This is a genomic window from Allobosea sp. 2KB_26, assembly GCF_052115715.1.
Lineage (GTDB): Bacteria > Pseudomonadota > Alphaproteobacteria > Rhizobiales > Beijerinckiaceae > Allobosea.
Genome location: NZ_JBFRHE010000008.1, coordinates 111,251 through 167,355 on the forward strand (window position 1 = coordinate 111,251; position 56,105 = coordinate 167,355).

At 65.3% G+C, this 56,105-nt stretch carries 55 protein-coding genes (2 of these 55 running past the window's edge); 29 read left to right on the forward strand and 26 right to left on the reverse strand.

The features are described 5' to 3' along the window. The 5 genes from AB4099_RS21220 to AB4099_RS21240 all read left to right on the forward strand — a co-directional run. A protein-coding gene (locus tag AB4099_RS21220) for a MerR family transcriptional regulator (RefSeq protein WP_441479516.1) crosses the window boundary here: on the forward strand, positions 1-379 show its 3' end. The gene continues 428 nt to the left of window position 1, outside the view; only the last 379 of its 807 coding nucleotides appear in the window; its start codon lies off the left edge, out of view; it ends in the stop codon at positions 377-379. 11 nt (positions 380-390) lie between these two features. Then, positions 391-1,320 carry a hypothetical protein gene (locus AB4099_RS21225; RefSeq protein ID WP_441479517.1) on the forward strand — a complete coding sequence of 310 codons (930 nt, stop codon included), beginning with the start codon at positions 391-393 and terminating at the stop codon, positions 1,318-1,320. Between the two features lie 190 nt (positions 1,321-1,510). Then, positions 1,511-2,011, forward strand: coding sequence for a sugar O-acetyltransferase (locus AB4099_RS21230; protein ID WP_441479518.1), 501 nt, complete (start codon positions 1,511-1,513; stop codon positions 2,009-2,011). 262 nt (positions 2,012-2,273) lie between these two features. Then, positions 2,274-2,768 carry a hypothetical protein gene (locus AB4099_RS21235; protein WP_113511577.1) on the forward strand — a complete coding sequence of 165 codons (495 nt, stop codon included), beginning with the start codon at positions 2,274-2,276 and terminating at the stop codon, positions 2,766-2,768. A gap of 409 nt (positions 2,769-3,177) precedes the next feature. Continuing rightward, positions 3,178-3,333, forward strand: coding sequence for a hypothetical protein (locus AB4099_RS21240; RefSeq protein WP_441479519.1), 156 nt, complete (start codon positions 3,178-3,180; stop codon positions 3,331-3,333). A 150-nt stretch (positions 3,334-3,483) separates the two neighbouring features. Here the strand turns inward: AB4099_RS21240 and AB4099_RS21245 are convergent, their stop codons facing one another. Next, on the reverse strand, positions 3,484-4,446 hold the full coding sequence (locus AB4099_RS21245) for a LysR family transcriptional regulator (RefSeq protein WP_441479520.1): 963 nt from the start codon (positions 4,444-4,446) through the stop codon (positions 3,484-3,486). Between the two features lie 115 nt (positions 4,447-4,561). Between AB4099_RS21245 and AB4099_RS21250 the strand changes: the two genes are divergently transcribed. From AB4099_RS21250 to AB4099_RS21265, 4 genes are all read left to right on the forward strand, one after another. Further along, the gene (locus AB4099_RS21250; RefSeq protein WP_441479521.1) at positions 4,562-4,984 is read left to right on the forward strand and encodes a DoxX family protein; all 423 of its coding nucleotides are present in this window, start codon (positions 4,562-4,564) and stop codon (positions 4,982-4,984) included. A 164-nt stretch (positions 4,985-5,148) separates the two neighbouring features. Then, complete coding sequence (locus tag AB4099_RS21255; protein ID WP_441479522.1) at positions 5,149-5,514, forward strand: nuclear transport factor 2 family protein; 366 nt, start codon at positions 5,149-5,151, stop codon at positions 5,512-5,514. A 464-nt stretch (positions 5,515-5,978) separates the two neighbouring features. Further along, positions 5,979-6,893, forward strand: coding sequence for a 4-hydroxybenzoate octaprenyltransferase (gene ubiA, locus AB4099_RS21260; RefSeq protein ID WP_441479523.1), 915 nt, complete (start codon positions 5,979-5,981; stop codon positions 6,891-6,893). Between the two features lie 463 nt (positions 6,894-7,356). Next, positions 7,357-9,207: an AIPR family protein gene (locus AB4099_RS21265; RefSeq protein WP_441479524.1), complete on the forward strand. Its 1,851-nt coding sequence runs from the start codon at positions 7,357-7,359 to the stop codon at positions 9,205-9,207. 239 nt (positions 9,208-9,446) lie between these two features. Here the strand turns inward: AB4099_RS21265 and AB4099_RS21270 are convergent, their stop codons facing one another. From AB4099_RS21270 to AB4099_RS21285, 4 genes are read right to left on the reverse strand one after another with little or no spacing between them, the layout of a single operon-like run. Continuing rightward, positions 9,447-10,658: an ABC transporter substrate-binding protein gene (locus AB4099_RS21270; protein ID WP_441479525.1), complete on the reverse strand. Its 1,212-nt coding sequence runs from the start codon at positions 10,656-10,658 to the stop codon at positions 9,447-9,449. A 26-nt stretch (positions 10,659-10,684) separates the two neighbouring features. Beyond that, entirely contained in the window at positions 10,685-11,725 is a 1,041-nt protein-coding gene (locus AB4099_RS21275) for an SMP-30/gluconolactonase/LRE family protein (protein WP_441479526.1), read from the reverse strand. Between the two features lie 8 nt (positions 11,726-11,733). Beyond that, on the reverse strand, positions 11,734-12,660 hold the full coding sequence (kce, locus tag AB4099_RS21280) for a 3,5-dioxohexanoate:acetyl-CoA acetone transferase (protein ID WP_113511549.1): 927 nt from the start codon (positions 12,658-12,660) through the stop codon (positions 11,734-11,736). 51 nt (positions 12,661-12,711) lie between these two features. Next, a complete protein-coding gene (locus tag AB4099_RS21285; protein ID WP_441479527.1) occupies positions 12,712-13,482 on the reverse strand; it encodes a cyclase family protein in 771 nt (256 codons plus the stop codon). A 103-nt stretch (positions 13,483-13,585) separates the two neighbouring features. Here AB4099_RS21285 and AB4099_RS21290 point away from each other — a divergent pair, with 103 nt between their 5' ends. Together AB4099_RS21290 and AB4099_RS21295 are read left to right on the forward strand one after the other, a co-directional pair. Further along, on the forward strand, positions 13,586-14,293 hold the full coding sequence (locus tag AB4099_RS21290) for a TetR/AcrR family transcriptional regulator (protein ID WP_441479528.1): 708 nt from the start codon (positions 13,586-13,588) through the stop codon (positions 14,291-14,293). A gap of 15 nt (positions 14,294-14,308) precedes the next feature. Then, positions 14,309-14,758, forward strand: coding sequence for a YunG family protein (locus AB4099_RS21295; RefSeq protein ID WP_441479529.1), 450 nt, complete (start codon positions 14,309-14,311; stop codon positions 14,756-14,758). A gap of 145 nt (positions 14,759-14,903) precedes the next feature. On the opposite strand, the gene AB4099_RS21300 is transcribed toward AB4099_RS21295, so the two are convergent. Continuing rightward, positions 14,904-15,353, reverse strand: a complete 450-nt coding sequence (locus tag AB4099_RS21300; RefSeq protein ID WP_113511540.1) for a hypothetical protein — start codon at positions 15,351-15,353, stop codon at positions 14,904-14,906. Positions 15,354-15,596: 243 nt separating this feature from the next. Here AB4099_RS21300 and AB4099_RS21305 point away from each other — a divergent pair, with 243 nt between their 5' ends. Continuing rightward, a complete protein-coding gene (locus AB4099_RS21305) occupies positions 15,597-15,977 on the forward strand; it encodes a nuclear transport factor 2 family protein (protein ID WP_441479530.1) in 381 nt (126 codons plus the stop codon). A 148-nt stretch (positions 15,978-16,125) separates the two neighbouring features. After that, positions 16,126-17,295 (forward strand): cystathionine beta-lyase, encoded by a 1,170-nt coding sequence (locus tag AB4099_RS21310; RefSeq protein WP_441479531.1) that lies wholly within the window; start codon positions 16,126-16,128, stop codon positions 17,293-17,295. Positions 17,296-17,355: 60 nt separating this feature from the next. Here AB4099_RS21310 and AB4099_RS21315 read toward each other — a convergent pair whose 3' ends face one another. Then, the gene (locus AB4099_RS21315; protein WP_441479532.1) at positions 17,356-17,643 is read right to left on the reverse strand and encodes a hypothetical protein; all 288 of its coding nucleotides are present in this window, start codon (positions 17,641-17,643) and stop codon (positions 17,356-17,358) included. A 473-nt stretch (positions 17,644-18,116) separates the two neighbouring features. Between AB4099_RS21315 and msrA the strand changes: the two genes are divergently transcribed. After that, positions 18,117-18,632 (forward strand): peptide-methionine (S)-S-oxide reductase MsrA, encoded by a 516-nt coding sequence (msrA, locus tag AB4099_RS21320; protein ID WP_441479533.1) that lies wholly within the window; start codon positions 18,117-18,119, stop codon positions 18,630-18,632. Between the two features lie 347 nt (positions 18,633-18,979). Here the strand turns inward: msrA and AB4099_RS21325 are convergent, their stop codons facing one another. The 3 genes from AB4099_RS21325 to AB4099_RS21335 form a co-directional block, all read right to left on the reverse strand. Further along, entirely contained in the window at positions 18,980-19,825 is an 846-nt protein-coding gene (locus AB4099_RS21325) for a class I SAM-dependent methyltransferase (protein WP_441479534.1), read from the reverse strand. Positions 19,826-19,943: 118 nt separating this feature from the next. Further along, positions 19,944-21,443 carry a pyridoxal phosphate-dependent decarboxylase family protein gene (locus tag AB4099_RS21330; protein WP_441479535.1) on the reverse strand — a complete coding sequence of 500 codons (1,500 nt, stop codon included), beginning with the start codon at positions 21,441-21,443 and terminating at the stop codon, positions 19,944-19,946. Positions 21,444-21,459: 16 nt separating this feature from the next. Continuing rightward, positions 21,460-22,548, reverse strand: a complete 1,089-nt coding sequence (locus AB4099_RS21335; protein ID WP_441479536.1) for a PLP-dependent cysteine synthase family protein — start codon at positions 22,546-22,548, stop codon at positions 21,460-21,462. Between the two features lie 131 nt (positions 22,549-22,679). Between AB4099_RS21335 and AB4099_RS21340 the strand changes: the two genes are divergently transcribed. Then, positions 22,680-24,677: a transcriptional regulator gene (locus tag AB4099_RS21340; protein WP_441479537.1), complete on the forward strand. Its 1,998-nt coding sequence runs from the start codon at positions 22,680-22,682 to the stop codon at positions 24,675-24,677. 86 nt (positions 24,678-24,763) lie between these two features. Here AB4099_RS21340 and AB4099_RS21345 read toward each other — a convergent pair whose 3' ends face one another. Continuing rightward, positions 24,764-25,522: a sulfite exporter TauE/SafE family protein gene (locus AB4099_RS21345; RefSeq protein WP_441479538.1), complete on the reverse strand. Its 759-nt coding sequence runs from the start codon at positions 25,520-25,522 to the stop codon at positions 24,764-24,766. A gap of 70 nt (positions 25,523-25,592) precedes the next feature. After that, complete coding sequence (locus tag AB4099_RS21350) at positions 25,593-25,832, reverse strand: YjiS-like domain-containing protein (protein WP_441479539.1); 240 nt, start codon at positions 25,830-25,832, stop codon at positions 25,593-25,595. A 184-nt stretch (positions 25,833-26,016) separates the two neighbouring features. On the opposite strand from AB4099_RS21350, the gene AB4099_RS21355 reads away from it, so the two are divergent. After that, positions 26,017-27,360 carry an aminotransferase-like domain-containing protein gene (locus AB4099_RS21355; RefSeq protein ID WP_441479540.1) on the forward strand — a complete coding sequence of 448 codons (1,344 nt, stop codon included), beginning with the start codon at positions 26,017-26,019 and terminating at the stop codon, positions 27,358-27,360. Positions 27,361-27,456: 96 nt separating this feature from the next. Here AB4099_RS21355 and AB4099_RS21360 read toward each other — a convergent pair whose 3' ends face one another. Continuing rightward, positions 27,457-28,104: a TetR/AcrR family transcriptional regulator gene (locus AB4099_RS21360; protein WP_113511473.1), complete on the reverse strand. Its 648-nt coding sequence runs from the start codon at positions 28,102-28,104 to the stop codon at positions 27,457-27,459. A 112-nt stretch (positions 28,105-28,216) separates the two neighbouring features. On the opposite strand from AB4099_RS21360, the gene AB4099_RS21365 reads away from it, so the two are divergent. Both AB4099_RS21365 and AB4099_RS21370 read left to right on the forward strand, forming a co-directional pair. After that, positions 28,217-29,401, forward strand: coding sequence for an HlyD family secretion protein (locus tag AB4099_RS21365; protein WP_441479541.1), 1,185 nt, complete (start codon positions 28,217-28,219; stop codon positions 29,399-29,401). 36 nt (positions 29,402-29,437) lie between these two features. After that, positions 29,438-31,036, forward strand: coding sequence for an MDR family MFS transporter (locus AB4099_RS21370; protein WP_441479542.1), 1,599 nt, complete (start codon positions 29,438-29,440; stop codon positions 31,034-31,036). Between the two features lie 46 nt (positions 31,037-31,082). On the opposite strand, the gene AB4099_RS21375 is transcribed toward AB4099_RS21370, so the two are convergent. Then, positions 31,083-32,852: a hybrid sensor histidine kinase/response regulator gene (locus AB4099_RS21375; protein WP_441479543.1), complete on the reverse strand. Its 1,770-nt coding sequence runs from the start codon at positions 32,850-32,852 to the stop codon at positions 31,083-31,085. Positions 32,853-32,948: 96 nt separating this feature from the next. Here AB4099_RS21375 and AB4099_RS21380 point away from each other — a divergent pair, with 96 nt between their 5' ends. Beyond that, positions 32,949-33,638, forward strand: coding sequence for a response regulator (locus AB4099_RS21380; protein ID WP_441479544.1), 690 nt, complete (start codon positions 32,949-32,951; stop codon positions 33,636-33,638). 302 nt (positions 33,639-33,940) lie between these two features. Beyond that, the gene (locus AB4099_RS21385) at positions 33,941-34,105 is read left to right on the forward strand and encodes a hypothetical protein (protein WP_162767951.1); all 165 of its coding nucleotides are present in this window, start codon (positions 33,941-33,943) and stop codon (positions 34,103-34,105) included. Here the strand turns inward: AB4099_RS21385 and AB4099_RS21390 are convergent. From AB4099_RS21390 to AB4099_RS21405, 4 genes are all read right to left on the reverse strand, one after another. Then, positions 34,052-37,252 carry an efflux RND transporter permease subunit gene (locus AB4099_RS21390; RefSeq protein ID WP_441479545.1) on the reverse strand — a complete coding sequence of 1,067 codons (3,201 nt, stop codon included), beginning with the start codon at positions 37,250-37,252 and terminating at the stop codon, positions 34,052-34,054. The two genes, AB4099_RS21385 and AB4099_RS21390, sit on opposite strands and share 54 nt — an antisense overlap. Next, positions 37,249-38,709, reverse strand: a complete 1,461-nt coding sequence (locus AB4099_RS21395; protein ID WP_441479546.1) for an efflux RND transporter periplasmic adaptor subunit — start codon at positions 38,707-38,709, stop codon at positions 37,249-37,251. The genes AB4099_RS21390 and AB4099_RS21395 overlap by 4 nt, the downstream gene beginning before the upstream one ends. Further along, positions 38,706-39,104 (reverse strand): FixH family protein, encoded by a 399-nt coding sequence (locus AB4099_RS21400; protein WP_113511458.1) that lies wholly within the window; start codon positions 39,102-39,104, stop codon positions 38,706-38,708. Before AB4099_RS21400 ends, AB4099_RS21395 begins: the two co-directional genes overlap by 4 nt. Before the next feature lie 120 nt (positions 39,105-39,224). Then, positions 39,225-39,578 carry a hypothetical protein gene (locus AB4099_RS21405; RefSeq protein ID WP_441479547.1) on the reverse strand — a complete coding sequence of 118 codons (354 nt, stop codon included), beginning with the start codon at positions 39,576-39,578 and terminating at the stop codon, positions 39,225-39,227. Between the two features lie 213 nt (positions 39,579-39,791). Between AB4099_RS21405 and AB4099_RS21410 the strand changes: the two genes are divergently transcribed. Then, a complete protein-coding gene (locus AB4099_RS21410; RefSeq protein ID WP_162767950.1) occupies positions 39,792-40,190 on the forward strand; it encodes a DUF1236 domain-containing protein in 399 nt (132 codons plus the stop codon). 85 nt (positions 40,191-40,275) lie between these two features. On the opposite strand, the gene AB4099_RS21415 is transcribed toward AB4099_RS21410, so the two are convergent. The 3 genes from AB4099_RS21415 to AB4099_RS21425 all read right to left on the reverse strand — a co-directional run bounded on the left by AB4099_RS21415 (position 40,276) and on the right by AB4099_RS21425 (position 43,089). After that, positions 40,276-42,051 carry an adenylate/guanylate cyclase domain-containing protein gene (locus tag AB4099_RS21415; RefSeq protein WP_441479548.1) on the reverse strand — a complete coding sequence of 592 codons (1,776 nt, stop codon included), beginning with the start codon at positions 42,049-42,051 and terminating at the stop codon, positions 40,276-40,278. A 158-nt stretch (positions 42,052-42,209) separates the two neighbouring features. Continuing rightward, positions 42,210-42,503: a hypothetical protein gene (locus AB4099_RS21420; protein WP_441479549.1), complete on the reverse strand. Its 294-nt coding sequence runs from the start codon at positions 42,501-42,503 to the stop codon at positions 42,210-42,212. A 223-nt stretch (positions 42,504-42,726) separates the two neighbouring features. Beyond that, positions 42,727-43,089, reverse strand: a complete 363-nt coding sequence (locus AB4099_RS21425; RefSeq protein WP_441479550.1) for a GIY-YIG nuclease family protein — start codon at positions 43,087-43,089, stop codon at positions 42,727-42,729. Positions 43,090-43,187: 98 nt separating this feature from the next. Between AB4099_RS21425 and AB4099_RS21430 the strand changes: the two genes are divergently transcribed. The 3 genes from AB4099_RS21430 to AB4099_RS21440 all read left to right on the forward strand — a co-directional run bounded on the left by AB4099_RS21430 (position 43,188) and on the right by AB4099_RS21440 (position 45,004). After that, on the forward strand, positions 43,188-43,847 hold the full coding sequence (locus AB4099_RS21430; RefSeq protein WP_441479551.1) for a DUF2239 family protein: 660 nt from the start codon (positions 43,188-43,190) through the stop codon (positions 43,845-43,847). Then, the gene (locus AB4099_RS21435) at positions 43,831-44,280 is read left to right on the forward strand and encodes a DUF1330 domain-containing protein (protein WP_441479552.1); all 450 of its coding nucleotides are present in this window, start codon (positions 43,831-43,833) and stop codon (positions 44,278-44,280) included. Before AB4099_RS21430 ends, AB4099_RS21435 begins: the two co-directional genes overlap by 17 nt. Before the next feature lie 106 nt (positions 44,281-44,386). Beyond that, positions 44,387-45,004, forward strand: coding sequence for an NUDIX domain-containing protein (locus AB4099_RS21440; protein ID WP_441479553.1), 618 nt, complete (start codon positions 44,387-44,389; stop codon positions 45,002-45,004). A gap of 70 nt (positions 45,005-45,074) precedes the next feature. Here AB4099_RS21440 and AB4099_RS21445 read toward each other — a convergent pair whose 3' ends face one another. The 5 genes from AB4099_RS21445 to AB4099_RS21465 all read right to left on the reverse strand — a co-directional run bounded on the left by AB4099_RS21445 (position 45,075) and on the right by AB4099_RS21465 (position 50,972). Beyond that, a complete protein-coding gene (locus tag AB4099_RS21445) occupies positions 45,075-48,317 on the reverse strand; it encodes an autotransporter outer membrane beta-barrel domain-containing protein (RefSeq protein ID WP_441479554.1) in 3,243 nt (1,080 codons plus the stop codon). A gap of 141 nt (positions 48,318-48,458) precedes the next feature. Further along, a complete protein-coding gene (locus tag AB4099_RS21450) occupies positions 48,459-49,139 on the reverse strand; it encodes an antibiotic biosynthesis monooxygenase family protein (protein ID WP_113511435.1) in 681 nt (226 codons plus the stop codon). Positions 49,140-49,168: 29 nt separating this feature from the next. Further along, complete coding sequence (locus AB4099_RS21455) at positions 49,169-49,561, reverse strand: RidA family protein (RefSeq protein ID WP_441479555.1); 393 nt, start codon at positions 49,559-49,561, stop codon at positions 49,169-49,171. 203 nt (positions 49,562-49,764) lie between these two features. Then, positions 49,765-49,950, reverse strand: a complete 186-nt coding sequence (locus tag AB4099_RS21460) for a hypothetical protein (protein ID WP_441479556.1) — start codon at positions 49,948-49,950, stop codon at positions 49,765-49,767. Positions 49,951-50,219: 269 nt separating this feature from the next. Beyond that, a complete protein-coding gene (locus AB4099_RS21465) occupies positions 50,220-50,972 on the reverse strand; it encodes a siderophore-interacting protein (RefSeq protein ID WP_162767948.1) in 753 nt (250 codons plus the stop codon). Between the two features lie 301 nt (positions 50,973-51,273). On the opposite strand from AB4099_RS21465, the gene AB4099_RS21470 reads away from it, so the two are divergent. The 5 genes from AB4099_RS21470 to AB4099_RS21490 all read left to right on the forward strand — a co-directional run. Then, positions 51,274-51,912: a class I SAM-dependent methyltransferase gene (locus AB4099_RS21470; protein WP_441479557.1), complete on the forward strand. Its 639-nt coding sequence runs from the start codon at positions 51,274-51,276 to the stop codon at positions 51,910-51,912. A 225-nt stretch (positions 51,913-52,137) separates the two neighbouring features. Next, positions 52,138-53,658, forward strand: a complete 1,521-nt coding sequence (locus tag AB4099_RS21475) for an ABC transporter substrate-binding protein (protein WP_113511424.1) — start codon at positions 52,138-52,140, stop codon at positions 53,656-53,658. Then, the gene (locus tag AB4099_RS21480) at positions 53,655-54,572 is read left to right on the forward strand and encodes an ABC transporter permease (protein WP_441479558.1); all 918 of its coding nucleotides are present in this window, start codon (positions 53,655-53,657) and stop codon (positions 54,570-54,572) included. Before AB4099_RS21475 ends, AB4099_RS21480 begins: the two co-directional genes overlap by 4 nt. A gap of 19 nt (positions 54,573-54,591) precedes the next feature. Next, positions 54,592-55,473 (forward strand): ABC transporter permease, encoded by an 882-nt coding sequence (locus tag AB4099_RS21485; RefSeq protein WP_441479559.1) that lies wholly within the window; start codon positions 54,592-54,594, stop codon positions 55,471-55,473. Positions 55,474-55,510: 37 nt separating this feature from the next. Further along, positions 55,511-56,105, forward strand: partial view of an LLM class flavin-dependent oxidoreductase gene (locus AB4099_RS21490; RefSeq protein ID WP_441479560.1) — the 5' end (the start) only. 740 nt of this gene lie beyond the right edge of the window; the window shows 595 of its 1,335 coding nt (coding positions 1-595); it begins with the start codon at positions 55,511-55,513; the stop codon falls past the right edge of the window.

The window sequence follows — 56,105 nt, forward strand, 5'->3', positions numbered from 1 at the left end:
CGCCTTCATCGCCAGCGCCGAGGCCGATATCCGCGCCCATCTGCGTGGCTCGGGATTGCCGGGCGACGGGCCGATGAGCGTGCATTGCCACAGCCTCGTCAGCCGCGACAGCGAAGGCCTGGTCGAGGTCGCCATCGCCTATGACGGCAGCCTGGAACCTGCCGGGGACCTACGCCTATGGCTGCAGCCGGGGCGGCGCGAGGTCTATCTGCCAGTGCCCAGGGCTTATGAGGATTTCCCGCTCGTCCTGCGCGTCTACGACGCCATCGAGGCCTGGCTCGACGCGCGAAGCGATCTGAGCTGCAGCGACAGCCCCTGCGAGACCTATCCCGGAACCGGCGGCGCGCGCTTCGACGTCGCCTATCCGATCACCCAGTAAGGGAACCCGTCATGACGCATTTCGCCTATACGGGCTCCGGCCCCTATTGCTACGCCAATTCCTTCGCGATGATGTTTGGGGCCGATGCGCCCTCCACCGCGGTGATCGAATTCGCCACCGGCAGCCCGTTCGGCATGCAACTGGTCGGCGGCACGCTGCCATTCTTCGATCCCTATGGCTGGGACCCGGAAAAGGGTTTTGAGGACGCGCTTTCGGCCCTTGGCTGGACATCGACGGTCACGCAAGGCGGCGAAGCCGAGGAAGCCCTCGCCCGCCTCAAGGCGGCGCTTGCTGGCGGACCGGTCTGGGTCGGTCCGGTCGAGATGGGGCACCTGCGGCACCAGCCGGGCATGCGTGGACCGATCGAAGCCGACCATTACGTCGTCGTTCTCGAAGCGGATGATGAGCGTGTGCTGATGCATGATCCGCAGGGCTATCCCTATGCCAGCCTGCCGATCGCCGATTTCATGGCCGCTTGGAGCGCCAGCACGCTGATCTATGGTGCGCCCTACACCATGCGCACCGCGTTCAGGCGCGTCGCAGAGGTGAGCGAGGTGGAGACGATCCGTGCGTCCGTCCCCTCGGCGATCCGCTGGCTGTCGATGGAAGGCGATCTCGGTATGCCCACCGGAAGCCTCGGCAATGGCGAAGCTGCCGAAGCCCTGGCGGCAAGGATCGAGGCGCGATGCGACGAGGAGCTGCGCGGCCATATGATCCATTTCGCGGTCAGGGTCGGCGCCCGCCGCGCCGCCGATGCTGCGACGTGCCTGGCGCGCGCTGGCTATGCCGAAGCCGGGCAGATTGCCGACAGGCAGGCGCGCCTGATCGGCGCGATGCAATATCCGCTGGTTATCGGCAAGGACGCTGTTGCGGCGTCGGCCCTTCGTGACCTGGCGCCCACCTACGACTTGCTGCGGACGGCCTTGCAAAACCAAAGCTGAAGGCCTGCCTGGATGTGGACCTGCCTGGACGTTTGGACGCTTATCCCAGCCATTTGCAGCTACCCTCAGCGAATCCCGGCGGCGTTGTCACGCACCGGGCACTCGCTCGACCGCGCCCGGAGGACAATACGGAATGGCGAATGATGATCGCACCAGGTTCATTCCCAGGAGAACGCCGGAATCGGCGGCGATGTCGGCAAGTATCAAACGAGCGATGGCGATCACCGCCACCCTCAACCGCTTGACCTATGACGATGCCGATCAAGTCCGGGCCCTGTTCAGCGATCTCATCGGCAAGAAGGTCGATGACAGTTTCGTTTTGATACCGCCATTCCACACGGAAAACGGGGTCAATATCAGCGTCGGGCGCAATGTCTTCGTCAATCAGAACTGTACCTTCTACGATCTCGGCGGGCTCGATATTGCCGACGACGTGCTGATCGGGCCGAATGTGAGCATCATCACGACCGGTCACCCCATCGAACCGTCCCAGCGGCGCGCCGGCGTCGTCGCAAAGCCCGTCGCGATCGGGAGAAATGTCTGGATCGCGGCCGGCGCGACCATCATCGGTGGCGTGACAATCGGAGAGAATTCAGTCGTCGCGGCGGCCTCGGTCGTCACCAGGGACGTTCCGCCGAATACCCTTGTCGGAGGCAATCCGGCGCGGGTCATTCGTTCGATCGCCGACTGAGGAACCGTCCGTAGCGGTTCCCGCTGATGCGGGCGGAGATGCGCCCCTCTCACGACCGTGCAAGGGACGGAGCCGAGGACGCCACCCTGAGGGTGAGGGGCGGTGATACGCTCCGCGGCCCGCGATCCCCAGGGGAATGCCGGGCCGGTTAAGGTTTGCGCGACACGGCCGGTCAATCGGCATTGCGTCAGCGCCATGGGCGGCGCAGAGGAAGCGGCGGGCTGCAGGTCACATGTGTCACCTGGCTCTTGAGAACTCTCCCATGCCCATCGCCCGTCTCTTCCTTGCGGCTTTCGCCGCCGCGCTTCTGTGTGTCGTGCCTGCCAGCGCCAAGAATTTCGCTGTTCCCGACAAGAACCCGGCCATCACGCTGACCGTCCCGAACAACTGGAAGACGCAGGAGATCGAGTTCGGCTATTCCGCGCGCCCGGAGGACGAGGCTATCTTCTTCTCGGTCGAGTTCGCGCATGCCCGCGAGATCGACAAGATGATGGCCACGAACGAAGCCTGGATGAAGGAAAACGAGATCAAGCAGGTGAAGCCGATCCAGGCCGAAGTCCCGATCAACGGGATTTCCTCGACCGTCTTCCAGTTTCGCACCACTGACGCGAACGGCCCGACGACAGTCGATTTCATCCTGATGCCGGCCGGCAGCGGCCGGATGATCATGATCACCGTCTGGGGCAATGACCAAGAACGCGCGACCCATGCCAAGGCGCTCGACGATATCTTCGGCAGCATCAAGTCGATCAACTGAGAAGCCCGCGCGCGTATCGGGCCTTCCGATACGCGCCTCTCCGCAACGGCCGGAGCGCGAGCACGACGGATCGTGCTGCATGAGGCAAACCCAACGGATCCCGCCTCGCGGCCTCTTGGAGCGCGTGGCGGCAATTGCCGAACAGCGCGACAGGGCGCTACCCTCTCGGACCTGCGCGTGATCCGCGCGGCTTCCAGCATCAGGCGCTCAACTGCCGAGAGAGATCCATGCCTCTCGATCCATCAAACGAGATCATCCCCCTGGGCCGCAGACTCCGCCGCTTCCGCGTCCTCAGGCAGATCAAGCAGCAGACATTGGCGGCTGATCTCGGTGTCTCGCAGGGCTGCTGTCACGATGGGAATCGGGCGTCCACGAACCGTCGGCCGAGGCGCGCTCCCGGATCGAAAGATTGCTGGATCAGCATGAGAGCGCCGGTATCGACAGCACATTGCGGCGCCTGGTCGAACAGGCCTCGTTTCCGGTCCACCTCGTCTGCGACGATGCGCTTGCGCTCCTGGCCGTCTCTGCGGGACGCTCCTTCACCCCAATCGCGTCGGGCCACTGATAGCGCAGGACCTCCGTTCCAGCCGCACCGAGAATGCGGTGCCCCATGGACCGCGCGCCCGTGGCCGCCCTCCGTCCCCTGCGCCTTCTGCGGTTCGAGCGACTGCGATGGCGCGGGCCGTGTCTTCACACCAAGCATCCCGGGTATTGCCTATGGTTGCCTCAACAGTCGGGACGGCGGTTTCCAGCCCATCACCGCTTCCGCGCTCCACCGTGCATCCGTCAGCTCGCCGATGAGGAAATCAGCCAAGGCGGAGACCTTCGCGGGGCGTGCACGCGCCGTCGGCGTCACGAAGTAAAGCCCGCCCTCCGGCAGCCGCCAATCGGTCAGGATCGGTTCCAGTTGGCGATCGGGAAAATACTGGGTCGCGATGAACTCGGGGAGCTCAGTGATCGCCAGCCCCGCGAGCACCGTCGGCAACAAGGCCTCGGCGCTCGTTCCCCGCAGCGGCCCTGTCGGCGTGATCGACGCTTCCTTGCCGGTTTCCTGATGCGCGAAGCGCCAGACGTCAGGCCTGGATCGGTTGGCATAGCTCAGACAGCGATGGGTCGCGAGATCGTGCGGGTGCTGCGGCCGGCCGTATTCCGCGATATAGGCCGGCGCTGCGACCACGAACCGCCGGACAGGGGCGATCAGCCGCGCAACGAGCGAGGAATCCTCCAGGACGGCGATGCGCAGCGCGGCGTCGAATCCCTCGCCGATCAGGTCGGCCTGCGCGTCGGTCAGATGCAGATCGACGGCAATCTCAGGATAGCGCCGGAAGAACTCCGGCAGCATGGGGGCGATCCAGCGCGTGCCGAAGGAGAGCGGGGCCGCAAGCTTCACGAGGCCGCGGGGTCGGCTGGAGGTCTCGCGCGCGACATCCTCGGCCTCCTCTGCATCAGAAAGGATCCTCGAGGCGCGCTCGGCGAGTCTGTGGCCATAGTCCGTCAGCGCAAGCCGCCGGGACGTCCTGTTGAACAGGCGCCCTCCAAGGCGCTCCTCCAGGCGCGCGACGGCGCGCGAGACGGTAGCCACCGACACGCCCAGGGTCCGTGCGGCCGCAGCGAAAGAGTGCTCCTCGGCCACCTTCGCGAACATGGCCAGGCCCTCGAAATCCGGCAGCTTCGACACCGACAATCCTGCAATGATGGATTTCTATCATTTCTATTTCGAAAGTGTCTCCGGCACAACATCATACGCCCAGTCCGCAACGCGATGCGGAGATTCACGTCAAAGGAGGCTTTCGATGTTCGCGACCCGTTATCTTCCCTTTCTTGGCCGGCTGATGATCGGCCTTCCCTTCGCGATGAGCGGCCTGAGCAAGCTCGGGGCTTATGGCGCGACGTCCGGAATGATCGGCGCTGCCGGCCTGCCCTTTCCCCCACTGGCTTTCGCCATAGCTGTCGCAGCCGAGCTCGGCGGCGGCTTGCTTCTCATCGCCGGCTACCGCGCCCGCTCCGTGGCCGGCGCCCTCGCCCTGTTCTCGCTGGCAACGGCGCTGTCGTTTCACGCCAATTTCGCCGACCAGAACCAGATGATCCACTTTCTCAAGAACGTGATGATGGCGGGTGGGCTTCTGCAGATCGCGGCCTTCGGCGCCGGTGCACTCAGCCTCGACAATTGGCGCAGGACCGGCGAATTGCAGGCCGATTCCGCAATCGCCGCCTGACTCATTCGCCGCGGCGTTCCCGTCCAGCTTCGGCGGCTGCGGCCGGCAGGTCCGTCCGCCGATAGCCCGCTTCGAACACGCCGCGCGACCAGCCTTTCCGCCGCAGAGCCGTTGCGGGCCGGGAACGTCCCGGGGCCGCAGGCGACACCGACCGGAGAAAAACCATGTCCCAGACCGTATCGACCTTGCTGCTTCGCAATCTCCACGACGTGTTCGGCGAGATTGACCCGGCGCGCCGACGCGTCGCGATCGACGAGATCTTCCACGAAGACGCCGTGTTCTACGATCCCAATAGCGGGATTCACCGCGGCCACGACGAGATCGACCGGATCGCGGGCGCGATCAAGGCTACTCACCCCGACTTCCGCTATCAGCCGCTCGCCCAGCCTGAGGTTATTGGCGATGGCGGCCGGGTCCGATGGCTGTCGGGCAGCCCCGGCAAGCCGCCCGCCTATGCAGGAACCGATTTCGCCATCGTTCGGGACGGCAAGATCGCCGCGATCTACCTCTTCTTCGATGAGCTGCCTTGAGCTGGCTGCTGCAGCGCCGATGTCGATCGTATCGCAACTGCCCGACCTCCGGCTGTTTCGCGACATCACATCGCGACCGGCCTGTCGTTTGAGCCGTTCCGAGCCGAGCCTCATCGGCTCTCTCCCGTTCTGCCCTGGATACCGACGCAAGTGCGACCTGGGCACACGCCCGCAGCCCGCGCCGCGGCACCATGGTCGAGAGCGGACAGTTCAGAGGATGTCTGACGCTGGCGATCACTCGGCGCTCGCACTGCGCACTCGGTTTGGCCCCGCTGTCGGAATGCTCGTCGGGTTGCCCAAAACCGGACGGTGTCAGACTGCAGCAACAGCGACGTCTCCAACACGATCGCCCCGTTGCCGGCTTCGATCCTTGGCGCACAAATTCCATTCTGCGATGGTGCGAGAATCGCGGACAAAACTGTCGCCTTCAGCAGATGTTTCGCGACAGGAACTCAGATCAGGCCATGACGACGGCAAGCCGCCCGGACCTCAGCGACATCCATCAGGGCGATTGGGTCGACCGCCGATTGCCGCTCGCATGGCGACCCTATACGCGGCTGGCGCGGCTTGATCGCCCCGTGGGCATATGGCTCACGCTGTTCCCCTGCTGGGCCGCCCTGATCCAGGCCTCCCATGGCGTTCCCGACCTTGGGCTCCTGGCCATCTTCTCTCTCGGTGCGTTGCTGATGCGAAGCGCCGGCTCCACGGTCAACGATATCGCCGATCGGAACTTTGACGGCCATGTCGAGCGAACCCGCTTCAGGCCGTTGGCAAGCGGGCAGATCGGCACGCGACAAGCCTTCGTCTTTCTGGGCGTGCAGCTCGCGCTGGCGGCTGCGCTGCTGCTTGTCCTCGCCCCAGACACAGCCCTTGTCGCGGTATGCGTTCTCCCGCTCGTGTTCATCTACCCGCTTTGCAAGCGCTTCACCCATTGGCCGCAGGCCGTTCTGGGCGCGGCCTTCAATTGGGGGATGCTCATGGCATGGGCCGAGGTCGCAGGGCATATCCCGCCCGGCGCGGTGCTGATGTGGGCCGGGGCCATCGCCTGGCAGATCGGCTACGATACCGTCTATGCCTATGTCGACGTGAAGGACGATAGCCGCCTCGGCCTGAAATCGACGGCGATCCTGTTCGGCCGGCACGGCAAGGCCTGGGTTGGGCTGTTCTATGCGCTGACGCTTGCAGCATGGTCGCTTGGTGGCTGGCTGCTCGGCATGTCGCCGCTCTATGCCATCGGAATGCTGGTGATCGCCGCGCACCTGGCCTGGCAGACCTGGCGGATAGACCTTGCCCGCCCGGACGTGAATTTCGGTCTGTTCCTGGCGAATATCCTGACCGGGGCGCTGCTGGCAGGCGCGGCCTTCCTGGGGACGATGTGAGACGCCGGCGCAGTCTGATGAGGAAGTGTCAGGATTTCTGTGTGAGGGCGGCGGGTTGAACGTCAGGCCACCATTGCCCTTGTGAAGCGCTCGCCGAAGATGACGGCGAACTGGGCTTTGGCCATTCGGATTTGCTCCCCCGTGCCGGCCCTGCCCAGCCGTTGAACACGCCGGACGAGCCCCCCGTCAGCCGTCAGCCAATGGTAGACATTGGAGCTTTGCGTGGAAGCTGACATTCCTGATCGGAGGGGTGACTTCCGCTCCCGCCTCGTTGCGGACCTCCACATGCGACAACGGAAACAGCACAACGGCCCGCCAGGGGGCTTTTGTACGAATCTTCCAACCGACAGACAGATTAGTCAACGCGACAATTTGTGGAGGCCAATGGGAGCGCGCCGCGCTACCCCCCAATGGATAAACAAAGCATCATGATGCCAAACATGATTCAGTGGAGGAAAGCGTGTTGGATGGGAATTCGGTTAAGTACGATATCTTGATAAAGATCCTAGACGCAATACGCGGCGAATCTGTTGGAACAAAATGGGAGAAAAAATACTCGTACGAGAATAACAGCAATTCCGAATTAATACAAAATGCACGCAGCAGGGCTTTTGTGCACCTGTTTCTTAAAGTTATGTTTGGTATCGTAGATTTTTCAGAACGTGAGCCGCTTGTAACCGACGGATCGCATGATGGAGGCGTAGATGGATACTTCATTGATCGTTCAAATCGACAAATTTATCTGATTCAATCCAAATTGCGGAGCACGAATTTCAATTTCAAGAACAAAAATATCGATCTTGAAGAGATTCTTTCGATGGACATCGAGAGAATAACCGGCGGAATCACTAATGATTCCGATGGTAACAACTATAATGGCAAGATTCAAGGTTTGATCAGAGCTATTTCTGAAATATCTGACATCGCTAGATGGAATTATAAAATCATAATACTAGCCAATTGCTCCATTTCTAATGAAAATCTATTGAAATTAACTGGCGGATTTAGAGCAGATACTTTTGATTTTAATAGATCGTATAATGAATTAGTTTTTCCTGTCGTATCAGGGAATTATTTCAAAGCACAAGACGTTATGATAAATATCGATCTGAGCAATAAGAGTGCGGGCGCGAAAACTAGCTATTCTGTCGAGACCCCGGCCTATGAATGCGAAATAACCGTACTCTTTGTTCCCACCCTGGAAATCGCCCAGATAATGGATAAATATAGAAACGCCGTTTTGGAGTATAATCCAAGAAGTTACCTGGATCTGATCGGCCAGAGCGTCCACTCTTCGATTAGAGAGACGTTACTGAGACCGGACAGCAATGAATTTGCACTCATGAACAATGGCATTACGATACTTTCCGACGAAACCAATATTAATGAGCGAATCGGTCAGAAAAACAAAGCCCAGCTCATGCTGCTCAATCCTCAAATCATAAATGGCGGCCAAACCGCATACACTCTCAGTCGAATTTATGCGGAGGACAAGCCGTCTGCCGCGGGAAAATTTGCAGGAAAGGAAGTTCTAACTAAGATAATCACGCTCACTCCAAAAGATAGCAATAAGGATAGCAGCGAACAGAGGCTGAAACTTATCGAAGAAATATCGGCTGCTTCAAATAGACAAACGCCCGTTATTAACGCTGATCGCTTCTCGAACGAATCAGTATACGTAGAGATGCAACGCATTCTTTACAAGAATCACGGAATTTTCTTTGAAAGAAAGAGAGGAGAATTTAGCGATGGCATTAAAGCTGGCTATATTTCAGAATCAGATGTTATTGAGCGGAATTTGTATTTCAGATTATTTCTGTGCGCCCTCGGAGACCTAAGAACTGCACGCAAAAAACGAGTATTCATGGACCACAAACTAAATCACGATATCTTAACAAACGAGGAAAATTTAGCTAAATCGGTCAGCGCCTTTCATATTTTTAAGATGCTGGACCCACCGAGAAACACTCATAGCTCCAAGAGCCATCGGAATATGATTCTAAAATTGTATATTGGACTTAATTTAGCCAAGAACGAGCCATCACCAACAGATATACTTAATACGATTAATCAAAAATGGGGGGAATTCCTCATTAAATTTGCAAAATCAAAATCTATAGTCCTCAATAAAAATCTAGGGAAAATCGCTATAGATCGATTTATTGGCACTAACGCTGTCGAGGACGATCTAACGGCATACGTGCGGACTGGCGAAGTTCCCTCAGCCCCGCCACGAGAAAATGGTCGAAGGTGGGGCCGTAAAGATACGCTCGATTCAGCGGAGTCTGCAGCGAGCGAGGCAGAGCCAGCGTGAGCACGTCGATCCGAGCCTAAGGTTTAGTTCAACCTGCAGCCAATCGGCGACCACCTCCTCGTGCACCGCCAGGATCTTGAATTCTCGGCCGTACCTCCGTCACCGCAGAGGCAGCCTCCTGCTTCACGAAACACGCCGTCCAGGTGTCCACGAAACCGGCGGCGCGCGCGGTGGCGCCGTCGGCTGCAGGCCGGAGACCAGGGCAATGATGCCCTCGGCCCCGACCTTGCGCCGCGCGTCTATTTCTTGAGGGCTGGGCAGGCGCCGTCGGCGAGCGAGCGGAAAGCCTGGTCTCCGGGGATGGTCGCAATGAGGTTGTAGAAGTCCCAGTCGCCCTTCGACTCCTCCGGCTTCTTGACCTGGAAGACGTAGAAGTCATGGACCATGCGTCCGTCCTCGCGCAGCTTCGCGTTGCGCACGACATCGTCCTCGATCGGGATCTCGCGCATCTTGGCGATGACCGTCCTGGCGTCGTCCGATTTTGCGGCTGCGACCGCCTTGAGATAGTGCCGGACCGCCGAATAGATGCCGGCATGGATGGCCGAGGGAACGGTGCCGTTCTTCGCCTTGAAGCGCTCGGAGAAGGCGCGCGTCCGATCATCCAGGTTCCAGTAGAAGCCTTCCGTCAGCACGGTGCCCTGCGCGCCCTGGAGGCCGACGCTCTTCACATCCATCACGGTCATGAAGAAGGCGACCAGCTTCTGGGCGCCCTGGCCGACGCCAAAGTCCCGAGCCGTCTTGATCCCGGCGATCGTATCGCCGCCGGCATTGGCGAGCGCGATGATATCGGCGCCCGAGCCTTGCGCGGTCAGGAGCTGCGACGACAGCTCGGTCGCGGGAAAGGCATGCCGGACCGAGCCGAGATAGCTGCCGCCCTTGGCCGTCACCAAGGTCTTGGTATCGGCTTCGAGCTGGTGTCCCAGCGCATAATTCGCGGTCACCAGATACCATTTCGAACCCGGCTTCGTCAGCGCGTTCGCGACCCCGGAGACCTGGACATAGGTGTCCCACATCCATTGCACGATGTGATCGGGCTGGCAGGCATCGCCCGTCAGCCGCGCCGTGCCGCCCGGAAACAGGCCGACCCGGTTCTTCTCCTTCAACAGCGGCGGCAAGGCGAGCTGAAGCGAGGCGTTGGACATGTCGGCGAGGACGTCGACCTTCTGCTGATCGATCCATTCGCGCGCGATCACCGAGGCGACATCGGCCTTGTTCTGATGGTCGGCAGAGACCGTCTCGATCGTCATGCCGGCGCATTCAGCCGCCAGGCAATCATCGATCGCCATCCGTGTCGCCAGCACCGAGCCCTTGCCGGTGATGTCGGAATAGACGCCGGACATGTCGGTCAGGACGCCGATCTTGACGACCCCGTCGGAGACCTCCGCCCGGGCCGCGAGCCCCGGCCAGCCGAGCGCCAGCGCGACCGTCGCTGCTACGAACTTGATCCGCATTCCCAATCCTCCCATTCCGTCGACCGTCAGGCGGGTCGATCGTTTCCGTTCCAATGAGCCATCGGCAATCCGGCAACAGGCGACCGGAAGGCCGGGATGCGCGTGCCCCGGAGGCTGCCGATATAGGCCGTGCGCAGATCAGGGCCGCCGAAGGTGATGCTGGCGAACCAGGGGGCGACGCTGCCGCCACAGGCGAGCATCAGCTCGGGCGACGCCTCGTCGCGGGCGAACGCGGCCATGAGCGCCCTGCCCGCCTCGCTGCCGCGGTCATCGTCGAGCAGGATGCGCAGATCGCCGTCGGGCGTGATCGCGAAGATGCGGTCGGTCATGACATGGGTGCCCCAGAGATTGCCATGGGCGTCGAAGGCGATGCCGTCGATGAAGGCGCCATGATCGCTGGGGCCGAATGTCTCGCGCTGCGAGAGGCTGCCATCCCGGCCGACGCGCAGCCGCGTCACGCGGCGGCCGCAGGTCTCGACGACGTAGAGCCACTCCTCGGCGGCACCGAGCCTGATCTCGTTGGTGAAATGGAAGCCGTCGGCGACGACGCGCAGGCGCCCGCCATCATAGAGCGCGACGTAACCGTCCCGGATGGCGGGGCTCATCGCCTTCATCCAGTTCTTCGTCCGGGTCGAGATCGTCAGCCAGATCCGGTCCCGGCTGTCGCGCAGCACGAAATTGACCTTGCCGATCGGCTCGCCATCGATGTTGTCGATGAGGACGCGCGTCTCGCCGTCCCGGGTCATGATCTCGAGCCGGTCTGTCCCGAAATTCGAGATCAGGATGTCGCCATTGCGGGCGAAGGCGAGCCCGTTCGGCAAGGTGCCGGCGACGAAGCGGTCCTCGTCGTTTCCGGCCTCGGCAAAGCCGCGGCTCGCCTGCTGCACGATCAGTTGCTGGCGTCCGTCCGGGGCGATGCGCACGACCCCGCCGCGCGCATCGGCCGACCAGAGTGTGCCGTCGGACTCGGCCAGGATGCATTCAGGGCGCTGCAGGCCCTCGCCGACATGGACGATCGCCGCGGGATCGACCGTGAAACCGTCGATCGGATTGGGTTTTCCGGCCATGGCGCGCCTCAGAAGTTCACCTGGTCGCCGCCCTTCAACCCGAGCGTGGCGCGTGCTTCGGCCGGCGTCGCGATCTCCATTCCGAGTTCCTCGACGATGCGCCGGATCTTGGCGACCTGTTCGGCATTGCTGCGGGCGAGCTGCCCGCGGCCGATGAACAGACTGTCCTCGAGGCCGACCCGGACATTGCCGCCCATCATCGCGGCCTGCGTGCAGAACGGCATCTGGTGCCGGCCGGCGGCCAGGACGGACCACTGATAGTCCTTGCCGAAGAGCTTGTCGGCCGTGCGCTTCATGAACATCAGATTGTCCATGTCGGCACCGATGCCGCCGAGAATCCCGAAGATCAGCTGCAGGAAGACGGGAGGCTTGAACCAGCCCTGATCGAGGCAATGGGCGAGGTTGTAGAGATGGCCCACATCATAGCATTCGTGCTCGAACTTGGTGCCGTGCCCCTCGCCGAGCAGCTTATAGATCCGCTCGATATCGGCGAATGTGTTGCGGAAGATGAAATCCTTGGTGCCGGAGAGATAGGGCTCTTCCCAGCCATGCTTCCAGTTGCTGTAGCGCTTGGCGAGCGGATGCAGCGCGAAGTTCATCGAGCCCATGTTGAGCGAGCACATCTCGGGCGCGGCCTGAAGCGGCGCGGCAAGGCGCTCCTCGACTGTCATGTTGAGACCGCCGCCCGTGGTGATGTTGATCACCGCATCGGTCGCCTGCTTGATCCGCGGCAGGAACTCCATGAACACGGCCGGATTGGGCGTCGGCCGCCCATCCCTGGGATCGCGTGCGTGCAGATGCAGGATGGCGGCGCCGGCTTCCGCCGCCTCGATCGCCTGCTGGGCGATTTCGCCCGGCGTGATCGGCAGGTACTCTGACATGGTCGGCGTATGAATGCCGCCCGTGACCGCACAGGTGATGATGACCTTGCCCATATGCCCCTCCCCGGGATCGGCGCCGTCTTGTTGCGACCTGCGCCTGCGATGTCAGTCGTTCAGAATGGCGACGGCCCGGGTCCAGCCGGCCGAGCCGCCCTTCACCTTCACCGGCAGGCAGGAGATGGTGAATCCCGTCGGCGGCAGCGCTTCCAGATTGTGCAGCTTCTCGATCTGGCAGTAGCCCGCCTCCCGGCCCGCCTTGTGGCCTTCCCAGATCAGCGAGGCGTCCCCGGTCTCGGCGAAGCGGCGCGCGGTATGGCTGAACGGAGCATCCCAGCTCCAGCCATCGGTGCCGACGACGCGGATGCCCTGCCGGACGAGATGCAGCGTGGCCGCCCGCCCAAAACCGCAGCCGGAATGGATATAGTCGGACTCGCCATAGCGCTGGCCGGCGCGGGTGTTGGCGACGACGATCTCGAAGGGCTGCAAGCGATGGCCGATGCGCCGGAGTTCGGCGTCGATTTCGTCCGGCGTCACGACATGCCCGTCCGGCATATCGCGAAAATCGAGCTTCACGCCCGGCCTGATGAACCAGTCGAGCGGCAATTCATCGATCGTCGCGGCCCGCACGCCGCCATCCATCGTCGGATGATAATGCCAGGGGGCATCGACATGCGTGCCGTTATGGGTCGAGATATTGACCTGCTCAACCGCCCAGCCCTGGCCGTCCGGAAGCTGTTCGGGGCGCAGACCCGGAAAGGCAGCGGCGATTTCCGTCGCCGTCTCACCGTGATGGCGGTAGTCGATCCTCACCTTCTGGAAGGGCGGATCGGCCGGTACGTCGTTTTCCAGGGGAATGGACAGATCGATCAGGTTCATCGCCGCCAGCCGCATGCCGGGCTTGCCGGCGTCGGGAATGGGATAGGATATCTTGGACGATCGTACAAGATCATCGACGAGGGGTGCTGATGGAGCAGGCGGCATGACCGGAGCGGTCGAGGGAAAACGTTCGCGCAAGGCCGAGGCGGCGCAGGACAGGCGGCTCGCGATTCTCAGGTCGGCCGAGGCCTTGTTCGCCGAGCGCGGCTATGCCGGCGTCTCGGTCCGCGACATCGCCGGCGCGGCCAAGGTGCCGCTCGCGCTCGTCGGCTATCATTTCGGGCGCAAGGAGGACCTGTTCTCCGCGGTTTTCGCGCATCGCAGCGGCTATGTCGCCGAGCGCATCGACAGGATTGCCGCGGTCGATACCTCCGGCGCCAATCCCCATGCGGTCGAGGATCTGGTCCGGGCCTGGGCGGAGCCGGTCATTCGCCTGCGGGAAGCGGGCGCAGACGCCTTCTCGCTGCTGGTCGCCCGCACCGCCTGGGACCCCGGGCCGGAGGCGAGCGCGATCATCGAACGCGTCTATGACGGTCTCGCCCATAGCCTGATCGATGCGATGATGCAGGCCCTGCCCGGCCGCTCACGCGAGACAATGGTCTGGGGCTATGAATATGCGCTCGGCGCGCTCCTGATGCATGTCGCCGACCGCCGGGTCGAACGGCTCTCCGGCGGCCGGGCGCAGTCCGGCGATCCGCGCATGTGCGATTTCTTCGTGCAGATGATCTCTGCCTTGTTCCGCGCGCTTCCGGCTGCGGGTGACGAAACCGTCTTGCGCGATGGCGAGGCGCCATCGGTGCCACGGGCGTGACCGGGGGGAGCCGCCATGCCGAACAGATCCAGACCCCAGGACCGAATGCTACGCATTCGCGAAGCATTGGAGGCGTCCTGGGACGGGCAAACCTCGTACAAGGCAGTTGTGAAGCCCGGCAATCCCGCCCTGGGTCAGTGCTACCCAACCTCACGGGTCGTACAGCACTATTACCCGGAAACGGAAATCATCAAGGGAACGATCTGGACGGGCGAAAGCGAAGAAACCCACTTCTGGAACGGCCTGCCCATCGGCGATGACTGGTATCACATTGACCTCAGCTGGCAGCAATTCCCTCCCGGATCGATGATCAGGGAGTTTGTGGTGCTTGACCGCCAGCACCTCGGCGACAGCGAGCCCACGCTCCAGCGCTGCGCACTGTTGCTAAACCGGGTCGAGGACTATCTCCGAAAGCACTCCCCTTCCTCGTCGCATGGCGCAGATGCAGGGGAAATCTGCGGGTGAGCCGGTCGGCCGCGTCGGGTCTTCAGCAGCCGTGGACAGAGCGCGCCCTGCTGCCTTCGCCAGCGCATGCGCGCGGCGTCCCTTGCTGCGCAGGGGGCGGACCGGATGCGAGATCCGGCCCGGGAGCTGATTGCCAGATGGTCTGCTACTGCTTGAAGCCGATCAGCACGCCATCGGCGCCGAGGGAGAGTTGAAGCCCTTGCCGTTGCGTGGCCAGGCGCAAGGTCACGCCCTTGTCGTTGCGCAGATAGACATTGCCGCCGCCCTGCCTGCCAACGGCCCAGCCTTCCTTCAACTGGACATAAGCTCCGCCGAAGTCCGACACCTTGCGCAGCCCGTAGACGGTTCCGGTTGCGACGGAACGAGATGCGCCGATCGAGCCGAGGCCGAGGCCGCCGACCGAGATCGGATAGGAGCGGCCCTGGAACCGCAAGGTGCCGCCGCCCGCTTCGCCAGAGGCAATGAAACCAGCGGAAACCTGCTCGATGCGAACAGTACCGGTCGAAGGCCCAAGCGAGCGCGACTGCGCCAGGGCTGGTGATGCCAGCATCACAAGGGCCGCGAAAGAAACGGCTGTCTGCCTCATCGTCATCATCGTCTACTCCTCGCGCTCGTTTGGTGGCGCAGAGGCTTAACGCGCGACGGGCCATTTCGATCCCGATGCAGCGATAAGTTGTGCCGGAGCGCCTCGTGATCGCCAAGGCAGCTCCGGCGCGCGCTTCCTTTGGGCGGCTCGCGGGCGATCCGAGCTCTGCTGCCAGCTGAGGCCCTTGCCGGAGATGGTGGACACCCGGCACATGGCTGATAGCCTGATCACTGGCCGGTGAGACGCAAGCCCATGTCGACGCTAAGCAATCAAATCCAACGCGTGCTGGACGCGAAGGCCGAGGCGCTTGTTTCCAGAAATGCCGAAGCTCTTGCGAGTCTGATCCACGGCGACTTCACCTATGTGAATGCGGGAGGAAAGATTTTCGACAAATCGAGCTATATCGAGACGTATAGCCTGTCCGGATCTCTGCTTTTCCTTGAGCAACGGTTTTCCGACCTGGCCGTCAAAGCGCTCGGCGAGTGTGCGGTGGCCACCATGTCGATAGCCGACACATTTCTGATCGATGGGCAGCGTGTTGGCGGACGCTTCAAATCGCTCTGCGTTTTCTGCTTGTCGTCAGGGCGATGGCAATGGGCAGCAGGCCAGACGATGAAGCACCCTGCCGAATAGGTCCGCATCGGAGTCGGAGGCTGAAATTGCCGCGCTATGCATTCTGCGCAGCGGGCCGAACGCGCCCTCGCCCTTTGACACCGGAGTGCAGCGGCCTCCACCCTGAAGCGGCTCAGAGCTTTCCACTTCGGCGTTTTGGTGAGGCGCAATGACTGACGAAATACCCACCCGGCACTGGCGGACCAGGCTCGTGCACCCCAGGGTCGCGGCATCGCAGGGCTTTCGCGCCCTCGTGCCTGCGATTCATCGCGGCTCGACCGTGCTGTTCGACCGCGTGGCCGAGGCGCGCGACGACTGGCGTGGCGAAGGCTACACCTACGGCCTCTATGGCACGCCCACGACCCGCGAACTCGCTCTGCGCATCGCCGATCTCGAAGGCGCACGCGCGAGCTTCGTCGTGCCGGGCGGCCAGGCCGCCATCGCGCTGATCTATCTCGCCTTCTGCCGCGCGGGTGATCATGTCCTCCTGCCCGAGACCGCCTATGGTCCCAACCGCGAACTCGCCGACGAGCTGCTGGCCGGGCTCGGCATCGCGGTCGAAGCCTATGACCCGCTGATCGGCTCCGGCATCTCTGCGCTGATCCGGCGAAACACGCGGCTGATCTGGTGCGAGAGCCCCGGCACGATCACGATGGAAGTACAGGACGTGCCGGCCCTCGTTGCCGCGGCGCATGCAGCGGGCGTGCCCGTCGCGCTCGACAACACCTATGCGGCGGGCGTGCTGTTCGATGCCTTCGGGCATGGGGTGGATGTCAGCATGCAGGCGCTGACGAAATATGTCGGCGGCCATAGCGACATCCTGCTCGGCACCGTCTCGGTCGGCACGGAGGAGGCCCGGGAGCGGATCGGCGCGACGCACCGCCTGCTCGGCATGGCGGTGTCGCCGGACGATTGCGCGCTTGCCCTGCGCGGGCTGGAGACGCTGGCTGTTCGCCTCGACCGCCTGGAGAGGACGACGCTCGAGATCGCCCATTGGCTCAAGGCGCGCCCCGAGGTCGAATATGTGCTCCACCCGGCCCTGCCGGACTGTCCGGGGCACGCGATCTGGCGGCGCGACTTCACGGGATCGGCAAGCGTACTTTCGGTGGTGCTCCGGCCAGGCTGGGAGAGCGACCGCGTCACGGGTTTCGTCGAGGCGCTGCAGCTGTTCCGGCTGGGTTTCAGCTGGGGCGGCACGCGCAGCCTGGCGATGGCCTATCCGCCGCTGCCACGGACGCAGCGCGGCTATGATGGCCGGATCGTCCGGCTGAATGTCGGCCTGGAGGAGCCAGCCGACCTCATCGCCGACCTGGAGCAGGCCCTGAACCAAGTCGCGTAGCGTGACGTGAGCTTGCCTCCTGGACACGCCCCCCGGCCGATGGGGCAGGCCGCCGGCTCCTCAGATTTTTGGGGGAAGGTCGCCGCGGTCGAAGACCGGCACCGATTCCGTTCCGCCGGCGAGCGAGCCGCCCGTCGGGACATCTTCGGCAGCCTGGCGAACCGCCTCTTCGGATTCCGTCAGACCATCCGCCGTGTCGTTGGCATCGCTGCCTTCGTCATGAATATTGGTGCGGTCGCTGACGCGGCGGCCCGTCGTGACCGGATCGGCCTCGGTCGGGCTCTCGGTCGGGGCGAGCAGCGCGCGCTCGTCCTTGAGCAGAGCTGGATTGTCGCGGGGCTTTTGCATGGCTTCCTCCTGTGGATGAGGAAGCCTCCGGGACCCGAATTGTTCCGGCATCGGCCTCCCGCACCGAGCGCAGGCATCGCAAACAGCAAATGCCAAGCCCCTAGCATCTGCCGCCGCTGAGTGGGTGCGATGCCTCATCGCGGCAACGCTCAACGCCTGCGCCTAGGATCGCGTGCGGAACCGGACGGGCGCTGGTCATTGGTATCGACGACAGGGATTTGATAGGCTGCAACCGCGCACCAAAATCGGCTCACCCATGGCAATGGCCGCCTCGAACAGGTCTTCCGATAGGGGGCGCGTGAGAAAGGCGATCGCGCGAGGCCATCGACACGCCCTCTTTCCACGTCATCGCTGGCGATGAAGCCATGGCGATCCTCTCTTGGCGCTCCCTCCCTGGCGATCGCCCCCCTTGGCGATTACTTGGCAGACGAGGCACTGTTTCGCACACGATCGGCTGAAGAAGGAGAAGAGCAATGACTGGTGCAACTGAACGGGCCGTGCTGGCCGGTGGCTGCTTTTGGGGCATGCAGGATCTGATCCGGCGTCGCCCGGGCGTCCTCTCCACCCGGGTCGGCTATTCCGGCGGCGACGTGCCGAATGCGACCTACCGCAATCATGGCACGCATGCCGAGGCGATCGAGATCATCTTCGACCCGGAGAAGACAAGCTTCAGGGATATTCTCGAATTCTTCTTCCAGATTCACGACCCGACCACGAAGAACCGGCAGGGCAACGATATCGGCCTGAGCTATCGCTCGATGATCCTCTACGGGTCGGAAGAGCAACGGAAGGTCGCGGAGGAGACGATCGCCGATGTCGATGCCTCAGGCCTGTGGCCGGGCAAGGTCGTCACCGAACTGGTGCCGGTCTCCGATTTCTGGGAGGCCGAGCCGGAACACCAGGATTATCTCGAGCGCCAGCCCGGGGGTTACACCTGCCATTTCGCCCGGCCGGACTGGAAGCTGCCGCGCCGCAGCCACGCGGCCTGACGATCGCAGGCAGGCTCCTTGAGAAGGGCCCGGCGCAATCCGGGCCCTTTGCGCGGGTTGGCGGATCGGCTCCGGTGCCTGGCGCCGCCTGAGGCCGTCTCGATGACCATGCCGGGGCCGAGTGCAGCACCAGGCCGCGGGTGCTGGCCGGCCGCAGGCGCCCCCTCGCGCTCCGCCTGATTACCAGCCCTCGCCTCGACAGCGCGGGAATGGCGTTCGCTTTAGGCCCGTTCCCGGCGTACGCCCCCCGCCGGGACGATAGCGACGCTCCGCAAGCGCCCCGGCGCAGACCGGCCCAATGAACAGCACCGCGCCGATGCCTTGATCGTGAACGCACGCGCCGGGTCCTAGCGGGTGCCGACGATCACCCTTGCAGTCGACATCAGGCGCAGTTTGCCGTCCCGGATGGACCGGCTCGCCAGGTCGAGAACGTCGCTGCGGATCCGCTCCGCCGTCTCCACATCGGCCTTGGCGAGCCCGGCGACGACCGGAGCGGCGATGTCGTTCATGAACTGCCAGTACTGTTCCGGCGTCTCATGAACCATCGCGGTCGACACCTCCTCTTCGGCGATGTCGCGCAACCCCGCTGCGGCAAAGGCGGAGCGCATCAGGCCTTCCGGAGCGCAGCGAAACAGGCCGGGCGAACCCGGCGGCGGCGGCGGCATCTCCACGTGGCGCGCAATCGTGCCCATGATGGTCGTTGCCCAGGCGTTCTTGTCCGGGGCGCTCCACACGGCGGCACAAATGCGAGCGTTCGGCTTGGCCACGCGTGCGAACTCGCGCGCCGCTGACTCGATGTCGGGGAAGAACATGAAGCCAAAGCGGCATAGAACGGCGTCAAAGCTCGCATCCCCAAATGGCAGCGCACCGGCGTCACAGGGTTTCGTGTCGAAATTCCGCAGGCCGCGAAGAGCCGCGTTCTCTGCTGCCACCGCCAGCATGGCTTGCGAAAGGTCAGTCACGGTCACGCGCCCCCGCGGCACCAGCGCCGCCGCCGTGAGCCCCGGCTCGCCGGTCCCGGCAGCAACATCGAGGACATGGGAATCGTCATGGAGGTTGGCCTGTCGGATCATCGCCGCCCCGAAGGGAGCGAGCCAACCCAGGACCAGGCTATCCCACTTCTTCCAGCCAGCGGAAAAACGATCCCAGGTGTCGCGTTGCTGGTCGCGGATCTGATCAAGCTCCATGGACATGCACGTTTTCCTTCGGTGATGCTCCCGACCCGAAAACCACCATGGACCGGCTGCGGCAGGTTGCAATCCGTTTCGCCGTGCAACGGTGCTCGCGGGGGGAGACGCTGACCGCAGCCCCTCAGGCGGCCTGCTCTGCCATCCCCGTCCGAAGCTCCAGCACTGCAGTGACGAGCTGGTCCAGATCCTCCAGCTTCGTCCTGTGATTGCAGATCGCCACGCGCAGGCAGTGCCGTCCTCGGATCGTCGTGTCGGACAGGGCAGCAATGCCGGTCTCCTGGAGGCGAAGCATGATCTCGACATTGATCTGCTTAACGCGCTCCTCGTCACGGCCCTCCGGAGCGACACGGAAGCAGACGATATTGATCTCCGGCTGGGCAATCAGCTCCAGGGCCGACTGCGACCGGATCAGCTCGGCGAGATAGGCGGCCTGCGCGATGTTCTGGTCGATCAGGCGACCGAATTTCGCGACGCCGTGCTCCATCAGCGCCATCCAGACCTTGAGGGCGCTGAAGCCGCGCGTCGTCTGCAGCCCGTACTCGTAAAGCCAGTCACCCGACGCGATGCCACGCGCGCTGGTCTGCAGATATTCCGGCGAGACGGCGAAGCTGTTCCGGTGGCTTGCCCGGTCGCGGATGAGGGCGCAGCCCACCTCGAACGGCGCATGGAGCCATTTATGCGGATCGAGCGCCACGGAATCGGCGCGTTCGATGCCCCTCACCCGCCAGGCGTTTTTGGGGGCGATGGCCAGCAGGGCGCCGATGCAGCCGTCGACATGGAACCATATGTTCTCGTCCGCTGCGATGTCGGCGAGCGCCGCCAGATCGTCGACAGCACCGGAATTGACGGTTCCGGCCGTGCCGATGATGCAGGCGGGATGAAAGCCCTCGGCGCGGTCCTGTGCGATCGCGGCCTGCAGCGCATCCAGATTGATCCGGCCGTTGGCGCCGCTCGGAATCCGGCGCAAGGCCCTGTTGCCGAGCCCCAGCGTCTCGACCGCCTTGCGGTGGCAGGAATGGACCTGATCGGAGGCATAATAGCGCAATGGCAGATCCAGCGCGGCGACACCGTGCTCGCGCAGGTCGATCCCCGCCGCCGTGTTGCGCGCGACGGTCAGCCCAATCAGGTTCGCCATCGAGCCGCCGCTGACAAGAGTGCCGCTTGCCGAGGACGGCAGGCCAACCATGTCGCGCAGCCAGCCGACGACCTGCTGGTCGAGCCGCGCGGCGGCATGGCTTCCGCCGCCCAGGTTCGAGCCCTGAACGGCGGCGATGAAGTCGCCGAGCGCACCGGAGAAATTACCCGCCCCCATGAACCACGACCAGAAGCGAGGATGGATATTGCCCATCGGATAGGCCAGCACGCTGTCGCGCACCAGGCCGTAGACCTGCTCGATCGGCCTGGGTTGCTCGGGCACCGGTTCACGGAACAGCGCCTCGACCTCGCCCGGCATCGGCCGCCAGACCGGCCGCTCGCGCAGTTCCCGGAGATGGCGGACCGCGTCGTCGACGACGCGATGCGCCAGCGCGGCAACCGCGTCCCAATCCTGCGGATCGAGCGTTTCCTCACCGCCATATCCGTCGGGATCCGTCTGCATCAATGGTCCCACACGCGCGTCCATGGCTGTCTCCTCCGCGCTATTCGGCAGCGATCTGGAAACCGGGCGTCGATTGCGACAATGCCAGTTCGTCCGCGTCCATCCCGGGCTCGATCGCGTCGAACAGCGGCGTCGACAGGTAGCGTTCGCCGGTGTCGGGCAGCATGCACAGGACGACGGAGCCCGCCGGCGCTGTAGCAGCCGCCTCTCGGGCGACGCCAAAACTCGCTCCCCCCGAGATGCCGGTGAAGATGCCTTCCTTCTGCGCCAGCAGCCGGGCCCACTCGATAGCCTTCGCCCCGGCGATCGGGATCACATCGTCATAATAGCGCTCGTCGATCGCCTCCTGCAGCACATCGGGGATGAAATCCGGCGTCCACCCCTGGATCGGATGCGGCTCGAAGGCGGGATGGCTGGCCGATGGCGCGCCTGCCGCACCGCGCTGCTGGCTCTGGCCGCTGCCGATCAGTTGCGCGTTTGCCGGCTCGCTCAGGATGATCTTGGTCTCCGGACGCTCGCGCCGGAGCACCCGCGAGACGCCGACCACCGTGCCACCGGTGCCGTAGCCGGTGACGAAATAGTCGAGGCGCGAACCGGCGAAATCGCCGACGATCTCGCGGCCCGTCGTGGCCTCGTGGATCGCGGCATTGGCCTTGGTCTCGAACTGACGGGCGAGGAACCAGCCATTCTTCTCGGCCAGCTCGACGGCCTTCAGATACATGCCGAAACCCTTTTGCGCCCGGGGCGTCAGCACGACCTTCGCACCCAGCATCCGCATCAGCAGCCGGCGTTCGACCGAAAAACTATCCGCCATGGTGACGACGAGCGGATAGCCCTTCTGTGCACAGACCATGGCGAGCCCGATGCCGGTATTGCCGCTGGTCGCCTCGACGACCGTCTGCCCGGGCCGCAAGGCGCCGCTGCGCTCGGCCTCCTCGACGATGGCCACGGCCAGCCTGTCCTTGACCGAGGCGGCTGGATTGAAGAATTCGGCCTTCACATAGATCGTGGCGTGGTCCACGCCGAGATTGTTGATGCGGATGGCCGGGGTGTCGCCAATCGTGTCGAGCACCGTTTCGAACAGGCGGCCCCGACCTTGCGTCGTCCTGGAAATCTCCATCGAAGGCATGGTTTCCCTCCTTCTTGACTGCGCCGGCGCGGCGGCCGTTGCAGCCGCCGCAGGGTCCGGCTGTGCGGACAGGCAGGGGATGCTAGGATGGCGGGGGAGTTTTCCGCGTGGGAGCCACCGTTGGAGCGCCCATGGAATCACAGCGTTCCGATGCTGAATCTTCAAGGCCCGGGCTCGAGCTGCGGCTCCTCGGTCCGCTGAAGCTCCTGCGCGCCGGTGCGGCCGTGACGCTTCCGCCCTCGCGCAAGGTGCGGGCCCTGCTGGCCTATCTCGCGCTGGCGTCGCATCCGATCCCTCGCGAGCGGCTCTGCAGCCTGTTGTGGCAGGTGCCCGACGATCCGCGCGGCGAGCTGAGATGGAGCCTCAGCAAACTACGAGCGCTGGTCGACGACCCCGCTCATCGCCGCGTCTTGGCCTGCGATGACGGCATCGCGCTCGATCTCGCGGGCTGCGATGTCGATGTCCTGCGCCTGCTTGCGGCTGCCGAAGCTGGCTTCGGGCGGCTTGGCGACACGGAGCTGCAGTCGCTCACTGCCGCCGCGGAACACGAATTCCTGGAAGGCACCGAGCTCGCCCAGAGCATCGAGTTCGAACACTGGGTGGCGAGCCGCCGGAGCGAGTTCCGCTCGTTCGAGATCGCATTGGTGGCCGAGACGGCGCGCAGGGCAGCGAGGGGAACGGCAGCAGGCTGGGCCGCGGCCCGCAGGTGGATCGAGCTTTCGCCATTCGATATCGGCGCACACGCCCGGTTCCTGGCCGAACTCTACGATCGGCGCCTGATCGATGACTGCACCCGGCACCTCGAGAGGTCAGCCAGGAGTTTCGCGGCCGACGGCATCGATTTCGCGCCCATCGCGGCCGCCTGGAAGGAACTGAGGACGACGCCCGCGTCAGTCGCCGCGCAGGCCGCCGGCCATGAGACGACAGAGCCTTCGGCGCAGCGCCGGATTTCGGTCGCGATCATGCCGCTCCAGGAAGTGAGGTCGGACGGCATCGGCCCCGGTGATCTCGGCAACGCCCTGACCCATGACGTGATCAGCCGCCTGGCGCGCCTGCGGGGGCTCTTGGTCATTGCGCGCGGGTCGGTCTTCGCCATCGCACCGGAGCAGCTGGGATATCGCGAGATCGGCGAGCGGCTGGGCGTCCGCTATGTCGTCACCGGGCTGCTGGAGCGGCACGAGAGCGCCACCACCGCCGTCATCGAAGTCGTCGAGGCGGCGAGCGCGCATATCGTCTGGACGGACCGGTTCGAGGCCTCTTCGCTCGATCGGCTCGCCGTGCTCGACGAGATCGGCAACGGCATCGTTTCGGCGATCGCGTCGGAAATCGAGACCGCCGAGCGCAATCGCGCGATCCTGAGACCGCCGGAGTCGCTCGACGCGTGGGAAGCCTACCATCGCGGGCTCTGGCATATGTACCGCTTCACCGCCGCGGAAAATGAGCAGGCCGCGGAATTCTTCCGCCGCTCGGCGCAGCTCGACCCGACCTTTTCGCGCGCCCAGGCCGGCCTGTCGTTCACGCATTGGCAAAGGGCCTTCCAGCGCTGGGGCGAACGAAATGACGAAGTCCGACGGGCGATCGAAACCGCCGAGCAGAGCCTGTTGATCGACGAGCAGAATCCGGCCGCCCATTGGTCGATGGGTCGAGCCCTGTGGCTCGTCGACGATCAGGCCGAAGCCATCGGTGCGCTGGAACGGTCCGTGGTGCTCAGCCCGAATTTCGCGCTCGGGCATTACGCCCTCGCCTTCGTCCATTGCCAGGCGGGGGATCCGGAAACCGCGATCTCGGCGTCTGACCATTCCCGTCTGCTGAGCCCGCATGATCCCTTGCTGTTTGGCATTCTGGGCACGCGCGCGATGGCTCTGGTCAGGCTGGGCGCTTTCGCGGAGGCGGCGCAGTGGGGCGTGAAGGCCGCCGCGCGCCCCAATGCCCATGTCCATATCCTGGCCATCGCCGCACATTGCCTCGCGCTTGCCGGCCGCATCGAGGAGGCGCGCAACCACGTCGCACGCATCCATGCTCTCAGCCCGGGCTACCGCCTCGACGATTTCCTGAATACGTTCAGGTTCGAAGCGGACACCGAGATGCGCTACCGCAAGGCTGCGGCAGCGATCGGCCTGGCACCCTGAAGGCGCGAGCGGCAGAGAGAGTGGGACATGGCCGGCAACCTGACAGTCGCGGGCTGACTGCCGCAGCCGGCCTCGGAGGGGTGCGCTCAACCCAGGTATCCGGAGACACCGTCCCAGAGCAACTTTAGCGCGGTGACGACGAGCAAACCGTAGCAAGCACGATAGACCTGCCGCTGGTCGAGCGCACCGTGCAGCCGCCAACCCAGCCCGACGCCCAGGGGAATGGCAAGCAGGCACAACGCCATCAAGCTCCAGACATGGGCGCTCGGCTTCACCAGCAGCAGCCAGGGCACCAGTTTGGTCGCGTTGCCGACGGTGAAGAACAGGCTCGTCGTCCCCGCATAGACGTCCTTGCCGAGGCCGAGCGGCAGCAGATACATCGCCAGCGGCGGTCCGCCGGAATGGGCCACCATGGTGGTGACGCCTGAGGCGAGACCGGCCGTGATCGCCTTCGGCGTCGAACGTGGGCGGGTCCTGACCTCCGCGCCTCCAACAAGCCAGAGGCCGACGAAGATCAGGGTGGTCACCCCCATCGCGAGCGTGATGGTTCGGTGGTCGAGAAAGCGGAACAGCAGAAAGCCCGCCCCGATGCCGATCACGAGCCCCGGCAGGAGCAACACGAGATCCGGCTTCGACCAGGTCGAGGGCTTGAAGTAGCGCAGCGCGTACAGATCCATCGCGATGAACAGGGGAGCGAGCAGCCCGCCGGCGGTGACCGGGTCCATCACGAGCGACAACAGCGGAATGCCGATGATGGCGAAGCCGCCACCAAAAGCTCCCCGCATGAAGCCGATCAGGAAGACGCCGGCAAAGGCGACCAGGATCGTGGTAAGGGTCAGTTCCATGCGGCGGCCTCCGCAGGCAAGGCACGCCGATCTGCATCCGCGCAGGGGGTGATTGCGACCGGCGAGGCGATCATCGCCCCCTCTCCCGGCCGGACGGGGTGACGAGGCCGCGGACTGCGTCGTCGATCTCGCGCCGCGTCAGGCCGATATCCCGCAGCGCGGCGTCGTCGCAGTCACGAAGCCAGGCAATGGCGTCCCGACGGACGAAATAGCCGGCGATCCAATGGCAAGAAGCGCCGAGCAGTCGAAACACTGCGCCCGGCCGCTGCGCGACCGCAGGTCGGACAAGGGTCGAAGGAACAGCTGACATGTCCTGTCTCCAAGGGTTGCTCCGGGCCAATCCTCCGGGCCACACGATGCCGCCGCCGCAAGCGAGGGAGCTGCTTGCTCGTCGACCGCGAGAGCCCTCATGGCTCCGGTTCAATCGGGTTGATGCGGACAAAATGATCCGACATAATACTCCGAGCAATCGAAACATTGATCTCGGTGCAATAATGTCGAAATCCGACTATCTCAGGCTGGCCGACACGATCGCCGCGGAGATCGCTGCCGGCACGCTCAAGCCGGGCGACCGCCTGCCGCCGCAGCGCAGCTTCGCCTATGACCGCAAGATCGCCGTTTCGACCGCGAGCCGCGTCTATGCCGAGCTGCTGCGCCGCGGCCTCGTCGTCGGCGAAGTCGGCAGGGGCACCTTCATCTCGGGCGAGGCCAGGCGCGGCGTGGCAGCGCCTGGCGAGCCACATGGCAGCCGGATCGACCTCGAGTTCAATTACCCGATCCTTCCCGAGCAGACCGCGCTGATCGCCAGATGCCTGGAGGGCCTGGAAAATCCGGCCGCGCTCGATGCCGCCTTGAGGCAGGCAACCAGCACCGGGACGCCGGCGGCGAGAGGCGCCGCAGCCGCCTACCTGACGCAGGGCGCATGGTCCCCCTCGCCCGAACAGCTCGTATTCACCGGCAATGGTCGTCAGAGCATTGCCGCAGCGCTCGCGGCCGTCGTACCGACCGGCGGCCGTTGCGGCGTCGAGGCCCTGACCTACCCTTTCATCAAGGGCATCGCCGCCCGGCTCGGGATTTCGCTGGTGCCTCTGGCGATGGACGAAGGCGGCCTGCGGCCAGACGCGGTGCAAAAGGCGCATCGCGAGGCTCATCTCTCGGCCATCTATGTTCAGCCGGCGGTCCAGAATCCGCTGGGCATGACGATGAGCTCAGCACGCCGGACCGATCTGCTGCGCGTTGCCGAAACACTCGGCCTCCCCATCATCGAGGACAATGTCTACGGCTTCCTCGACGATGAGCCGCCGCTGGCCGCACGCGCGCCGGACACCTGCATCGTCATCGACAGCCTCTCCAAGAAGGTCGCGCCGGGCCTGACGCTGGGCTTCATCGTGCTGCCGCCGCGGTTGCGCGAAAGCGTGACGGCCTCGGTGCGTTCGGGCGGCTGGACCGCGACAGGTTTTGCGTTTGCAGCCGCACAGCGGATGCTGGGTGATGGCACTGTTGCCGAGCTTGCAAGATTGAAGCGCTTCGACGCGCGCGCGCGTCAGAGACTGGCGGCCGATCGTCTCTCGGGCTTCGACATCCAGACCAACGGAAAATGCTATCATCTCTGGCTGACGCTGCCGGCGCATTGGCGCTCGCAGGCTTTCGTCGCGGCGGCAGCCAGGCGCGACATTGCCCTGACGCCCTCGTCGACCTTTACCGTCAGCCCCGGCCACGCGCCGAACGCCGTCAGGCTGGCGCTGGCCTCTCCGACGATGGAACAGCTCGATACCGGTCTCAGCACATTGGCCGCGATGCTGACTGCCGGGGAGGACGATTTCGACTCGACGGAATGAGCCAAGTGCAGCCGCTCGTGCGCGTCCCGCATCCAGGAACCGGCAGGCAGGCGAGGCCCCTCTCCGCCAGATCTCGCCCCCTCAGATCTTGGCCCGTCAGATCCTGCAGCCGTTGTAGAACACCTCGGCGCATTGCCGGGCGCGAAGCGCGATCTCGTCACGATGCGGGGCGGCGCGCTGCCCCATCATGGCGGTTCGCTGCGGCTCCATGATCATCATGCCGCGCAGCATGCCCGATGCGATATGGACATCGTCGAGGCGAAGCGTGCCCTTGTCCTTCTGCCGCGTCAGCCAGGCCTCGATGACGCCGTTCACCGGCACGATCGCCAATTGGTAGAAAGCGCGCGCGACCTCCGGGAAACGCCCGCATTCGGCGATGACGAGCCGGTTGATGGCGATCGTCTCCGTGCTCAGCGTCAAGATGCCGAAGGCGAACAGGATGCGCTCCAGCGCCTCGCGCGGATCGAGCTCCTCGCCGACCTCGTCATCCAGATCGAGCAGGAAGCGGCTGATGCGAAGTCGGATCGTCGCCTCGAACAGCCCGGCCTTGGTCGGCACGAGCTTGTAGAGCGTCTTGGTCGAGACGCCGGCCTTGTCTGCCACTGCCTTGATATTCGTGCCGGCATAGCCGTTCGACTGGAACTCATGGTCCGCGGCCTCGACGATCAGGCGCATCGTCTCCTCGTCGGGCCTGGCCTGCGGCCGTCCGCGGCAGCGCTTCACCGTTTCGTGAATTTGTACCATGGCCGTTTTCCAAATTATCGTTGACACATCCAATCTAGGGATTATTTTAGAAAACATCAAGTTTCCAAATTGCAGGAACGGCCGACGGCCCAGACCTGCAGGAGATCAACAGATGAGCACGCATCAGGATCGGATTTCCGCCGAACGCGCCATTCCCGTCGCAGAGGCTGTGCCGGAGATCGTCGCAGAGAAGCTGGCCGAAGCGGCCGCCTCCCCCGCAGCACCCGTTCCGCCGAGGCGCAGGCTGCGTCAGGTGGTGCTTGCCGGTGTTGCCCTCGCGGCTCTCCTTGGCGCCGGTTCCTGGGGCCATGATTACTGGACGACCGGCCGTTTCGAGGTCTCGACCGACGACGCCTATGTCAAGGCGGACAGCACCACGATCGCCCCCAAGATCTCGGGCTATATCGGAGAGGTGCTGGTGCGCGACAACGAGCCGGTGAAGGCCGGCCAGGTCCTCGCCCGGATAGACGACCGCGACTTCCGCGTCGCGCTGGACCAGGCCAGGGCCGATGTCGCTGCTGCCCGCGCCGCCGTCGCCAGCAAGCAGGCCCAGCTCGACGCCCAGCAGTCGGTGATCGACACTGCCCGGGCGACCGTCGAGGTCGACAAGGCCAACCAGACCTTCGCCGAGCAGGACAATGACCGCTACACGAACCTGGCCAGGACCGGCTACGGCTCCGTGCAGAACGCCCAGGCCGCCGTCGCGAAGATTGCGGCTGCCCGTGCCGCAACCGACCGCGACACGGCCGCACTCGCCGCGGCGCAGAAGCAGGTCGACCTGATCAAGGCCGATCTCGCCCAGGCGCGCGCCACCGTCGCCCATGACGAGGCCGTGCAGCGCCAGGCCGAGCTCAACCTGTCCTATGCGGAGATCACGGCCCCGGTCGACGGCGTCGTCGGCAACCGCACGCTGCGCATCGGCCAGTACGTACAGGCCGGCACGCAGCTCATGGCGGTCGTGCCGCTGGCCGGCACCTATATCGTCGCGAATTTCAAGGAGACGCAGCTCACCGGGGTGAAGCCCGGCCAGGCGGTCGAGGTCGAGGTCGACATGTACCCAGGCGTCAAGGTCGAGGGCCATGTCGACAGCATCGCGCCGGCCAGCGGCCAGGAATTCGCCCTGCTGCCCCCGGACAACGCGACCGGCAACTTCACCAAGGTCGTTCAGCGCGTCCCGGTCAAGATCGTGCTCGACCCCGGCCATGGCCTGGCGGGTGATCTGCGCCCGGGCATGTCGGTCGTGCCGACGATCAACACCAAGATCTCGAACGGAAACATCGTGGCGGACGCGCGCTAACCCCTCCCGCGCGCCTGGCTTGCAAGGAGCTGGGCTATGTCGAACCCAACGCCGACTGCCGCCCTCCCCCCGCAGGCTCTCCCTGCGCAGGACAAGGCCAGCCTCTCCACCTGGATCGCGATCATCGCCGGCGCGATCGGCGCCTTCATGGCGATCCTCAATATCCAGATCACCAATGCCTCGCTGCTCGACATCGAGGGCGGCATCGGGACCGGCGTCGATAACGGCGCCTGGATATCGACCTCCTATCTGATCGGCGAGATCATCGTCATCCCACTGACGAGCTATCTGAGCCGGGTGTTCTCGTTCAAGCGCTACATGATCTGGAGCACGGTCGCCTTCGCGCTGTTCTCCATGGCCTGCGCCTTTGCCAGCACGCTTGGCCAGATGATCGCGCTACGCGGCCTGCAGGGTTTCGCCGGCGGCGTGCTCATCCCGATGGCCTTCACCATGGTGGTGACGCGCCTGCCGAAGTCGCAGCAGCCGATGGGCCTGGCGATGTTCGCGCTGGCCGTCACCTTCGCGCCCGCGATCGGCCCGACCATCGGCGGCTACCTGACCGAGAATTACGGCTGGCAGACCATCTTCTTCATCAACACCATCCCGAGCATCGCGATGGTGATCGCGCTCGCCTTCACGCTGGAAAACCAGCCCATGCAGCTCGGGCTGCTGCGCGAAGGCGACTGGGCGGGCATCGCCACGATGGCGATCGGCCTGTCGGCGCTGCAGACCCTGCTCGAGGAAGCCAACAAGGAAGACTGGTTCCAGTCGAGCTTCATCATCCGCCTCACCGCGATCGCGGTGGTGTTCCTGGCGGCCTTCATCTGGATCGAGCTCCGGGTCAAGAAGCCCCTCGTCGACCTCTCCTTGCTGAAGAACCGCAATTTCAGCGTCGGCACGATCGCCAATGTCCTCGTCGGCTTCGGCCTGTTCGGCTCGGTCTATGTGCTGCCGCAATATCTCGGCCAGGTGCAGGGCTATAATGCCGAGCAGATCGGCAAGGTGCTGGCCTGGACCGGGCTGCCGCAGCTTCTGCTGATCCCGCTCGTTCCGATGCTGATGAAGCGGTTCGACGTGCGCTACATCACCTTCGTCGGCATCTCGCTGTTCGCCGCCTCCTGTTTCATGAACACCCATATGTCGCTCGACTATTCCGGCGACCAGCTGTTCTGGCCCAATGTCGTGCGCGCCGTCGGCCAGTCCATGGTGATCACGCCGCTGACGGCGATCGCGATGATGAGCATCCAGCCGAAGGACGCCGCCAATGCGTCGGGCCTGTTCAACATGCTGCGCAATCTCGGCGGCGCGGTCGGCACCGCGGTGCTCGGCACGATCATCACCAAGCGCGAGCAGTTCCACTCCAACATCATTGGCCAGGCGGTCACGCCCTTCCGCGAGGAGGTCCGCACCCGCCTCGACCAGATGACGAACTACTTCATGGCGCATGGCATCTCCGACCATGCGGCCGCGCAGCAGCAGGCGGTCATCGCGCTCGGCAAGACGGTGAAGCGCCAGGCCCTGGTGCTCGGCTTCAGCGACACCTTCGCCGTCATCGGCATCATCCTGGTCCTCGCCGCCATCGTGGTCCTGTTCGCCAGGAAGGGCCAAAGCGGCGGTGCAGCGGCCGCGCACTGAAAGGCTGCGCGCTGCCGGCTGCAATTGCGGCTAGCGGGGGAAGCCTTCAGTCGGCCGCGTGGCCGGAGCCGGATTGCCGGATCGCCGCCTGCAGGGTTTCCGACGCGACGGGCTTGTGAAGCACGCGATACCCGGTCGCGTTCAGCTCCCGCAGCCGCTCCGGCATGGTGTCGCCGGTGACGATCAGCGCCCGGGCACGATATCCCAGTTCTCCCGTCAGACGTTCGACGGCCTCGCTGCCGGTCAGCCCCGCCTTGAGCCGATAATCGGCGATGATCAGGTCCACCCTGCCTGTGCCCGCCTCGGCATGGCGCCGGCAGAGTTCCTCGACATCCGTTCCGGCGATGGCCTCGTGGCCCCAGGCCGTCAACAGGCTGATAGTGGCGTCAAGCACCTGAGGATCATCGTCCAGCACCATGATGCGAAGACCGGGCGGGGAGCCCCGCTCCCGCGCCGGCGCGAGCCCCGAGGCCGGCGGATCGATTCTCGGAATCCGGACGGAGAAGGTCGAGCCCTTGCCGGGTGTGGACCGCAACCCGATGAGATGGTGGAGCAATGCCCCCAGCCGCCGAACGATGGCGAGACCGAGGCCCAGTCCCTGCTCGCGGTCGCGCTGCGGATTGTCGAGCTGGGTGAATTCCTCGAACACGGCCTGTTGCTGCTCCGATGGAATGCCCGGCCCGGTATCGACCACGAGGATCTCGATCTCCTCCCCGCGACGGCGGCTGCCGATCAGCACGCGGCTATCGGGTGCGTGACGCAGAGCGTTCGACAGGAGATTGTCGAGGATACGCCTGAGCAGCTCGGGATCGGTATCGCCCCAGGCATCGCCGGGCACCGCGCGCAGATCGATGCCGCGCTTGCGTGCCTGCGGCGCAAAGACCTCCTCCAGATCCGCCAGCATCCTGCCGAGATGAACCGGCTGCCGCCGCACCGGAACGAGGCCGGCATCGAGTTGCGACACGTCGATGAGGCCGTGCAGCAGCCCGCCGAGCGAACCGATGGCCGCCTCCAGCTTGTCGGCGATCCCACTGGCGTCATGGCTTCCGACAGCACCGCGCCGGGCAAGCGTTCCGAGCGTCGCGGCAAACAAGGCGAGCGCGTGGATCGGCTGTCGCAGGTCGTGGCTCGCCGCCGCGAGGAAACGCGTCTTGGCCTTGTCGGCAGCAGCGGCGCGGTCACGCTCGCGCTCGAGCCCGCGCACCAGCGCCAGATTCTCGAAACGCAGGGCGACCGTCTCCTTCAGGGTGCGGTAGGTGATCCGGCAGCAAAAGAGATAGGCTCCGATCAGGCAGAGCTGGAACAGGGCATAGACCGAATAGATCGCCCCCTCCTGCGTGAGACAGCGCAGGGCGAAAGGCAGGTGCATGGCGATCAGCAGGCCGATATAGGCCGGCGGATAGGCCGACAGGGACGGCACCGCTCCGCCGGACAAGCCGGTCAGCACGATGCAGACGAAGGCGATCAGATGCGGCTGCGTCGGTTCGAAGCCGAACCAGCCGAACGCTCCCCAGAGCAGGCTCGACAGGATCGACAGCACTGTGAAACGTCGGGCCCAGTTCGTCGCCCCGGCCTCGCCGTCAGTCCGCGCGAAATAACGCCGCGACAGCAGCAGGCGGGCTCCGGTGAGGAGATAGGTCGCGCCGATCCAGCCGATCAGCAGGCCGGCCGGCACCGCCTCGCGCATCACATAGGCGACGGGCCAGGGGATCACCAGGTTGGCGAGCAGGATCGAGCCGGACTGGCGATAGAGGAGTTCGACCAGAGCCGCGCGCAGATGCGGGCTCGTGTCGGGCGTCAGCGCCGGGGCCCGCATGGTTGCTCCTTCCTGCGCTGGCAAGCGCTCGCCGCGCAGGGGTGATGCCCCAGGGCCCGTAGCCAGCGACGCGCGCTCAAGGAATAGTCACGCATCATGATTCCTCGCCACACGTCCAGGACGCCGGCCGATCCAGCCGAAGAAACCGCCTGCCGCATCATTCTGGCCGACGACCACGCCCTGATCCGCGAAGGGCTGAAACTTCTGATCGCGGCTCAGCAGGATCGGGCCGTCGTGGGCGAGGCCGCGGATGGTGCAAGTCTTGCGGCAGTGCTGAAGGACAGGCCGGCCGAGCTTCTCGTGCTCGACCTGGGCATGCCCGGGCTGATGGGCCTGCGTTCCATCGCCGAGCTGCACCAGGCCTATCCGCACCTGAAGATCCTGATCCTGACCGCGAACACCGATCCGCAGATGGCCCAGGCGGCGCTGGCGGCGGGGGCCGACGGCTATGTCGTGAAGGGCAGCGATCTCGACGAGCTGTTCGACGCCCTCGACGCCCTGCAACAAGGCCGCCCCTATGTCAGCCTCCCGCCGCGTGACGCCGGGCTCCAGCAAGGGGCAAACGACGCGCGGGGCGGCGTCTCGTCCGTTGCGCTGACGCGACGGGAGAGTGAATTGCTGGCCCTGATCGCCGGTGGCGCCACGACCCGCGCTGTCGCCGTACGTCTTGGCATCAGTCCCCACACTGCCCGCAAGCACCGGGAGAACCTCATGCGCAAGCTCGATCTGCACAGCGCGACGGAACTTGCAGCCTATGCGGTGCGCGTCGGCCTGCCGGTCGGATGACGCGGCGCCGGACCGCCGCCAACGCAGCTGCGGTCCCCGAGCGCCCTGCCCGCCTGCCCTGTCGGGCATAGCCCGGCAGTCGCCGTGCGGGCCGTGACGGCTGCGTAGCCGGGGCTCCGTCAGCAGCAAGGCGGCAACAGAACGGCTTGAACGGACAATGGCGACCTCGGGCAGGACCAGAAAACCTCCTGGCGAAGGATCGGGCTCGGCAATGTCACGGTCCCGCACGCGGCGTTCAATACGACGAATGCCGTATTTCGTCTGCTTGCGCGCTGCCGCCGGGGCCTGCGAGGCGCCCCCCGATGCGCCGGCTCGGCCGGGCGGCCTGGGTGCACGACTGCGAGCGCGATGCCGACCTGAGCGCCAATCTCAGCGAACGCGTCACGCTCGGCCCCAACCTCGACGGCGAACTCTCAGCCAAGAGCAACCGCCTCGGCGGCTCCGCGCAGCTCAGGGTCAGCTTCTGAGGAAACGGGCGCACGGGATGATGGCGTCGGGGCTGCGATCCCGACACCCCATCCCTTCACAAGCCCGTAGATCGCCGGGATCACCATCAGCGTCAGCACGGTCGACGAGATCATGCCGCCGATCATCGGTACGGCGATGCGCTGCATCACCTCCGACCCCGTGCCGGTGTTCCAGAGGATCGGCAGCAGGCCGGCCGTGATCGCGACCACGGTCATGATCTTGGGGCGCACTCGCTCGACCGCGCCCTGCATGATCGCATCATGGAGATCGGCGCGCGTGAACGCCCTGCCCTCGGCCGCGCAGCGCGCTTTCACCGCCTGCAACGCGTGGTCGAGATAGATCAGCATGATCACGCCGGTCTCGGCCGCGACGCCGGCAAGGGCGATGAAGCCGACCGCGACGGCGACCGACATGTTGAAACCTTCCCACCAGAGCAGCCAGACCCCGCCGATCAGGGCGAAGGGCAGCGAGAGCATGACGATGAAGGTCTCGGTCAACCTGCGGAAATTCAGGTAGAGCAGCAGGACAATGATCGCGAGCGTCAGCGGTACGACCAATTTCAGGCGTGCCTCTGCCCGTTCGAGATACTCGAACTGCCCACTCCAGGCGATGCGGTAGCCGGACGGCAGTTTCACGGACTGATTGATCGCGTCCTGGGCCGCGCGGACATAGCCGCCGAGATCGCGCCCGGCGATATCGACGAAGATATAGGTCGCGAGCTGGCTGTTCTCGGTGCGGATCGTGGTTGCGCCGCGCTTGCGTTCGAGTTTGGCGATCTCTCCGAGTGGGACGGTGCCGCCCGAGGGCAGCGTGACCTGGACCTCGCGCGCGATGGCGTGGGGGTCGGAACGCAGGTCGCGGGGATAGCGGATGGTGACGCCATAGCGTTCTCGGCCCTCGACCATCGTCGTCACCGTCTCGCCGCCCATGGCCATCACGACCGCGTTCTGGACGTCGCCGACGGAGAGCCCATAGCGCCCAAGCGCGATCCGGTCCGGCACGATATCGAGGAAGTAGCCGCCGATGACGCGCTCGGCATAGGCGCTGGTGGTGCCCGGCACAGTGCGCAGCACCGTTTCGATCTGGCGGGCGATGCCCTCCATCTCAGCGAGGTCCGTCCCGAAGACCTTGATGCCGATCGGCGTGCGGATGCCCGTCGCCAGCATGTCGATGCGGGCCCGGATGGGCTGGGTCCAGGCGTTGGAGACGCCGGGAAACTGCAAGGCCTTGTCCATCTCGGCCTTGAGGCTGTCGAGCGTGACGCCGTCGCGCCATTCGGCTTGCGGCTTCAGGTTGATGATGGTCTCGAACATCTCGGTCGGGGCCGGGTCGGTCGCGGTCTGCGCGCGGCCCGCCTTGCCGTAGACCGAGGCGACCTCCGGGATGGACCGGATGATCCGGTTCTGAGTCTGCAGCAACTCCGCCGCCTTGGTCACGGAGATGCCGGGCAAGGTCGTCGGCATGTACATCAGCGCGCCCTCGTTCAGCGTCGGCATGAACTCGGAGCCGAGCTGGCGCGCCGGCCAGATGCTGACGCCGAGCGCCGCCAAGGCCAAGAGGATCGTCAGCGTCTTGGCCCTGAGCACGCCGCGGATGAGCGGGCGGTAGAGAGCGATCAGCACGCGGTTGATCGGGTTCTTGTGCTCGGGAATGATCCTGCCCCTGACGAAGACGACCATCAGCGCCGGCACAAGCGTCACCGACAGCAGGGCCGCGGCCGCCATCGCAAAGGTCTTGGTGTAGGCCAGCGGCCCGAACAGCCGGCCCTCCTCCGCTTCCAGCGAGAAGATCGGCAGGAACGAGACGGTGATGACGAGCAGGCTGAAGAACAGGGCCGGCCCGACCTCGCTTGCCGCCTCGATCAGGATCTCGATGCGTGGCTTGTCGGGCGGCGCCCGTTCGAGATGCTTGTGCGCGTTCTCGATCATGACGATCGCGGCGTCGATCATGGCGCCGACAGCGATCGCGATGCCGCCCAGGCTCATGATGTTGGAGCCTAAACCCAGCGCCTTCATCGCCACGAAGGCGATCAGGATGCCGACCGGCAACATCAGGATCGCGACCAGCGCGCTGCGCAGATGCAGCAGGAAGACGATGCAGACGAGCCCGACGATGAGGCTCTCCTCGATCAACGTCCCCTTCAGCGTCTCGATCGCCCGTTCGATCAGCGGGGACCGGTCATAGACCGGCACGATCTCCGCCCCGCCCGGCAGGCTCGCGGCGATCTCGGCCAGTTGCGCCTTGGCGCCCTCGATCACGCCGAGCGCATTCGCTCCGAAGCGCTGCAGCACGATGCCGCTCGCGACCTCGCCTTCGCCATTGAGTTCGGTGATGCCGCGCCTCTCGTCGGAGCCCAGCTCGACGCGGGCGACGTCGCCAAGGCGCAGCGGCACGCCGCGCTCGCTCCTGAGCACGATCGCCTCGATATCGCTGATCGATTTCAGATAGCCGCGCCCGCGCACCACGAACTCGAATTCGGCAAGCTCGACGGTGCGGCCGCCGACATCCATGTTGCTGCTGCGCACGGCTTCGCGCAGCGCCGCCAGCGAGACACCCTGCGCCCGCAGCCGCACCGGATCGACCACGATGGCGTATTGCTTGACGAAGCCGCCGACGCTGGCGACCTCCGCCACGCCCTCGGCTCGCGAGGCCGCGAAACGCACGAGCCAATCCTGCGTCGAGCGCAGCTCGGCCAGCGTCATCTCCCTGGCCATGACGGCGTATTGATAGACCCAGCCGACGCCGGTCGCGTCCGGGCCGAGCGTTGGCGCGACGCCGGCCGGCAAGCGGCGCGCCGCGGCATTGAGATATTCGAGCACGCGCGAGCGTGCCCAGTACGGATCTGTGCCGTCTTCGAAGATCACATAGACGAAGGAGACCCCGAAGAACGAGAAACCGCGCACGACGCGTGCCTTCGGGACGGTCAGCATCGCGGTCGTCAGCGGATAGGTGACCTGGTCCTCGATCACCTGCGGCGCCTGGCCGGGATACTCGGTGTAGACGATGACCTGGACATCGGAGAGATCGGGGATGGCGTCGAGCGGCAACGTCCTCACGGCATAGACCCCGGCCGCAACGGCAAAGGCCGTGGCGACGAAGACGAGGACGAGGTTGCGCGCCGACCAGGCAATCAGGCGAGCGATCATGGCTTGGTCTCGGAAGACTTGGCGTCGAAAGATTTGGTCTCGGAAGGCTTGGCTTCCGGCGGATTGAGCCCGCTCAAGGCGGCCTTGAGATTGCTCTCGGCATCGATCAGGAAATTGGCCGAAACCACGACGCGGTCGCCGTCAGCCACGCCGTCGCTGATCGCGACCCTGCCATCGCCATGCTGGCCAAGCGTGACCTCGCGCGGCTCGAAGCGGCCCTCCCCACGGTCGAGGATGACGATGCGGCGTGTGCCCGTGTCGATCACGGAACTGTCGGGAACGGTCAGCGCCGAGACCCCGTCGCCCGATCCAATCTCGACATCGGCATACATGTTGGGCAGCAGCATCCCGTTGGGATTGGCGAGTTCGACGCGGACCTTGGTGGTGCGCGTCGCCTCGGCCACCTGCGGATAGATCAGGCCGACCTTGCCCTGGAAGACCGTTTCGGGCCGTCCCCGCAGCCGGACCGTCACGGGCGCACCAATGCGAACGGCAGCAAGTTCACCCTCCGGAACGTCGGCATTGACCCAGATGGTCGAGATGTCGGCGAGCCGGAACAGAGTGTCGCCCGCCGCCACCTTCATGCCCTCGACGACGTTGCGCTCGAGCACGATGCCTTCGCGCGGGGCGGACCAGCCGATCGTGATCGGCACCTTCCGGCTGCGCTCGATCTCGGCCACGATCTCTGCGGGTATGCCGAGGTTTTCGAGGCGCTGACGCGCTCCGCCCTCCGGCGCCCCTCGCGCGGCTGCATTGAGCTCGGTCAGGAACTGCGCGCTCGCGGTGGCGATCTCTGGCGAATAGAGCCTGACGAGCCGATCTCCCTTGGCCACGCGATCGCCGGTGGTGACCGGCGCCACCTCCTGGATGAAGGCATCCGAACGGGTTGCGACCACGGCAACCCGCCGTTCGTCGAGCTGGACGGTCCCTGGCACCCGGATCGACCGCGTGATGGTCCGGCGGCTGACCGGCTCGGAGCGCACGCCGCTGCGTTGCACCCGGCCAGGCGAAAGCGTGATCAACTTCTCGTCAGCGTCCTCGCCCGCATAGACCGGCAGATAATCCATGCCCATCGCGTCCTTCCTGGGCACGGGGGACGTGTCGGGCAGCCCCATGGGATGGCGATAGTAGAGCGGCTTGCGCTCGCCCTTTGCGGCTGCTTCCGGACTGGAGGGAGGCGCCTCGTCATCGAAGCTGACATCCTGGCTCGCATGCAGGGCCAGGAAATCGCGGCCATCCTCGGTCTTGCGCGGCTCGAGCGCATAGAGCGCCGTCCCGTCAGGGTGGCGGTAGTAGACGATCGGCCCGGTCGGTGCCGGTTTCGGCTCAGGCACTGCGGGACGGGTGAACCGATCGAGCCCCGGCACCGGGACGCCGCGCGTGCCGGCGACATACCCGCCAGCCCCAGCTGCCGCGATCGCGGACAGCACAAGCCCGGTTGCGAAGAGGCGCGTCATGGCAGGACTCTCAGATTGAGACGGCTTTCGAGCGTGCCCTCCTCGCCCTGCACCTTCGCAGCCAGCGAGAGCCGCCACCCGCCTGCCATCGTGAGGTTGGTCTTGAAGCGATAGGTGCCAGGCTCGGTCGCGGGCACGGCCTCGATCGGGGACGTCATCGTCTCCATGCCGTCGGGCGCCATGTCGATGCGCCTGGCGAAGATCACGACGTCGGGCACCGGCTTGCCCGAGCGCTTGTCGATGAGCTGGACCGCGACGATGACGCCATGGCCCGGCTTGAGCTCGCCCTGGAGGAGGCGAAACTCATAATCCGTGATCTCTGCGTGGGCTGGTCCCGCAGCCATGGCCAGCGGAAGTGCGGCGGCGAGCGCGCGCAATGCGGTGATGACAGTCATGTTTGGGTTCCGAACCAATGAGGTGCCCGGCTTGCGCAGGGCTGGCGGCGCGGCGACGGGCCACGTCTCACCGACCGCGGCTTGCGCGATCGGGTCCGGCGCTGCCGCGCCGGCTATGCCTCAGGTTCGGGGTGGTCGCGCCGGTGGACCAAAAGGTCGTGTATCGCGCGCAGCATCATCACCGACGAGCCCAACCACGCGGACGATCGGGAGGGACAATGCGGTGAGCGAGGAGGCCGGCTCTGCGGCAAAGCATTTCGTCAGGCAGAAGCTGAGCGCCAAACAGCCCTTCGTGCAGTCCTGCGATCTCTCCTGCTCGGGAGGGCAGCACGGCATATCGGCGGCCATCGGCATCATGGCCTCGGCATCCATACGCGCATAGCCCGCCTTCGCCGGGCTGACGACGGCCGCCAGCATGGTCGCCGTGACGAACAGCGTCAGAACCAGACAATGCGCGAGGCGCCGGAGCTTCATGGGCGCATGAGTGCCACACACCGCTCGCGTTCGAAAGACGGGCCCGTTCAAGACATCGTCAACGCCCTGCGGTCGGGCGCAACCCATCGCGATGCCTCCTGCGCGAGCCTCCGGCTGCATGCTCGTCCTGGGTCAGGCCTCGCAGTATTCCCGGAACCTCAGCGCCGCAGCCTCGTTGGTTCAGGAAGCCCCCACTGTCAGGGAGACCAACAGATGATGAAGACATTTGCATTCGCCGCGGCGCTCGCCGTGCTGCCCGCCACCGTTTTCGCCCAGAACAGCGGGCCGGTCATTCCCGACCCTGCCGGCGGCACGACCCGCGATCCGGCGCTCGGCATCGGCACGGTCGAAGTTCCGCTGAAACGCGATCCGGCCGGCGGCACCATGATCGACGACTCGCCGCGCTTCCGGACCTATGTGATCGAGCAGCGCCTGCCTTCCTATAGCTATGGCCGCCCGGTCGCGGTCGGAACGATCCTGCCGGATGAGGGCATCGTCTATCGCGAGGTCCCCGCCGAATACGGCGCGCCGGGTTATCGCTATACCGTGGTGAACGAGCGCGCCGTCGTGATCGAGCCGCGCACCCGCCGTATCATCCAGATCATCGACTGACCCAGCCCAGGGTCGGGACATGCGCTAGGCCCAACCAAGGCCCGCTCCCGCAAGGGACGGGCCTCGGTCATGGCCCGGTCCGCGCCTATCCCGGTGGCGTCACAGGGGAGATTCCGGCCTCGCGCAGTCCGTTCACCAGCCGCTCGAGCAGATCAGGATCCCGGTAGGGCAAGGCCCGCCTGAGGTGATCGACGGAAAAGCCCGGATTGATCTCAAACACCTCGCGCCAATAGCGCCGGGCCTCGTCGTGACGCCCGATGCGCCCATAGAGGCAGGCGAGATAGAAGCGCGACATGTCGGATCGCGGCGCCAGCGTCAGCCGGCGCTTGAAGGCGATCTCGGCCTCGTCGAAGCGTCCGAGATTCAACAGAACCCTTCCCAGGAAATGCAGCGCCAGGTCGAATTGCGGGTCGAGCCGGTAGGCCCGGGCAAAGAGCGCGAGCGCGTCTTCGTGCCGGCCCTGGAAATCCCTGATACCGCCGAGCCCGGTATGGGCGTTGGCCGAATTGGGGTCGAGTTCGATCCCCCGCTCGGCAGCGCGCTCCGCCTCCTCCAGACGCCGCATGAAGGCCAGGGCAAGCGCGAGCGCGTGATGGCCTTGCGGCTCGGTCTCGTCCGTGTCGATGGCCTTCCGTGCCAGCGCGAACGCCCGCGCGAGATTGTCCTGCGTCGCGCCGTTCCAGAGGTTGACGAACTCGGTCAAGGCGATGATCGAGAGCGTGGCATGGGCCGCCGCCAGCCCCGGATCGATCGCGATGGCACGTTCCAGCATGCTGCGCGCCTCCGTGGCCGATACGGCGTTGAACTCCAGGATGGATCTGCGGGAGCGGACGAGCAGGTCGTAGGCGTCCGGATCGACCTTGCCGCGGCTCTCGCGCCGCTCCTCCTCGCCGGCTGTCAGTTTCACCCGGAGCGCGTTGACGATCGTGCGGGTCACCTCGTCCTGGACGGCAAAGATATCCTCGAGGTCGCGATCGTAGCGCTCGGCCCAGAGATGCCCGCCGGTCGTACCGTCGATCATCTGGGCGTTGATGCGGATCCGGTCTGTCGCCCGGCGCACGCTGCCTTCAAGGATGTAGCGGACGCCAAGCTCCCGGCTGACCTGGCGGATATCCGGCGCCTTGCCCTTGTAAGCGAAGGAGGAATTGCGGGCGATGACGAAGAGACCGGAGACCTTGGACAGATCGGTGATGATGTCCTCGGTGATGCCGTCGGCGAAATAGCCCTGCTCCGGGTCGCCGGACATGTTGTCGAACGGCAGGACGGCGATCGAGGGCTTGGCCGGAAGCCGCGGCTCGGCCTCCATGAGTGGCCTGAGCGCATCGCCGACACCGTGCGGCGCCCAGCTCCAGACATGCACCGGGCGCGCGATGTTCTTGACATCGTGCCGGCCGCTATCGGCGAAATCGATACTGACGCGGCCATGGACATGGTCGTGGACGCTGTCCGAGATCGCGACGCCGCCGGGGCTGGCGAGCGTCTGGAGACGGGCAGCCACATTGACCCCATCGCCGTAGAGGTCGCTGTCCTCGACCATGATGTCGCCGAGATTGACGCCGACGCGCAGGACGATGGCCCGGTCGCCCGACATGCCGTTATTGGCGGCCGCCATCGCCTGCTGCAGCGCCGCGGCACACTCGACGGCATTGACGGCGCTGCCGAATTCGACAAAGGCGCCGTCGCCGGTGCGCTTGAAAACGCGGCCCTGATGGTGCGCGACGAGCGGCTCCAGCACCTCTTTCCAACGCGCCATCAGCAGCATGTGGGTGTTGCTTTCGTCCCGCTCCATGAGCCGGCTGTAACCGACCACGTCAGCGGCCAGGATGGCAGCAAGCCGGCGTCTGATGGATTCGTTGGCCATGCGCCTTCCCTGCCCCCATCGCTCCTGCTTCCGGGCCTATACAGCCTGGCTCGCCATCCGCCCGGCCCTTCGCCGTCGTTCCCGCTCAAGCCGAGCGGTTGAGCGCGCGTCGCCTCCTGCGCACGAGAACCACGCCGAAACCTCGCCTGGAACAGGGCTCAGCCTTGATCGAGGAGCCCCTGCGCCAGTTCCTCCCATTCCTCATCGAGCGTCAGGCGTGACGCTATGGCGCCGCAGCGTCGATACCAATACTCCGCGTTCGATTGATCGCCCTCCTTGCGATGGAGATAGGCATGCACCTGCATGCCCGCCCTGTCCTCGTGCTCCTGCGCGCGCTCATGCGCCTTGTGCCAATCGCCCTTTGCATCCCACCATAGCGCCTGCAGAGCCGAGCCCAGGCCGGCAGGCGGCTGTGGTTGCGCAATCGAAGCCTTGAAGGTCCGCAGATCCATTTTTGGCCACCGTCGCGAAATCCAGGCGTGCGATCATACCCGCGCCAGCGGCCGAGCAGTAGCGTGGATCAGGCGATGCCGGGATGCCCCTCATCGGGTCGGGAGCGCCGCTTCGCAGGAGCCACCGCCGCTCTCCCAAGTCCTCTGGCGCGGTCGCTGCTACCGCCCCGCATCCGAATGATCGCGCCGAACAGATGGTCCACGCGCCACCGCCGGATCGTCGTCAGATCGGCTCGACCTGCAGGGTCTTGCACCAATGCGCCAGTCGATCCCTCAGAAAGCGGTCGAGGACATAGGGCAATGTCTCGAGATCCACCCGCTCGACGACCTCGAAGCTGAAGCTCTCGGCACCATGGTCGCGCCACGCGCTCTGGAGGGAGCGATGCGTGTTGGCGCCCTGGCGCAGCGTGAACGACAGGCGGTTCCAGATCGTGCCGAGATCGGGCGCGCTTCCCGCCCATTGCTGTCCGGTCGTCGCGCAGGCGACGACATAGATGCCGGGAACCGCCTTGCGCAGCTTGTAGGCCGCGACGGCCGCTTTCCTATCCTCGGATTTCACGATCCACCTTCCCGTTGCACCAGCCATCCGGCTATCGCCCGGCCATTGGCGTCATTTATACCCGGATGATATTTGCATCAAGATATTTACCCGGGTAATATACATTCATTATCAGAGAGCCCGTCATGAGTGATTTTCTGTCCAAGCCCTGCACCGCCTTCCAGGGAACGAGCCGCATCGCCGCTGGCCCGCTGATCGATGTCGCGCCGGCCGTGAAGGCGGCGATGGAAGCCGATCCCGCTTCGGCCTGTCTCACCTTCGACGATGCGACCGGCGCCGTGGTCGACCTCAATCTGCGCGGCGAGACCGCGGAGATCGTGGCGCGCCTGACTGAGCGTGCCGAGGCGGCGGATCGCGCGACGCCAGCGGTCCTCCGGCCCGAGGCGAGCGACGGGACGCCGGAGCGGGGCCGCGGCCGGCCGAAACTCGGCGTCGTCGCCCGGGAGGTGACATTGCTCCCCCGGCACTGGGACTGGCTGGCGATGCAGCCGGGAGGTGCGTCGCAGGCCTTGCGCAGGCTGGTGGAGGAGGCGCGACGCGGCGATGGCGGCCGCAGCCGGGCCCGCGCCGCGCAGACGGCGACCTACACTTTCATCGCGGCGATGGCCGGCGACCTTCCGGGTTTCGAGGAGGCGACTCGTGCCTTGTTCGCAGGCGATCACGCGCGCTTTGCCGAGCAGAACCGCACCTGGCCGCCGGATATCCGCTCCTACGCGGAAAGCCTGATGATGAGCGGAACCGCCAGGCCGCAAGAGGAAGATGCGGCCGATGCAACCCTATCTTGAACCCAGCCAGGAGGCGGGGCGCGCCCTGTTCCTGCGTGCCATTCCTGGCGAGGTCGTCATGCTCAACCTGCTGCGCCTGCGCGCGGTCGCCGACTATGCCGCCGCCCCCGAATTGGCGCCGGCGCAGCCGATCAGCGGCATTGAGGCCTATGAGCGCTATATCGCCCATACCCTGCCCTATCTGGCCGGGAGCGGTGGAGCGCTGCTGTTCCTTGGCGAGGGCGGCCCTTTCCTGATCGGCCCGGCAAACGAGCGCTGGGACCGCGCGCTCCTGGTGAAACAGAGCTCCGTGCAGGCCTTCATGGCCTTTGCCGGGGGTGAGGCCTATCTCGCCGGCCTCGGACACCGCACGGCCGCGGTCGAGGATTCGCGCCTGCTGCCGCTGGTTCAGACGCCGCTGCCACCCGTGCCGAACGGCGCGGTACACGCGTAACGCCATGTGAGCCGGCGGAGACCCAGGCATCCGCAACGAAGACGGCGAGATGGGCGGCCTTCGCCGCCAATGTCGCGACTGGCCGTCGCGGCATGGATATAGGGAGATGGCGCCGCGGCGCACGGCGCGTGGGGATGAGGCAGTGGCGGGCATGTCGCAGGAAATCGAAATGGAGAGCCCGGTTTGCGAGATCACGGCGCTATCGACCCGTGTCGTCTACCAGAACAGGTGGATGACCGTCAGGGAAGACAAGATCCAACGCAGCGACGGCTCCACGGGCCTCTATGGCGTCGTCGAGAAGAGCGACTTCGCACTGGTCATCCCGGTCAATGCCGACGGTTCGCTCTGCCTTGTCGAACAGTACCGATACCCGGTGAAGGGCCGATTCTGGGAGTTCCCGCAAGGCTCCTGGGAGGGCGTCGCCACGGCTGATCCTCTCGATCTGGCGCGCGGCGAACTCGCGGAGGAGACCGGCCTCCTGGCCAGGGAGATGCACTATGTCGGGCATCTCTTCGAGTGTTACGGCTACTCCACGCAAGGCTGCCATATCTTCATCGCGCGCGATCTGCAGGCGACGGAAACCAGGCTCGATCCGGAGGAGCAAGGGCTGATCAGCCAGTCCTTTGCCCTTGAAGCCGTCATCGCCATGGTAGGGGATGGCCGGATCAAGGACGCAATGAGCATCGCAGCCCTTGGCCTCTGCCGCCTGAAGGGGCTGCTCTGATGGCGGGCGCCAACACACCAATGGCCCGGAGCTGAAATCTCCCGGCTGGGCCCGCCCCCCCCAACCACCCTTAAAAGCTGACCTTGAGCTGTGCGGAACCGCCGAGGCGGTTGCTGCCCGCGGCGATCTCGCCGTCGAGATTGAGGCCGAGCGTGATGCGCTCGCTGAGCCTGGCGCTGAGGCCGGCGGCGACGAGCGCGCTGTTGCGGTCGGCCTCAGCGCCCGTCGCCGTGAAGGCGGCTCCGGGCAGGCCGGCCAGGCTCGCCGTCAGATCGGCATCGCGCTGGTAATAATGGGCCCAGGCCGCCCGGACATAGCCGGTGACGGGAACCCCGCTCACAAGAGTGTCGGCATCGAGCTGCAGGCCGAGCTCGCTGCGGCTCGTGACGTCGTTGCGCTTGGCCAGTGCCAGCGCGCCGGCATTGGCGCCGGCCCAGTTCGTCTCCAGCACGCCCGGACTCTGCGCCCGCGTCGCCTGAAGCGCGGCCAGCGGCGAGAGGCTGAGGCCGTTCCAGTTCAGCAGAGTGGCGCTCGCCTGCAGGCGACCGCTCCAGGCCGTGGTGTCGTAAGACGAGGACAGGCTGCTGCCGAGCGCCGGGATGCCGCGGCTGACCTCATTGTCGAGCCGGGCATAGCTGGCGGCCGCGCCGAGCCTGACCGGGCCGAGCTGACTGACGCCATAGAGACCGGCCTGGAAGACATCGGCATCGATCTTCCCGAGCAGGCCGGGCAGCGAGGCCCGCGCGCTGCCGACGGAGACCGCGAAGCCGGCAACGGTGCCGGGCCTCAGCCGCAGATCGACCCCCGTCGCGAGATGGGCATCGTCGATCTTGCGGCGGCCTGAGCCCACCGCCGCATTGCCGTCGGTGCGGCCATAGGAGCCAAAACCCGAGCCCCAGACCGAATAGGCGGGAGCATCGAGCCGCGCTTGCGCGGCGGGCTGATCCGCGCCCTTGCGCACCAGGCCGGAGAAACTTGCCGCTCCGGGGCCGGAGCCGCCGATGTCACCGAGCCGGCCGGCCGCCCAGGGGTCGAGCATCGCCCGCAGGAACTGGTCGGACGCGACCTCGGCCAGTGCCGGCGCGGCTGTATGGATTTCGCCCGACAAGCTGTTCACGGCGGCCGGGATCGCAGCCGAAGGCAGGTTGTAGATCCCGAACAGCGACGAGGGATCGCCGCCATTGGCCACGGCGCCGTCGATCGCCGAGGCGATGGCATAGGCGTTGGCCGGAGCCGTGACCCCGAGCTGCGGTGTCGGGTTCACGATCGGGGCCAGCGGTTTCGGCGCCAGGGTCAGCCGGACCTCGTTGGCGGTGTAGTTCACGCCCGTGGTGACGCCGTCGCCAAAGCTGCCGGTCATGTCGACCGGGCTGAAGCTGGAGCCTCCAAGCCCGCCCGCCGCCGAGAGCAGCGTATAGGGGCTGTTGAACGTGTAGGCGCCGCCGAGCGGCACGATCCGCAGAGTGCCGGCGAGCGAGGCCGTGCCGGTGACGGCGACCCGATCCGCTACTGCGCCCTGGACTTCCGCGACATAGGTCGAGCCGGGGTTCAGCGTCAGGTTGCCATTGACCGTCAGCGTCCCCGGCGAATTGCCGGGCGACAACGTGCCGCCATTGATCACCGTCGTCGGCACCGTGCCTGAGCCGCCGAGCGTGGCGCCGGCTGCGACCGTCACCACGGACGAGCTCGCGATCGAGCCGTTGACGATGAGCGTGCCTGAGATGACCGAGGTCGCGCCCGTATAGGTATTTGTGTCGGTCAAGGTCAGGGCGCCGGCTCCCCGTTTGATAACCGAGCCGGTGCCCGAGATCGTGTCGCCGAACGTCATCGCGCCGCTGCGGTTGAAGACCAGTAGCGCGTTGTTGACGACGTCGCCTGCGATCGACCCGCTCGCGCCGCCATCGCCGATCTGCAGAACGCCGCCGCTGATCGTCGTTCCGCCGGAATAACTGTGGGTGCCGGTCAGGAGCAACGTGCCAGCACCGGCCTTGGACAGCGCCCCGGTCCCCGAAAAGGACTCCGTCACGGTGAAGATATTGCCGGCGTCGACGATGTCGAAGCCGCCGCCATTGCTGCCGAAGGCGATGGTGCGTCCGAGCTGCGTCAGCGCCGTGCCGGTGACACGCAAGGCGCCGCCATCGAGCTGCAGATTGCCAGCGCTGCCGCCCAGATTGGCGTCAGCCGAGATCGAAAGGGCGCCCGCCGCGATCGTGGTGCCACCGGTATAGGTGTTGGTGCCAGTCAAGGTCAGGGTGCTGGTGCCTCGCTGCGCAACCGAGCCTGAGCCCGAGATCGTGCCGCCGAAGGTCACTGCATTGCTGCGGTTGAAGGCCAGCTGTCCATTGTTGTCGACGTCGCCGAGAATGGATCCGCTGTTGCTGCCGGCTCCGACCTGCAGGACGCCGGCATCGATCGTCGTTCCACCGGTATAGCTATTCGCCCCGGTCAGCGTCAGCGTAGCCACGCCCTGCTTGGTCAGGCCGCCACTCCCGGAGAAACCGGCGGAGATGCCGATATCGTGGCCATTGCTGTCGATGAAGGCCCCGCCAACCTGAATCTGAAGGTCGCCGGGATTGAAGCCCGACACGAAGGTCGGCTGGCTCGACGTGGCGCGGAGCCCGCCGCCATTGAAACTCATCCGCCCCGTGCCGTTACCCTTCAGGATCTGGCCTGTTTCCAGCATGCCGCGCCCGCCGACAGCGCCGTTCAGATTGAGCGTGCCGTCGCCGCTCAACGTGGAGCCAATCCGCGTGATTGTACTCGTCACGGTGCCGCCAGCATCGATGGTCAACGTGCCGCCGCTCTGAAATCCAAGCAAAAGCTCGCCGCTGAGCTCCAAGCGAGAATTTGCACCTGTTACCGTTGCGGCGCCGCCCGTGAAGGTCGAGTATCCGATGTAACCCGTAGTTGCCGTCGCCACGCCACCCGCCGCCACGGTGAGCGTGCCGCTGCCCTGAAATCCCACGACAATCTCTGCATCATTGCTCCAGCGGGAGTTCGTGCCGGTCACCGTGACCGTGCCGCTCGCCGCCGAGCCGGTCCCGATGATGCTGGTGCCGGTGCTCGTCACCGTGCCGCCGCCCGCGATCGTGAGGCTTCCGGTGCCGGAGTTGCCAACGCTAAGCGGTGCCCCGACTGTCCAGTTCGTACTGCCCCCTGGAATGGCTGGCGAAACATTGCCCGTTCCAGTCACCGATTGAGCGCAGGCGACAGAGGTACCGAGCAGGCAGGAGGCGAGGCCAATGCCCGCGGAAAGACCGGGCTTTCGGACAGGTCGCTTCCGCGTCAGCCCCTCGCAGACAATCGCACTCACCAGAGTATCCTCGGAATCCAGTTTTACACGCCGAATTGCCGAATATGCAGATTCTCGACACGCGGTCACTATGCCTCTGCGGCATGACCGAGGATGCCGACCGGGCCTGGAAAGGCGATGCCTCGTCTCTGCCCCGTTGTCTTATCCGGCACGCTGCCGCGGCGGCACATCGGGGTAATATTGCGGGGCCTCGCGCCGGTCGAACATGCCATAGTCGCGTACGACACGCACATGGCGCAACCTCTGTGCGGCGAGCGATGCCTTGTCCTGAAAGCCCTTCGCCGCCGTCTCGTCGCGCCAGGACAGCAGCAGGATAAGGTCGCCGGGCGTCAGCACCGCGTCGAACACATCCCATGACAGCAGGCCATCCGTTTCCGGGAGCAGGCCGAGAGACGCCGCGCACTCGGCCGCATCCGCGTGCTCTCCCAACTCTGCAGGCCTTGGCCCGGTCACCAGCGTGACCGTCGTCCCCTCGCCCGCTTGCGTCTCGTCGAGACGCTGCTGCTGAAGCGTCTGGCCTTCCGGGATCTGCGTGTCCCGCGTGATCTCGCCGACACGCAGGTGATAGTCGAGGAAGATGCCGGACCGGCCCTTCTCCTGAGCGAAGTGGTGGCGCATCGTCGTGCGCCAGCGCACCACCGCCTTCTCGTCACGCCAGCCCGAGAGCGAGAGCAGCCAGCCCTCGCGGGTCATGCTGCGATAGCGGATATTGTCGACGAAACCATCCACCGCCTCGAGTTCGGGCCGCAGCGACCTGGCCACACCGAGATAGGCATCCCATTGCTCCGGCGCCGGATGCACTTCGAAGATCACAGAGAACATCGGCTTCTCCTCGGACCGCGCTCCTCGCATCACACGGCGGCGATGCAATCCATCTCGATGTCGAAGCCGCCATTCCAGGCCGGGACGTTGATGAAGATCCGGGCTGGCGGATCCCCGGGGAAGAAGCGGCGATAGACCTCGTTGACCGCCGGGAACATCTCGACCGAGGTGACGTAGACATTGACCTTCAGGACGTCGTCGAGGGAGGAGCCAGCCGTCTCGACGCAGAGCTTCATCTGCTCCAGGACAAGCTCCGTCTGGCGCTCGATCCCGCCCGTATAGATCTCGCCTGTCTCCGGATCGAATGGCGGCGCGCCGGATACGTAGATCGTATCGCCGTGCCTGGTGACCGTCGATGTCGGCGCCTTGTACCTTTCAAGATAGCTCGCCAGCGGTTCGACACGAATGATCTGTCTTTTCACGGCGGCTACTCCCGTTGCGCATGCCTGATCGAGATCGCCGCGACGCGCTCTTGGCGCGACGAGAACCCGGCACTTGGTATGCCGCATCTCTACTCCCAGGCCGCTGCGGCAGTCATGCCGCAATGCTACGGTCGCGGCCGTAGGATTGCGGCTTCCTCGCGCGTCGCATCGGAGTGGCGCGGGACACGGAAGAAGGCGTGCCTCTATTCAGCGCCGCCGATAGCAGTCTTCTCGCCCGGTTTCGGATCCGGTTTGTCGGCCGACCCCGTATCCCTAACCGCTGGATTGATCGAGACCTTGTTCAAGGACTCCTTGTCCGGCGCCCCCTGGATCGACTTCACTTTCTGTTGTTCTTCCGGCGACAGCTTGTTTCCGCGTCCATCACGCATGACGACCTCCTCTTGCTTCTCGCCGGAGAACCGCCGGGAGAGCTGGAGGTTCCTCGTGAGCGGACTCATCGCGGCAAAGAGATTGGCCGGTCGAGCGCGCCATCCGGCCGGCGTCACCTCCCAATAGACCCAACCATCACCGGGGCTGGCGCGGGCCCGCCGCTCACGAGATCATCGCGAGCGCTCCATCGTCCCAGCACCGCAAGGCCCGCTTCAACACTGGATCATCGGCTTTCTCGACAACCGCGATCCACTTCTCCAGGCGATGCTCAGCGCGCCCAATAGGCCACGATCTTCTGGCGCTCCGCGCCTGATTGCTTCAGCTCTTCAGATTGCGCGCGCAATGTCCTGACGACGGACTTCTCGGCCGCGGCCCAGAGATAGGTCCGTCCGTCATCGAATTGCTCGGCGGGCAGGAGGTCGATGAGGCGGCTGCGATCCGGGTTGCCATCGGGGAGATGGAACCAGGTCGTCTTGAGCCCGGTATGATCCGGCAGGGGCTGCCGGTGGGTTTCGTCCGCGACCTCGATGAAGACCCGGCTGGCGACATGCTCCGGCGTCTGTTCGAGAATCCGGGCGACGGCCGGCAGGCCGGTGGCGTCCGCGATCAGGATCTGCCGGTCCAGGGCGTCCGGCCGGGCATAGAGCCCGCGCGGATTGTTGATCACGATCCGCTCGCCAAGCTCTGCATCGCGCGCCCAGTCGCTGGCCTTGCCGCCATCGTGTACCACGAGGTCGATCTCGAGTTCGCAGCGAGCACTATCGAAGCTCCGGACCGTGTAAGTGGAATAGCGGAGGCGCTGCCGTTCCTCGGGGAAGACCCAGCGGCCCTCGGCATCGATCGTCGGCAGGACGAGCTCGCCCGTGCCGGGATCGGGGAAGAACAGCCGGATATATTCATCCGGGATCCCGGTCGAGCGAAAGCGCGCCAGGCCTTCGCCGGAAAAAGTCAGCCTGATCATGCCAGGCGTCAGGTAGCGGCGCGCGACCAGCGTCGCCTCGTGGAACGGATTTTCCGTCATGGTCTCACTCACCCCGGCGCATCGGACAACCAGCACCGGCGCTTCTTCCACGGAGCCGCGCAGCCTGCAAGCGGCTTAGTCTTTGATTTATTTAGACTATATCTAATCGAGAGCAGCTATGCGCCAAGACCCGGCTACTCAGTCTCCTGCGGCTGGCGTTGACTGCGAGGCCTGCATTTCCAGGCATGGCGTTCCGACGGAGCCGCAGTTGCGCGCCCTCGCCTGCGCGGTTTCCGCGACGATGAGCGCTGCAATGTTCCATGCTTGCGCCTGTGCTAAGGCGCAGCGACGGGAGGCGGCCATGACACAGATCGCGAAAGACACGCGCTTTTGGGACCGGGCCGCGCGGAAATACGCCGCAGGCCCGATCGCCGACATGGCCGGCTATGAGCGCACGCTGGAGCGCACGCAGCATTACCTAAAGGGCAGCGATACGGTGCTCGAATTCGGCTGCGGCACCGGCACCACGGCGCTGCGACTCGCCCCGCATGTCGGGCGCATCGTGGCGACCGACATCTCCGGCGAGATGATCGGGATCGCCCGGGGCAAGGCGCAAGCGGCTGATTGCGGCAATGTCGCGTTCGAGGTCGCGACACCCGGTGCGATTTCGGAGCCCGACGCGACATTCGACGTCGCGCTGGGGTTCAATGTCCTGCATCTGATCGCGGCGCGGGAGGAGACCCTGGCCGGCCTCCATCGGCTGCTGAAGCCTGGTGGGATCTTCATCTCCAAGACGCCATGCCTCAAGGAGATGAACCCGCTCCTGCGCCTGGCCGTGCCGCTGATGCAGCGCATCGGCAAGGCGCCTTATGTCAGCTTCCTCAGCACGGAGGATCTCGAGCGCGAGATCGCGGCCGCGGGGTTCGAGATGATCGGGCGCGAGCGCCACGCCTCGCGCGGCCGGGATGCCCGGCCCTTCCTCGTGGCACGGAAGCGCTGAGAGCAGCCGGGGGAACCGCTGCGATCGGCGGTTGGAGAGCGCAGGCATGATCCCGCGCGAGTCTGCCGCCCTCCCGTAGGCCGCGCCGACAACAAAACTTCTGCCCGTCCTCATGATCGGAGAGGATCTCTGTCGATATCGCCGTGCATTTGAAGACCTTTTCCAGATAGCGCAGGCTAATTTGGCGCCAATCCCGATAATCTCGAAGGCAAAGGCGTCGTTTCCATGAGTCTGTTCGCTTTGATCCGCTGGCCGGTCCTGGCCATGTCGGCAGCGCTGATCTTTGCAGGCCCTCAAAAGATAGCGGCGGCCGAGACGCTGACCATCGCGCAAGGAAACGACATACTTTCGCTCGATCCGGCCAATCACGGCAATAACAGCACCGAGTCGGCGCTGGTGAACATCTACGATTACCTGGTCAACAAGGATTTCAGCCAGGGGCAATTGCGCTTCACCCCGCGCCTCGCCCTCTCCTGGAGCAGCGACGACAATATCCATTGGACGCTGAAGCTGCGCGACGACGTCTACTGGCACAATGGCGACAAATTCACCGCGCAGGACGTCAAGTTCACGATCGAGCGGTCGCAGCAGGACAAGAAGCTGATCAGCTCCGGCAAGTTCCGCCGGATCAAGGCGGTCGAAGCCCCCGACGACACGACCCTGCGGATCGAAACCGACGGGCCCGATACGCTGCTGCTGCACGCCTTCGTCGGCAACGGTGCCGGCATCCTGCCCAAGGCAGCGTTCGAGAAGGCAGGCAAGGACGAGTTCTTCAAGCAGCCGGTCGGCACCGGGCCCTATGTCTTCAGGCAATGGGTCAAATCCGACCGCGTCGTCCTGGCGAAGAACCCGCGCTGGTGGGGCGGCACGCCGAAATGGGATGGCGTCGTCATCCGCTCGATCCCCGAAACCACGACGCGGGTGGCCGAGCTCCTGACGGGCGGCGTCGACATCGCCGTGAACGTCCCGCCGGAGGACATCGCGCGCCTGAACGACAACAAGGGCACGCGCGCCATCACCTTCGACATCGCGCGCAACCTCGCCTTGCATGTCCGCACCGGCAAGGACCGCGTCACGGGCGATCCGCGTGTCCGCGAGGCGATCGACCTCGCCATCGACCGCAATGCCATCGTGCAGCAGGTACTCGAAGGGCATGGCGGGGCGACGCGAGGCTTCTTCCCGCCGGCGATCCCGGGCTTTGCCCCCGAGCTGAGCCGCGACATCCGCTTCGATCCGGAGCGCGCGAAGGCGCTGCTGCGCGAGGCGGGTTACAGCGACCGCAAGCGTCCCGCCATCAAGATCAGCACGCCGAGCGGCCGCTATGTGAAGGATCGCGAGATCGTCGAGGCGGTCGCCGGTTATCTCGAGGATGCCGGCTTTCGGGCGCAGGTCGAGGTGCTCGACTGGACCGTCTACAACAACAAGGTCGTCGGCGACGGCTTTGGCGAGCTCTATCTCTGGGGCATGGGCTCCTACACCGATGCCTCGACCCTCTTCGTCGATAATTTCAAGCGTCACTACGACTGGTCGGACGAGAGCTTCGAGAAGCTCGCCGCCTCGGTTCGCCAGGCAAAGAGCGAGGCCGATCGCATCGCGATCTCGCAGCAGGGCCAGCAGATCGTCGCCGAACAGCGCGTCCGCATCGGCCTGCTCTTCCCGCAATCGATCTACGGCGTGAGCGATCGCATCATCTATACCGGGCGCTTCGACGAAATGATCGCGGCCGAGGACGTCTCGCGCCCATGAGCGGACGCTCTCCCCTCAAGGCGCTGCTGCAATTCGTGCCGGTGCTCTACATCGTCTCGCTGATCGTCTTCGTGCTGGTCTATCTGACGGGCGATCCTTCGGCGCTGCTGATCCCGGAGGATGCGAGCGAGGAAGACCGCCTTGTGCTGGTCGCGGCATGGGGGCTCGATCGGCCCTGGTATGTCCAATATCTCCGCTACATGGGCAATATCCTGACCGGGGATTTCGGCGTTTCCTATCGCTACGGCACGGATGCCCTGCCGGTCGTGCTCGAACGCATCCCTGCAACCCTGACGCTGACGGCGGGCGGCCTTGTCGTCGCGATCCTCATCGCCTTGCCGACCGGCATCTTTGCTGCGCTCAAGCGCAACAGCATGCCGGATTTCGCGATCTCCGCCGTGACGATCCTCGGCAAGGCGATGCCCAATTTCTGGGTCGGCATCATGCTGATCCTCGTCTTCGGCGTGTGGCTCCGGCTGGTTCCGGTCTCCGGCAGCGGCAGCTTCGCGCATCTGATCCTGCCGGCGCTGACACTGGGCACCGGCTTTGCCGCCGAGCTGACCAAACTGATCCGGTCCAGCCTGCTGGAGGTCATGGGCCAGGACTATATCCGGACCGCCCGGGCCAAGGGTGTGCCGGAGATCCTCGTCATCCTCCGCCACGGCCTGCGCAATGCGCTGATCCCGGCCCTGACCATGACCTCGCTCCATGCCATCGCGCTGCTTGGCGGGGCTCTGGTCACGGAGACGGTGTTCTCCTGGCCGGGTCTCGGCCAGCTCGTCGTGCAGGCGGTCTACACCAAGGACATGGCGGTCATCCAGATCGCGGTGTTCGTCATCACCACCATGGCTCTGACGATCAACCTGACGACGGACGCCCTCTACCGGCTGATCGATCCCCGCCTGCGGCATTGATCGCCCTCACGTGAAAACCATGCAGATATCCCTCCCGCTCCCCCGTATCCCGCGCCTGCCACGCCTGCTGCGCTCGCTATTGTCGAACAAGGCGGGCCTCGCCGGTCTTGCCATCGTCGCGGTCATTGCCGTGACGGCGCTGATGGCCGACCAACTGGCGCCGCTCGATCCGCTGCGGCGCAACCTCTCGCTGAAGCTGCTCCCGCCGGCCTGGCTCGAGGGCGGCAATCCACGCCATCTGCTGGGGACTGACAGCCAGGGGCGCGATCTGCTCAGCCGCATCATCTTCGGCGCGCGCACCTCGTTGACGGTCGGCGTCGCCGCCGTCGCCCTCTCCAGCCTGATCGGCCTGTCGCTCGGCCTGCTCGCCGGCATGGCGGGCGGCAGAGTCGATGCGCTGATCATGCGCGTGATCGACGCGATGCTGGCGATCCCGACGATGCTGTTCATGCTTGTCGTCGCCCTCGTCGCGGGAACCGGACTCGTGCCGCTCGTCGTCGTCATCGCCGCGACCAACTGGGTCGGCTGTGCCCGGATCGTCAGGGCCGACGTCCTGAGCGTGAAGGAAATGGACTATATCGCAGCCGCGCGGTCGATCGGCGCGCGCCCGCTCAGGCTGATCCTGCGGCACGTCCTGCCCAATATCCTATCCTCCTTCGTGGTCGTCTCGACCATGAATGTCGGCACCGTCATCCTGGCGGAATCCTCCCTCAGCTTCCTCGGCTTCGGTATCCAGCCACCCGAGATCTCCTGGGGCCAAATGCTGAGCGAGGGACGCCAGTACCTGGCGACCAGCTGGTGGGTTGCGACCTTCCCCGGCATCGCGATCACGCTGACCGTGCTCGGCGTCATCCTGCTCGGCGACTGGCTGCGCGACCATCTCGACCCGCGCCTCGATTGAGCGCCGCCCCTCTCCATTCCCTTTGCTTGAGAAGTCCATGACGATCGCCGACCCAAACGCACGCAAGCCCCGCCGGCTCCATCTCGGCCTGTTCCACCAGCCGATCGGCCGGCATCCGGCGGCCTGGCGGCAAGACACCGCGCAAGGCCACCCCGAGGATATCGGCTGGGCGATCCGGATCGCCCGCAAGGCCGAGGACGGGCTGTTCGACATGTTCTTCGTCGCCGACAACCTGGCTGGCCCGGAGCCCGGCGCGCAGGGCAAGGCCGGAGGCCTCGAGCCCCTGACCCTTCTCTCGGCGCTCGCCGTCGCGACCTCGAAGATCGGTCTCGTCGGCACGATCTCGACCAGCTTCGCCGAGCCCTACAACGTAGCCCGGCAACTCGCATCGCTCGACCATATCAGCCATGGCCGCGCCGGCTGGAACGTCGTCACGACCCAATCGGACCGGGCCGCCGAGAATTTCAACCTCACCGCCCTGCCCGATCACGCCGCCCGGTATGAGCGCGCAGGGGAGTTCGTGCAGGTCGTCCGCGGCCTGTGGGACAGCTGGGCCAATGATGCCCTCGTCATGGACAGGCAATCCGGCGCGTTCCTCGATACGCAGCGGGTGCGCCTGCTGGAGCATAAGG

Coding starts and splice junctions, on each gene's coding strand:
- AB4099_RS21225 (WP_441479517.1), top strand. CDS start 391: ATGACGCATTTCGCCTATACGGGCTCCGGCCCCTATTGCTACGCCAAT.
- AB4099_RS21230 (WP_441479518.1), top strand. CDS start 1,511: ATGTCGGCAAGTATCAAACGAGCGATGGCGATCACCGCCACCCTCAAC.
- AB4099_RS21235 (WP_113511577.1), top strand. CDS start 2,274: ATGCCCATCGCCCGTCTCTTCCTTGCGGCTTTCGCCGCCGCGCTTCTG.
- AB4099_RS21250 (WP_441479521.1), top strand. CDS start 4,562: ATGTTCGCGACCCGTTATCTTCCCTTTCTTGGCCGGCTGATGATCGGC.
- AB4099_RS21255 (WP_441479522.1), top strand. CDS start 5,149: ATGTCCCAGACCGTATCGACCTTGCTGCTTCGCAATCTCCACGACGTG.
- ubiA (WP_441479523.1), top strand. CDS start 5,979: ATGACGACGGCAAGCCGCCCGGACCTCAGCGACATCCATCAGGGCGAT.
- AB4099_RS21270 (WP_441479525.1), bottom strand. CDS start 10,658: ATGCGGATCAAGTTCGTAGCAGCGACGGTCGCGCTGGCGCTCGGCTGG.
- AB4099_RS21275 (WP_441479526.1), bottom strand. CDS start 11,725: ATGGCCGGAAAACCCAATCCGATCGACGGTTTCACGGTCGATCCCGCG.
- kce (WP_113511549.1), bottom strand. CDS start 12,660: ATGGGCAAGGTCATCATCACCTGTGCGGTCACGGGCGGCATTCATACG.
- AB4099_RS21285 (WP_441479527.1), bottom strand. CDS start 13,482: ATGAACCTGATCGATCTGTCCATTCCCCTGGAAAACGACGTACCGGCC.
- AB4099_RS21290 (WP_441479528.1), top strand. CDS start 13,586: ATGACCGGAGCGGTCGAGGGAAAACGTTCGCGCAAGGCCGAGGCGGCG.
- AB4099_RS21295 (WP_441479529.1), top strand. CDS start 14,309: ATGCCGAACAGATCCAGACCCCAGGACCGAATGCTACGCATTCGCGAA.
- AB4099_RS21300 (WP_113511540.1), bottom strand. CDS start 15,353: ATGATGACGATGAGGCAGACAGCCGTTTCTTTCGCGGCCCTTGTGATG.
- AB4099_RS21305 (WP_441479530.1), top strand. CDS start 15,597: ATGTCGACGCTAAGCAATCAAATCCAACGCGTGCTGGACGCGAAGGCC.
- AB4099_RS21310 (WP_441479531.1), top strand. CDS start 16,126: ATGACTGACGAAATACCCACCCGGCACTGGCGGACCAGGCTCGTGCAC.
- AB4099_RS21315 (WP_441479532.1), bottom strand. CDS start 17,643: ATGCAAAAGCCCCGCGACAATCCAGCTCTGCTCAAGGACGAGCGCGCG.
- msrA (WP_441479533.1), top strand. CDS start 18,117: ATGACTGGTGCAACTGAACGGGCCGTGCTGGCCGGTGGCTGCTTTTGG.
- AB4099_RS21325 (WP_441479534.1), bottom strand. CDS start 19,825: ATGTCCATGGAGCTTGATCAGATCCGCGACCAGCAACGCGACACCTGG.
- AB4099_RS21330 (WP_441479535.1), bottom strand. CDS start 21,443: ATGGACGCGCGTGTGGGACCATTGATGCAGACGGATCCCGACGGATAT.
- AB4099_RS21335 (WP_441479536.1), bottom strand. CDS start 22,548: ATGCCTTCGATGGAGATTTCCAGGACGACGCAAGGTCGGGGCCGCCTG.
- AB4099_RS21340 (WP_441479537.1), top strand. CDS start 22,680: ATGGAATCACAGCGTTCCGATGCTGAATCTTCAAGGCCCGGGCTCGAG.
- AB4099_RS21345 (WP_441479538.1), bottom strand. CDS start 25,522: ATGGAACTGACCCTTACCACGATCCTGGTCGCCTTTGCCGGCGTCTTC.
- AB4099_RS21350 (WP_441479539.1), bottom strand. CDS start 25,832: ATGTCAGCTGTTCCTTCGACCCTTGTCCGACCTGCGGTCGCGCAGCGG.
- AB4099_RS21355 (WP_441479540.1), top strand. CDS start 26,017: ATGTCGAAATCCGACTATCTCAGGCTGGCCGACACGATCGCCGCGGAG.
- AB4099_RS21360 (WP_113511473.1), bottom strand. CDS start 28,104: ATGGTACAAATTCACGAAACGGTGAAGCGCTGCCGCGGACGGCCGCAG.
- AB4099_RS21365 (WP_441479541.1), top strand. CDS start 28,217: ATGAGCACGCATCAGGATCGGATTTCCGCCGAACGCGCCATTCCCGTC.
- AB4099_RS21370 (WP_441479542.1), top strand. CDS start 29,438: ATGTCGAACCCAACGCCGACTGCCGCCCTCCCCCCGCAGGCTCTCCCT.
- AB4099_RS21375 (WP_441479543.1), bottom strand. CDS start 32,852: ATGCGGGCCCCGGCGCTGACGCCCGACACGAGCCCGCATCTGCGCGCG.
- AB4099_RS21380 (WP_441479544.1), top strand. CDS start 32,949: ATGATTCCTCGCCACACGTCCAGGACGCCGGCCGATCCAGCCGAAGAA.
- AB4099_RS21385 (WP_162767951.1), top strand. CDS start 33,941: ATGCGCCGGCTCGGCCGGGCGGCCTGGGTGCACGACTGCGAGCGCGAT.
- AB4099_RS21390 (WP_441479545.1), bottom strand. CDS start 37,252: ATGATCGCTCGCCTGATTGCCTGGTCGGCGCGCAACCTCGTCCTCGTC.
- AB4099_RS21395 (WP_441479546.1), bottom strand. CDS start 38,709: ATGACGCGCCTCTTCGCAACCGGGCTTGTGCTGTCCGCGATCGCGGCA.
- AB4099_RS21400 (WP_113511458.1), bottom strand. CDS start 39,104: ATGACTGTCATCACCGCATTGCGCGCGCTCGCCGCCGCACTTCCGCTG.
- AB4099_RS21405 (WP_441479547.1), bottom strand. CDS start 39,578: ATGAAGCTCCGGCGCCTCGCGCATTGTCTGGTTCTGACGCTGTTCGTC.
- AB4099_RS21410 (WP_162767950.1), top strand. CDS start 39,792: ATGATGAAGACATTTGCATTCGCCGCGGCGCTCGCCGTGCTGCCCGCC.
- AB4099_RS21415 (WP_441479548.1), bottom strand. CDS start 42,051: ATGGCCAACGAATCCATCAGACGCCGGCTTGCTGCCATCCTGGCCGCT.
- AB4099_RS21420 (WP_441479549.1), bottom strand. CDS start 42,503: ATGGATCTGCGGACCTTCAAGGCTTCGATTGCGCAACCACAGCCGCCT.
- AB4099_RS21425 (WP_441479550.1), bottom strand. CDS start 43,089: ATGGCTGGTGCAACGGGAAGGTGGATCGTGAAATCCGAGGATAGGAAA.
- AB4099_RS21430 (WP_441479551.1), top strand. CDS start 43,188: ATGAGTGATTTTCTGTCCAAGCCCTGCACCGCCTTCCAGGGAACGAGC.
- AB4099_RS21435 (WP_441479552.1), top strand. CDS start 43,831: ATGCAACCCTATCTTGAACCCAGCCAGGAGGCGGGGCGCGCCCTGTTC.
- AB4099_RS21440 (WP_441479553.1), top strand. CDS start 44,387: ATGGCGCCGCGGCGCACGGCGCGTGGGGATGAGGCAGTGGCGGGCATG.
- AB4099_RS21450 (WP_113511435.1), bottom strand. CDS start 49,139: ATGTTCTCTGTGATCTTCGAAGTGCATCCGGCGCCGGAGCAATGGGAT.
- AB4099_RS21460 (WP_441479556.1), bottom strand. CDS start 49,950: ATGCGTGATGGACGCGGAAACAAGCTGTCGCCGGAAGAACAACAGAAA.
- AB4099_RS21465 (WP_162767948.1), bottom strand. CDS start 50,972: ATGACGGAAAATCCGTTCCACGAGGCGACGCTGGTCGCGCGCCGCTAC.
- AB4099_RS21470 (WP_441479557.1), top strand. CDS start 51,274: ATGACACAGATCGCGAAAGACACGCGCTTTTGGGACCGGGCCGCGCGG.
- AB4099_RS21475 (WP_113511424.1), top strand. CDS start 52,138: ATGAGTCTGTTCGCTTTGATCCGCTGGCCGGTCCTGGCCATGTCGGCA.
- AB4099_RS21480 (WP_441479558.1), top strand. CDS start 53,655: ATGAGCGGACGCTCTCCCCTCAAGGCGCTGCTGCAATTCGTGCCGGTG.
- AB4099_RS21485 (WP_441479559.1), top strand. CDS start 54,592: ATGCAGATATCCCTCCCGCTCCCCCGTATCCCGCGCCTGCCACGCCTG.